Raw genomic sequence first — 55511 nt, forward strand, 5'->3', positions numbered from 1 at the left:
GAGCGGATCGGCGCCCACGCCGGCTCTCGACACCTACGGTCGCAGAAGTCGAACAGATAAGAGCGGAGCTTGCTGGGCTGCCTTTCACCCGTCAGAACCCACTGTAGAGCCGAGCTTAAATGCAGCGGAGCAAGCTCCGCTCTACGCGGCGCGGCCTAGGACGACACGTGCTGCGGCATGGCGGCATGCACGCCGGTGGCGCGGGTGCCGGTGACCCGGTCGCGGCCGGCGGCCTTGCTCGCGTACAACGCGGCGTCGGCGCGTTCGAGCAGGCTTTCGGGCGACTCGCCCGGCATCAGCTGCGCCACGCCCAGGCTTAGCGAAGCGTCCAGCAACTCGCTGTCGATCGACAGCGGCCGGCAGTTCACCGCCGAACGCAGGTTCTCGGCCATGCCTACCGCTTCGGCCAGGTCGGTGTCGGGCAGGACCACGATCATCTCGTCGCCGCCGAAACGCCCCATCTGGTCGTAGGTGCGCAGCCGGTTGCGGGTGCGCATCGCGATGATGCGCAGGCACTGGTCGCCGACCCGGTGACCGTACACATCGTTGATCTGCTTGAACCGGTCGATGTCGAAGAACACCACCGACAGCGGCCGGTCCAGCCGGTGAGCGTCGGCGACCGCGCCCTTGAGGTGTTCCTCGATCACGCTGCGCGAGGTCGCCCCGGTCAGCGTGTCGTAGGACGCCATCCGGCTGGCCTGGTCGCGGTCGCGTCGCAGCTGCTGCATCTTGTCGGCCAGGCCGACGGTCAGCACCAGCGCGGCGATCGCCAGGCCCGACGGGAACGCGTAATCGACCCATGCCGGGTTGAGCCACAGTTCCAGCCGCTCACCGAGGCGCAGGCTCACCAGCGCCAGCAGTGGCAGCCAGGCCACCACCACGAACCAGGCGGCGCGCTGGCCGCGCAGCGCCCCGTGCACGCCGCCGGCGAACAGCAGGCCACCGACCAGCAGGATCAACAGGTTGCACAGCAGCGGCACGACGCCGGACACCGAGATCAGTGTCAGCACCACCAGCACCGCGGCGGCGATGTTGCAGCGCTTGAGCAGCTTGTGCAGCCGCGGCTGACGGTCGCCCAGTTCCAGGTAATGACCGAGGAACGCCACGCTGGTGATCAACGCGCCCAGCGCGAACAATTGGCTGATCCGCGGATCGCTGCCGAGCAGTTCGGCCACCCAGGGCAGCCCGCGCAGTTCGCCGCCGATGCTGACCATGTAACAGAGCTGCGACAACAGGGTCAGCATCAGGAAACCGTAGCTGCGCTCGCCGATGGCGACCCAGAACCCGAACGCGAGGACCGCCAGCACCAGCAGCGTGGTCAGCACCGCGGCGCGCAGGGCGACATACCTCAGGTCCTCGCGATGCACCTGGGCCAACGGGTCGATCGAGACGCGGATCGGCCGGGGCGTACTGGTGGCGATGCGGAGGTGGACGTGCTCGCCTGCCGCCAGCCCGTCCAGCGGCGTCAGCAGCGCGCGCGTGGAGAAGCGGTCGTCGGCATCCGCCCCCATCAGTGCGCTGCTCCGGGGAATGACCTCGCCCGGCGGCCACACCTCTACCCGCGCCAGGTGCGGCGAATGCAGGACCAGATGCGGCATGGCCTCCGCTGGCACCGGTTGCAGCGCCGTCAGGCGCCACCAGCGCGCGGTGCGGCCCGCCCCGTCGATCGTGTTGGCAGGCGTGGCGGTCGCGACGAACTGTTGGTCGAATTCGCCCGCCAGCACGCGCGCGGGCACCGGATCGGCATCGAGCCGGGCGATGCTGAACGCCTGCTCCACGTTGGCCGATCTGCTGGTCGGTCCGCTTGCCGACACGTCCGCCGACAAGCCCGCCACTCCGAGCGGCAACGACATCACGGCCAGCAGTGCGAACGCCCGCCACCACCGACGCAAGGGTCTCCCCATAACCCGATCCGGTTTCCGTGCCCGTCCAGAGCATAGCTGAACGCCGCCTGGGTGTGACCCGCAGCACAGAACTCCCAATCAACCGTCCGTCGGGCCAGATCCGCGGCCAGCCGGGTGCGATCAGCCGTGGGCGGGGCCGGTGCCGCTGACCGTCGCCACCGCATCGTGCGGGTGCAGGCTTTCGTAGTGCTCGACGTCGGCGGCGAAGCGTTCGATCCGCGGATCGCTCGACAGCACCGCGGCGACACGCCGCGCGGCGTCCTCGCAGAACATCAGGTTGGCGGCGTTGAGGCGGGCGAAAGCCTGCTCGTCCTCGCGCTTGACCGCGGTCTGCACCGGGGTCCCGAGAGCGTGCTCGAGGGCGTCGATCAGCGCCGTCAGCGGCAATTCGTCGAACTGCGGCCGCAGTTCGACGCGTACATCGGCGCGGCTGCGCTGCGCATGCGGCGTCGCGGCCAGGCCACGCTCGGAGGCGAGCCAGTCGCTGACCACGCCGGTCGACAGCGGCCGCGCGGCGGCGAAGTCCTCGCTGAAGCGCTCGGCATTGATCTGCCGCGACAGCGCGGCGGAGGCCGGGCAGGTGCTGGAATATTCGACCGAAAACCGCAGCGCCAGCCGCAGGTGGCCGTCCGCGAGGCTCGCATCGATCTCGACCGGGTAGCGCTTCCAGCCCGCGTTGCCGCTGGCCAGGGCCGGGCGCAGCAGCATCTGGTCGTAGCGCAGCGCCAGGCGGGCCTGCGAGGAGAGCCCGGCCTGCGAATCGATCAGCGACTGCAGTACCCGGCGCAGGCCGGCTGGGCTCACCACTTCGCTGACGAAGGCGTCCTGCAAGCGCAGGTACAGGCGTGACATGTGGATGCCACGGGCGTCGGCATCGGCCAGGTCGACCGACACGTCGACCGAGGCCGCCACCTGCAGCGATTCGCCGCCAGCCGATGCGATCCGCAGCGGCAGCGCGATGTTGGCCATGCCGACCCAGTCGAGCGGGCGTGCCGCGGCGGCGGCGTCGGAAGCCACGTCGGGCAGTTGGCGGGGGGCGGTGGGTTGGGTCACGGCAATAGAGATAAGGGCAGCGCGGGCGATCGCAATATGGCCATTCTACCGGGCCGCGCTTTGGGCCCTTCGACAGCAGGCGAAACGCTGCGTTACGTGGCCCCGTGTTGGCTGGCACGTCGTTTTGGGCCCACCTTTCCGGCCACGAGCATGAGGGCACAAGACGTGGGCAGACATGCTTTCTCGTGTCCAGCTTCCTCGGTCGCCGGGCCTGGACATCGTGGGCACAGAAGACGAGCCAGCCCTACACGGGGCTCGCGCGATCCCTGCCTACCCCCGTGCGGCGCGCCACGCCACCCGCAATGCGGTCCAGTGCGATAACGGCCGTGCCGCGTCGCTCCGCTCCAGTCGCCCACGCGCCAGCGCCGCCCAGATCCGGCGCACCCGTGGCGCGCCGGTCGCATCCGGCCAACGCTGACGCAGTTGCGCCGCCCACAGCGCGCGCGGATCGCCCTCGGCGGTTTGCACGGTCGCGCTGAGCGGCAGATGCGCATCCCCGCCCAGCATGCAGCGCGATTGCAGCAGCACCGCGCTGACCAGCGCGGCATCGCCGCTCGACGCGTCGGGGCGGCCCGCGCCGAACAATGCGGCATCGACCGCGGCAACGGCTTCTGCGAAAGCTCGCAGGGTCGCGAGTACCTCGTCGTCATCGCTGGCGCGCTCGCGACTGGCCTGCAAGGCGGGCAGGCTCATCGCCAGCGCCGCCCACGGCGCGGGTTGCCGATGCAACGCCAGGCCCAGCGGATGACGACGCGCGCCGCGCGCCCAGCCGCGCAATTCCTCCTGCCACCACGCCAGCTTGGCCGCGCCCGGTTGCGGATCGCTGCCGCCCCAGGCCGCATCGGTGAGTTCCTGCTGCAACGCGGCCCAGGCCAGCGCGAGCTCGCGCTGCGCGCGCGGCACGAACACCTCGGCCACCATCCACTCAGGCCAGCGCGCGCGCCACTTGTCGATGAAACTCGCCAGCGCCTCGAAGTCGCTCATCAATCCCACCTCGGTAGGGCGGGTTTCAACCCGCCGCTTCTGCACGTGACGCCGACGCCGCTATTGGGCGGGTTGAAACCCGCCCTACGGCTGCGGCCCGATGGCGAGACCGAGCAGCTCCTGCGGCGTGTCGATCAGCACGTCGCCGCGCCACGCGAACGGGTCGTCCTCGCTCAACCGGTATCCCCACAGCGCGACCACCGAGCGCATGCCGGCACCGCGCGCAGCGACGATATCGCGCTCGTCGTCGCCGACATAGATGCAGTCGGCCGGCGCGATGCCGATACGCTCGGCCGCCACCGTCAACGGCAGCGGGTCTGGCTTGCGAACCGCCAGGGTGTCGCCGCCGATCAGCACCGCGCAGCGGCTCTGCCAGCCCAGCAGGGGCAGCAGCTGGCTGGCCAGGTATTCGGGCTTGTTGGTGACGATGCCCCAGACGCAACCGGCCGCTTCCAACCGCGCCAGCAGGGGTTCGACGCCCTCGAACGGCCCACCGTGACGGCCCAGTTCACGCTCATAGCAGTCCAGGAACGCCGGCACCCAGGTCTCGCGCTCGGCCGCATCGGCCTTTGGAAACGCCGCACCGAGCATCGCCCGCGCGCCCTTGGACACGTGGGGCCGCAATTCGGCCAGGATCATCGGCGGCGTGCCACGGTCGGCGCGCATGCAATTGATCGCGGCGAGCATGTCGGGCGCGCTGTCGAGCAGGGTGCCGTCGAGGTCGAACAGCACCGCTTTGGGGAAGGTCATGCGCTGGGGTTCGCTCATTGGTGCGGGGTGCGGGGTGCGGGGTGCGTGACTCGGGTAAGGCTAAGTTTCCTGTTCCCTGTTCCCTGTTCCCTGTTCCCTGTTCCCTGTTCCCTGTTTCCTATTCCCTACTCTCCATTTCCGGCTTCACCGCACACGCTAGGTAGTTCACCTCGGTCCGTGAGGTCAGCCGCGCGGCATTGCGCCAGGGCTCGTACATCAGGCCGCTGACGTCCTCGAGCCGTAGACCCGCCGCGCGCAGCCACGCGGCAAGCTCGGACGGCTTGATGAAATCGCGGTACTGGTGGGTGCCCTTGGGCAGCAGGCGGGCGATGTACTCGGCGCCGACGATCGCCAGGGCGAAGGCCGCCGGAGTGCGGTTGAGGGTCGACAGGAACAGCTTGCCGCCTGGCTTCAGCAACGTGGCGCAGGCATCGATGATCGCGCCGGGGTCGGGCACGTGTTCGAGCATCTCCATGCAGGTGATCGCGTCGAAGGCCGCCGGCATCTCCGCAGCCAACGATTCCACCGACTGCAGCCGGTAGTCGACCTCGACACCGGTCTCCAGCCCGTGCAGACGGGCGACCTTGACCAGTTCCGGCGCCAGGTCGATCGCGCTGACCTGCGCGCCCTCGCCCGCCAGCGCCTCGCTGAGCAGCCCACCGCCGCAGCCGACGTCCAGCACCCGCGCACCTTGCAACGGCATGCGCTGGGCGACGTAAGCCAGCCGCGGCGGGTTCAGCGCGTGCAGCGCCTTTTGCGGCCCTTGCGGATCCCACCAGCGGTGGGCGAGCGCGCCGAACTTGTCGAGCTCGGCCTGGGTGAAGTTGTCGGTCATGCCGCAAGTCTACCGCGCTGCAGGAGCGGCTTTAGCCGCGATGCGTGGGCCGCTCGGGTTCGCGGCTGGAGCCGCTCCTGCAGGCCTGCGGGGGTTACAGGCGGACGGTTGCGATGCGCTCGCGCCACTGCCGCGCATTGGCGATCACGGCGGCCGCGTCCATGTCGACCAGTTCGCGCTCGCGCAGCTTCGCCTGGCCGGCGATCCACACATCGCTGACCTGGTGCCGACCGGTCGCGTAGACCAGTTGCGAGATCACGTGATGCAGCGGCTGGGTTTCGAGCTGACCCAGGTCGACGCAGGCAAGGTCGGCGGCCTTGCCGACCTCGATCGAGCCGATCCGTGCATCCAGGCCCATCGCCCGGGCGCCGCCCAGCGTGGCCGCGCGCAGTGCACTGGCGCTGTCGAGCGCGGTGGTGTCCTGCGCCACCGCTTTGGCCAGCAACGCCGCGGTGCGGGTCTCGCCGAACATGTCCAGGTCGTTGTTGCTGGCGCAGCCATCGGTCCCGATCGCCAGGTTCACCCCGGCGCGCTGCAGGGCACCGGCGCGGCAGAAACCCGAGCCGAGCTTGAGGTTGGACTCGGGGCAATGCACCACGCTGACGCCGCGCTGCGCGCACAGCTCGATCTCCGCGTCGGTGAGCTGGGTCATGTGCACCGCGATCAGGCGGTCGTTGACCAGTCCGAGCCGGTCCAGCCGCGCCAGCGGGCGCTGGCCGTGGTCGCGCAGCGAGTCGGCGACCTCCCCCGCGGTCTCGTGCGTATGCAGGTGCACCGGCACATCGAGCTGGTCGGCCAGCATGCGGATGCGCTCGAAGCTCGCATCCGACACCGTGTACGGCGCATGCGGCACGAACGCGGTGGCCACCAGCGCATCGTCACGCCACTGGTCGTGGACCTCGGCGGCGCGGTCGAAATACTCGTCGTCGGTCTTGGCCCACGCGGTCGGGAAATCGATCACCGGCAGGCCGACCCGCGCGCGGAAACCGTGGCGCTTGTAGACCGCCGCCTGCACGTCGGGAAAAAAGTAGTTCTCGTTGGCGCAGGTGGTGCCGCCGCGCAGCATCTCGGCGATCGCCAGTACCACACCGTCGGCGACGAACTCCGGGCCCATCATTGCGCCCTCGACCGGCCAGATGTGGCCCTGCAGCCACTCCATCAGCGGCAGGTCGTCGGCAATGCCGCGCAGCAGCGTCATCGGGTTGTGCGTGTGGGCGTTGACCAGGCCCGGGATCAATGCCGCCTCGGGCCGCGCGACCAGATCCTTCGGGCGGAACCGGGCATGCGCCTGCTTGGTCGGCAGTACCGCCACGATCACCCCGTCGGTCACCATGACTGCGTGATCGGCCAGGACCACGCCATGCGGCTCGACCGGCACCACCCAGCCCGCTTCGATCATCAGGTCGCAGGGCTGGAGTGGCGTGTCGGTGGTCATGGGGCTCTCTGGGTTGTGGTCCGGTCAGGTGCTGATCATGCAAATTCTGCCGTCATTCCGGTGTAGGCGGAGGTCAGACGCCAAGTGGCCATCGCCACGGGCCAATGTACTCGGCCCTGGATCCCCGCCTTCGCGGGGATGACGGAATGGCAAAGCCGTGCGCGAGGCGCACGGGGCATTCCGTCACTTCACGCGGCTGACGTATTCGCCGGAACGGGTGTCGACCTTGACGACCTCGTCCTGGTTGACGAACAGCGGCACGCGCACGACCGCACCGGTTTCCAGGGTGGCCGGCTTGCCGCCGCCGCCGGAGGTGTCGCCACGCACGCCCGGGTCGGTCTCGGTGATCTTCAGCTCGACGAAATTGGGCGGCTGGACCGCGATCGGGGTGCCGTTCCACAGCGTGACCACGCAGTCCTCTTCCCCTTTCAGGAACTTGTGGGCATCGCCGACGCCGGCCTTGTCGGCCTGCACCTGCTCGAAGTTGTCCGGATCCATGAAGTGCCAGTACTCGCCATCGGCGTACAGGAAGCGCATGTCGGTGTCGACCACATCGGCCACTTCCAGCGAATCGGTGGCTTTCATGGTCAGCTCGACCACGCGGCCGGACTTGATGAAGCGGTACTTGATGCGGGTGAACGCCTGGCCCTTGCCCGGCTTGACGTACTCGGTATCGGTGATGACGCACGGCTCGCCATTGACGATGATTTTCATCCCGTTCTTGACGTCGTTCATGCCATAGCTGGCCATTGTGGAACTCCTGCAGATAAAAGCGGTGGATCGCCGGTGCCTGTACGGTGGGGCGCGCAGCGGTGAAGGCTAGAATGTCGGCCCGCACCGCGCCGGAAGATCGCAACGCGAGCGGAACCGCAGCCAGGCAGATCAGTCGCGCATGATACCCGCAGCCCCCATTGCCACGCAGCACGCTCCGGCGCAGCACGCCCCTGTACAGCCGCGCTGGCAGCAATTGTGGCGGGACGCCGTGCGCGACCCGCGCGAGTTGCTGGCGCTGCTGGGCTTGGGCCAGGTCGCGATGGGGATATCCGATGCCGCCGCCGCGCAGTTCCCGCTACGGGTGCCCCGCGGGTTCGTCGCGCGCATGCGCCGCAGCGATCCGGCCGACCCGCTACTGCGACAAGTGCTGCCGCTGGACGACGAACTGCGTCCGATCCCGGGTTTCAGCCTGGACGCGGTCGGCGACAGCGCCGCCAAGGCCGCCGACGGAGTGATCCGCAAGTACCACGGCCGCGCGCTGCTGGTGAGCACCGGCAGCTGCGCGGTGCATTGCCGCTACTGTTTCCGGCGTCACTTCCCGTATGCCGAGGAAAGCGCCGCGGCGGCCGGCTGGCGCGGCGCGATCGACCTGATCGGCGCCGATGCGAGCATCGAGGAGGTGATCCTGTCCGGCGGCGACCCCTGGTCCCTGGCGACGGCCAAGCTGGCCGAGCTGACCGATGCACTGGCGGCGGTGCCGCATCTGAAGCGGCTGCGCATCCATACCCGGCTGCCGGTGGTGCTGCCCGAGCGCATCGACCGGGCGCTGCTGGACTGGCTGGCGCATCTGCCGTGGCCGGTCACCGTGGTGCTGCACGCCAATCACGCGGCCGAATTCGACGCATCGGTCGATGCCGCCCTGGCGCAGCTGCGCGCCGCGGGGGCCACCCTGCTCAACCAGGCCGTGCTGCTGGCGGGCGTCAACGACTCGGTCGATGCGCTGGCCGCGCTCAGCGAGCGCGGCTTCGAGGCCGGGGTGCTGCCCTACTACCTGCATCAGCTCGATCGCGTGCAGGGCGCCGCGCATTTCGAGGTACCCGATGAGCAGGCCCGGCGCCTGCACGCCGGGTTGGCCGCGCGCCTGTCGGGCTATCTGGTGCCGAAACTGGTGCGCGAGGTCGCCGGCGACAGCGGCAAGCGTCCGCTGTGAAACCGCTGCGGCCGGCGTTGGAGAACCGCTGAAAAGCTGACGCAGACCTCTGCCGTGCGTGGCGCTTGTCGCAAGTCGCCAGACGCCGCATGGACGAACAGCGCCGCTTCGTGTCATAACCCCGGCCACGGGAGGTGGCCATGCAATTCGGCAAAGACAAGGTGCTGCGGCTGATGATCGTCGACGACAGCGTCGAGGCGGCGGAAGCCATCGTCAGCGGCCTGCGCAACCACGGCATCGCCGTGCGTCCGACGCGCCCGGAAAGCGAGGACGCGCTGGCCGAGCAGCTCGGCCAGCAGCCGCCGGACCTGGTGCTGGTCGCGCACGACGCCACCACGGTGCCGCTGGCCCAGGTCATGGCGCGCATCGATGCCAGCGGCAAGGACCTGCCGGTGCTGCTGCTGCATGACAGCATCGACGATGCCCGCCTGCTGCAGGCCCAGGAGCTGGGCGCGCGCGGGGTGCTGCTGCGTGCCCACATGGAGCACCTGCACGACGCGATCCGTGCCGAATGGACCGACCTGGAGGCCCGCCGTGCGCTGCGCCGGCTGGAGAGCCAGGTGCGCGAGACCGAGCGCCGCTGCGACGCATTGATCGAGTCCTCGCGCGACCCGATCGCCTACGTCCACGAAGGCATGCACATCCGCGCCAATCCTGCTTACCTGGAGATGTTCGGGTTCGATTCGTTCGAGGACATCGAGGGCATGTCGCTGCTCGACCTGGTGTCACCGCAGCATGTCGACGGCTTCAAGCGGCTGCTCAAGCAGATGTCCAAGGGCGAGCCGGTGGCGCCGCGCCACGAACTGGAGGCGCGCAAGCTCGACGGCCACACCTTTCCGGCCTTCATGGAATTCACCGGCGCCAGCTACGAGGGCGAGGCCTGCCAGCAGGTGGTGCTGCGTCGCCAGGAGTACGACCCGGACCTGGAGCGCGAGGTCGAGGAGCTGCGTCAGCGCGACCAGGTGACCGGCCTGCTCAACCGCGCGACCTTCCTGCGCGCGCTCGAGGACACCGTCGCCGATGCCGCGCAGAACGCCACTCATCACGCGCTGCTGCTGATGGAGCCGGACCACTACCTGCGCCTGCTGCAGGACATCGGCCTGGACGCCGGCGACGAGCTGATCGCGGCATTCGCCGAGCGCCTGCGCAGCGTGCTCTCACCCGAGGATGTCGCCGCGCGCTTCGGTGAGCACCAGTTCGCGGTGCTGCGGCGCGCCAGCGACCACAGCGGAACCGCGGCGCTGGCGGAGGCGGTGCGCGCAGCGTTCGCCGACGGCGTGCTCGAGGTCGGCGAACGCTCGCTGAACGCCACCGTCAGCATCGGCGGCGTGCAGATCGGCCAGAAGATCGCCAGCGTCAGCGCGGTGCTGGCCAAGGCCAGCCAGGGCGTGCAGTCCACCATCGGTGTCGGCGGCAACCGCACCGAGCTGTTCGACCCCGGTGCGGTCGACCGGGCCGAGGAGGAGCGCGTGCAGGCCTGGGTGGCACGTATCCGCGACGCGCTCGACGGCGACCGTTTCGTCATGCACTACCAGCCGCTGATCAGCCTGCACGGTGAACCCGGCGAGATGTACGAAGGCTACCTGCGCATGGAGGGCGACCCCGGCGAGTTGGTGCAGCCGTTGACATTCCTGCAGATCGCCGCGGAGCACGGCCTGCTGTGGGAGATCGACCGCTGGGTGGTCGGCCGCGCGATAGCGGTGATCGGCGAGCGCCTGCGCAAGGGCTCGCGTACCGCGCTGATGGTGAAGATCACCGAGGTCTCGCTGCAGGACGAGAGCATGGTCCAGCACATCATCGAGCAACTGGCCCAGCACGGCGCCGAAGGCAGCCTGCTGATCCTGCAACTGCCCGAGTCCAAGGTGTTCACCAACCTGCGCGCGGCGCAGGCCTTCCAGCAGGCGGTGTCGAAGCTGGGGGTGCGGGTGGGTCTGGAGCAGTTCGGCAGCGGGCTGAACTCGTTCCAGCTGCTGACCCACTTCGACGCGTCGTTCCTGAAGATGGACCGCGCTTTCATGGAGGACCTCGGCAGCAACGCCGAGCACCAGAAGCGCCTGCGCGAGACCGCCGACAAGGCGCGCCAGTCCGGCAAGCAGACCATCGCCGAGTACGTGCAGGACGCGGGCAGCATGTCGGTGCTGTTCAGCGCCGGAATCGACTACGCGCAGGGCAACTTCCTGGCCGGCGCGGGTTTGGAAATGGACTACGACTTCCAGTAGTGCCGAGCTTGCTCGGCAATCGCCATCCCGGGACCGGACTCGGGACTCGGGACTCGGGACTCGGGACTCGGGACTCGGGAAAGGCCAACTCTCTGGCATGGCGGGTCGCCCGTCACGCCGGGCGGCAGCCGAGCAAGCTCGGCTCTACTTCCAGATCGCGGCCTCGCCACGAAAACCCGCCGGGCTGGCGGGTTTCTTGTATCCGGCGATAACCAAAGCGGTCAACCCAGCATCGCGCCGCGCACCGGCTGTGCTGGCGCGTCGCGCAGCGCCTGGATGCGTTCCTCCAGCGGCGGGTGGCTCATCAGCAGGCGCTTGAGGCCGTGCGCGACGCCGCCGCTGATGCCGAATGCGGCGATCTGCTTGGGCAGGGTGCTTTCGCCGTAGGTGCGCGACAGGCGCTGCAAGGCGGACACCATCTTGTCGCGGCCGGCCAGATTGGCGGCGCCCGCGTCGGCGCGGAACTCGCGATGCCGCGAAAACCACATCGCGATCATGCTCGCGAACAGTCCAAAGATCATGTCGAGCACGAACACGATCACGAAATAGCCGATGCCCGGCGCGCCATCTCGGCCGCCGTTGAGGTAGCCGTCGATGACCCGGCCGACCACGCGCGCCAGCACGATCACGAAGGTGTTGAGCACGCCCTGGATCAGCGCCATCGTCACCATGTCGCCGTTGGCGACGTGGCTCACTTCGTGCGCGAGCACCGCTTCGGCCTCGTCGCGGCTCATCAAGCGCAGCAGGCCGGTCGACACCGCCACCAGCGAGTTGTTGCGGCTCGGGCCGGTAGCGAACGCATTGATCTCCGGCGCATCGAAGATCGCCACCTCCGGCATCGCGATCCCGGCGGCCTGCGCCTGGCGCCGCACGGTGGACACCAGCCATTGCTCGGCCTCGTTGCGCGGCTGCTCGATCACCTGGGCACCGGTACCGCGTTTGGCCATCCACTTGGACAGCATCAACGAGATGAACGACCCTCCGAAGCCGAACAGCGCCGCCATCACCAGCAACCCGGCATTGGTCCCCGGGTTCAGCCCGAATACCGCCATGACGATGCTGACCAGCGCCAGCACGGCCAGGTTGGTCGCAAGAAAAAGCCCCACTCGCTTGAACATGTTGAAATTCCTGGCCGCGCACCCCGCGCGGCTGGCGGAAAAATGTGGCAGGCTCGGCGCGATTTCAAGCGACTTCGCATGAACCGAAGCTATCCAACGGCGGGCCGGGCCTTGGCGTGACACGTCTCCCCGACGCCCCGGCCACGCGCACCTGTCGTGGCCGCTTCGCCCCCTCGCCCACCGGCGACCTGCATGCCGGCTCGCTGCTGGCCGCGTTCGGCAGCTGGCTGTTGGCGCGTGCGGCCGGCGGTGAATGGCTGCTGCGGGTCGAGGACCTGGATCCGCCGCGCGAAGTGCCCGGCGCAGCCGACCGGCAACTGGCTGCGCTCGCCGCCTTCGGCCTGCACGGCGACGGACCGGTGCTGCGCCAGAGCACCCGCGGCGAGGTCTACCAGGCCGCGCTCGATCGGCTGCTCGCCCAGGGCCGCGCGTTCGCCTGCCATTGCAGCCGCCGCGAGCTGGCCGCCGCCGGCGGAATCCATCGCGCCTGCGTCGCGAGCGCCCGACGCCCGACCCCGGCGATCCGTCTGCGCGTTCCTGCCGACGCCTGCGTGACCTTCGACGATGCCGTGCAGGGCACGCAGCGCCAGGACGTCGCGGCAGCGGTCGGCGATTTCGTGCTCAGGCGCGCCGACGGTTGCTGGGCCTACCAGCTGGCGGTGGTAGTCGACGATGCCGCCCAGGGCATCAGCGATGTCGTTCGCGGGGCCGACCTGCTCGACTCGACCCCAAGACAGATCCTGCTGCAGCGTGCGCTGGACCTGCCGACGCCGCGCTACACGCACCTGCCGCTGGTGCTGGACACGCACGGCCACAAGCTGTCCAAGTCCGATGCCGCGCAGGCCATCGACCCCGACGACCCGCTGCCGGCATTGCGCGCGGCCTGGCGTGCGCTCGGCCAGTCGCCGGCCGCCCTGGAGGGTGCGGCCGACGTGCCGGCGGTGCTGCTGGCGGCCCGTCGCGCCTTCGTTCCGGGCCGCATCCCACGCGGCGACCCCGCCAGAACCGCAGCGATCGCCGCGCCGCACAACGGACATTTCACGATTGCACAATAGAGTGTGTCTACAAGCCGCACCGCAGCGGCCACGGAGAGGACAGCATGCAATCACGGGTGGCATTGGTTACCGGCGGTACCGGCGGCATCGGCACTTCGATCGTCAGGCAACTGGCCGGGATGGGCCACAAGGTCGCGACCAACTTCCGCGACGAGGCGCGCGGCCGTGCCTGGCAGACAAACATGCGCGACCAGGGCCTCGAGGTCGCGCTCGCCCAGGGCGACGTGTCATCCCCGGAACAGGCCGAGGCGCTGGTGCGCGAGGTCGAGCGCCAGCTCGGCCCGGTCGAGATCCTGATCAACAACGCCGGCATCACCCGCGACTCGACCTTCCACAAGATGAGCGCGCAGCAGTGGAACGAGGTGATCTGCACCAACCTCAACTCGTGCTTCAACGTCACCCGCCCGGTGATCGAGGGCATGCGCACGCGCAAGTGGGGGCGGATCGTGCAGATCAGCTCGATCAACGGCCAGAAAGGCCAGTACGGCCAAGCCAACTACGCCGCGGCCAAGGCCGGCATGCACGGCTTCACGATTTCGCTGGCGCAGGAGAACGCGAAGTTCGGCATTACCGTCAACACGGTCTCGCCGGGCTACATCGGCACCGACATGGTGATGGCGGTGCCGGAGGACGTGCGCGAGAAGATCATCGCGCAGATCCCGACCGGACGCCTCGGCACCCCGGAGGAAATCGCCTATGCGGTGGGCTTCTTCATCCCCGATCAGGCCGGCTGGATCACCGGCGCCAACCTGTCGGCCAACGGCGGCCAGTACATGGGTTGGTGACGCCGGTCGCCTTCGCAGGCGCCTGTGGGAGCGGCTTCAGCCGCGATCGGATGCCACCGATTCGAACGATCGGGGATCGCGGCTGAAGCCGCTCCTACAGAGGAGACGGACTGCGCGCCCAAGTTGCACCGGTCGGTCCCCTGGGCCATGCTGCGAAGCATCACGGATTACGGGCCCGCGCTCCATGGCAGCACGCCGCGTCATCAAGAAATATCCGAACCGGCGTCTGTACGACACCGAGATCTCCAGCTACATCACGATCGAGGACGTGCGGCAGTTGATCGTCGATGGCGAGGAGTTCGAAGTGCGCGATGCGCGCTCCGGCGAAGACCTGACCCGGCAGGTACTGCTGCAGATCATCGCCGAGCACGAACAGGACGGCGAACCGGTGCTGTCGACCCAATTGCTGAGCCAGATCATCCGCTTCTACGGCGACTCCCTGCAGGGTTTCATGGGCAGCTACCTGGAGCGCTCGATGCAGGTGTTCCTCGACCAGCAGCACCAGTTCCGCAACCAGATCGGCGGCGCGCTCGGCCAGACCCCGTGGGCGATGATGAACCAGCTCACCGAGCGCAACATGGCGATGTGGAAGGAACTCCAGCAGAACCTCGCCGGCAGCGTCGGGCAGACACCCGCCTCGGGCAAGGGCAAACCCGACAAACGCGAGCGTTAGGGCGCGCCGATCGCTCCGCGAAGGGACGCAAAGCAAGCAAAGCTCCTACACGCCTTCAGCGCTTGTGCTTCGACAAGGAGAGGGGCCGAGAGCCCCAGCGCTAATGCCGTGCCCTTCTCCCGCGAGCGGGAGAAGGTGCCCGAAAGGCGGATGAGGGCGCGCGACAACACAACGGCACGCGCAGGTTGGCCGCCCCATGCGATGCGACCGCGGCAGATGTCGCAAGCCGGTCCCGATCGCGCCCATGGGGCGCTCCCACACGAGCGGTCCGGTGGGCCGTGGCAGAACTTTTCCGCCCCGCTCTCTTTTGCGCCTTTCGCGTCCTTTGCGGACCCATAATCTCCGAACCCTCAGATCTCGCGCACCACGCGGAAGCCCAGCCGCGCGTTGGTGGTGTCGGCTTCGCCGGACAGACGCCAGGCCGAGCGCGTCTGCTCCGGCGAACTCGCCCACGAGCCGCCGCGGATCACCCGCGAGCGGCAACCGGGATTGACCCAGGCCTGGGCATCGTCCGGGGCGCGTCGGTAGCCGTCGTGCCAGCAGTCGGCGACCCATTCGCTGACGTTGCCGGCCATGTCATGCAGCCCGAACGCGTTGGCGCTGTAGCGCCCGACCGGGGTCGGGCCCCACGCGTCGTCGCCATAGTCCTCGAACGCGTTGCGCCAGCGGCGTCCGCTCGGCGAGACGTCCTCGTCGCCGGTGAAGTTGCCCGCGCGCGGTGGCGGTGTGCCGTCGCCCCACGGGAATCGCGCCTGGCTGCCGGCGCGCAGCGCGTATTCGAATTCGGCCTCGCTCGGCAGCCGATAAGTCGCCCCGGTCTGCTCCGACAGCCACTCGGCATAGGCCATCGCATCGCGCGCGCTGATGTGTACCACCGGCAGGTGGTCCGCCGCCGGTTCACCGGCGTAGTCCGATTCCCAGTCCACCCGGCTGCGCCGCACCAGGTTGCCGCTGCGCTCGTCGTAGACGGTGGAGTAGCCGCGCCGGGTCGCGCGCGCGCGGTGGCCGGTGGCGCTGACGAAATGCCGGAACTGCTCGACGGTGATCTCGTGCCGCGACATCGCCAGCCCCCGCGACAGGCGGATGTTGCGCGCCGGCCGTTCGGCATCGGTCGCGCCCGCCTCGCCATCTGCGGCGCCCATCCGGAACGCGCCGTGCGGGATCACCACCATCTCCGGGCCGCGCCCGCCGTTGCGAAGCGCATCGGTGAAGGCCTGGCCGGGCCGGAACAACCCGTAGTGCGTGGCCAGGTCGATGCGGTGGCGCAGCTCGGCCGCGGCCGGATCGCCCGCCGGCGCGATCAGCAGCAACTCGGCCAGACGCGCCCGCGCCTGATCGAGGCCGTCGACACGCGAGAGTGCGGCGATGCCGCGGTCGCGCAGGTCGCCGATCCGTGCCCGCCGCTGCCCGGCAATGCGTGCGCGGGCATGGCCGACGGTATCGGTGCCGGGACGTACCGCCTCGGCACGTGTCAGCCAGCGCTCGCCTTCGTCGAAAGCGTTGCGCTCGGAGGCATTCTCGGCACGCCGGATCAGCGCGCTTTCGGCGGCGGCCAGGCCCTGCTGCGCACGCACGTCGCCGGGACGCAGTTCCAGCGCCTCGCGGAAGCGCGCCAGCGCACCGCCGCTGCCGCCCTCGCCGATCCGCCCTTCGTTGAGCGCCTGCTCGCCCAGTCGGTTGGCGCGCTGGGCCAGGTCGATCGTCTCGAGCCGGTCCAGGTAGGCGACCACGGCCTCGTCCTCGGGCGCCAGCACCCGCGCGACCGCGGCGATCTGGTGCGCCTCGCGCAGCGACTGCGGGTCGGCATCGATGCGCTGCAGTGCGGCCTCGCCCTGCTCCAGCAGCGCCTCGCGCGCGCGTTGCAGCGACTGCCCGATCACCTCGTCGCCCGGCGAGTGCGCACGTAGCGCCAGATAGGTCGGGATGGCCGAGTCGGGCTCACCGATCAACTCGCCGGCCTCCAGCGCGGCCTCGGCGCGGGCCTGGAGCTCCTCGGCGTTTTCGTCGGTGACCTCCACTGCGGGGACCTGCCACGGCGGCACCGGCGACACCGCCTGGTCGGCACTGACCGTGACGATCGGCGCGCGTGGCGCGGCGGTACCGGCCTCCGGCGCTGCCGGCTCCTGCGCCGCGTCGGCCGGCTGCTCGCGTGAACACCCGGCCAGCAGGCCCAGCGCCATCAGTGATGCCAGTGCGATCTCGCGCAAGCGTCCTCCATGTTTCATGGCCGCGGTGCCTGGTGCCACCTGCGCCGGTCGAAGGGCGCATCGGGGCAGCCGCGGCGGGACCGGAACCGCTTCGGCTCCGGCGAAAGTAGGCTATTGTCGCCCGCCCCGGCAAATTCGTCCTGAATACCCCACCCGTGCCCATCTGGATCAAAGACCCCGCCGCGCTGCAGGCGCGCTTCGCCATCGCCCCGGCCCGGATCGGTCTGGACACCGAATTCATCCGCGAGCGCACCTACTGGCCGCAACTCGCGCTGGTGCAGATTGCGCTGGCTGGCAGCGATGGCGAGGACATCCTGCTGGTCGACCCGCTGGTGCCCGGCATGGCCGAGGCGCTTGCGCCAATCCTGGTCGACCCGGCGATCCTGAAGGTGATGCACAGCCCGAGCGAGGACCTGGTCGCGTTCAAACGTGCCTGCGGGGTCGTGCCCAAGCCGTTGTTCGATACCCAGTTGGCCGCGGCGCTCGCCGGCATCGGCAGCGGGCTGGGCTACCAGAAGCTGGTCGAGCAGGTCACCGGCGTGGCGCTGGCCAAGGGCGAGACGCGCTCGGACTGGCTACGCCGGCCGTTGTCGCCGGCGCAGCTGGAATACGCCGCCGACGACGTGCGCCACCTGTTCGAGATGCACGATGTGCTCGATGGCCAGCTCGGCCAGCTCGATCGCCTCCAGTGGCTGGCCGAAGACGCCGTGCGGATCGTGCTCAATGCCGAGAACGAGACGTTCGAGCGCTGGCCGCACCTGTCGATGCGCAGCGCGCAGTTCCTCGAGCGTGAGGCCCAGCACCGGCTGATCCGGCTGCTGCGCTGGCGCGACGCCTATGCCCGCAAGAGCGATCGTCCGCGCACCTGGATCCTGGACAACGAGCTCGCCGTCGCCCTGGCGCGCCTGCCGCCGCCGGACCGCGCCGCGCTGCAGCAGCAGCTGGACGCCCACCCCAAGGCGCCGCGCAAGCTCGGCGATGCAATCTGGTCGGCATTGGACACCCCGCTGGACGATGAAGCCGATGCGCCGGACGCGGGCATGGCCGAACGCCGCGACAAGCAGCGCCTGCGCCGGTTGCAGGACGCGGTCGCCACCCGCAGCGGCGAACTCGGCCTGCCCGACGGCGTGCTCGCCTCCAAGCGCTGGCTGGAGATGTTGCTTGATACCGGTGAATGGCCGGACGCGATCGGCGGCTGGCGCCGCGCGGCGCTGGAGCCGGCGCTGGCGCCGCTGCTCGCCCCGGCACCTGGCTGAACTCGCGTACGCCCGGCATCGCTTTTTGTAGGAGCGGCTTCAGCCGCGATCGCATCGATTACCGCTCGCGATCTTTCAGGATTGCGGCTGAAGCCGCTTCTACAACAACTGGCGAGTGCACCGGCACCGGACTGGCGTTGGCCATTCCGGCCCGCTAGACTTGCATCCTTCGTGGGGCGGTAGCTCAGCTGGGAGAGCGCCACGTTCGCATCGTGGAGGTCAGGGGTTCGATCCCCCTCCGCTCCACCACGAAATCAAGAGGCCGCGAGCAATCGCGGCCTTTTTTTTGGTTTTTCCCACCCTGGGCCGTTGCCCAGCTGGGCGTCATCCGTCCTGGGAACGCCATCCATGTGCAAGCGCGCGACGCGACTGCACCCGGCCGAGGCGCTCGGCTGCGGCAGGCGTAGAGCGGAGCTCGCTCCACTGCCGCGTCGCGACAAGAACAGCCGAGCAAGCTCGGCTCTACCGATCACGCCGAACGATGCAGCCGCTGCAGAGAGCGGCAGCACAGGCGCTCATCGCGCCATGAAGCGCGCGGCGATCGCCTTCGCGGTGGCGTAGGGCTCCGGCGCGTTGCGGTTGCTGAGGATCACCACGCTCAGCCGCTGCCGCGGGTGACGCACGATCACGTTGCGGAACCCGATCGTTTCCCCCGAATGCCAGACGCTGTCGCCGCTGATGCGCCAGCCGTAGCCGTACTGGATGCCGCGCACGTCGGTGGCGGTGGCCGGGCTGAACGCCAGCCGCCGCGACGCAGCGCCCAGCAGCCCGTTGCCGTACAGCGCGGCGTCCCATCGGGCGAGGTCCTGGACCGAGGAATAGATGCCGCCATCGCCGAGCACCGCGCTGGTCCGGTCCTGGTCGGTGCGAGCCCAGCCGGCATCCAGTTCGCTGTAGCCGTAGGCGCGATGTTGCACCGTCGGCCCGTGCGGCACCTGGACCAGGCTGCCGTCCATACCGGCTGGCAGGAAGATCCGTTCGCGCAGGAAGTTGGAAAACGCACGCCCGGATGCGCGCTCCACAATCAGCGCCAGCAACGCGTAGCCGCTGTTGCTGTAGCGGTAGCCGCCGCCGGGCGGAAAGTACAACCGGTTTTGCGGCGCCAGCAGCCGCAATACATCCGCGTCGCGCAGCTGTGCGGTGGCGGTCGCGGGGATTACGTCCTCGTAATCGACCAGGCCGGAGGTGTGGGTGAGCAGGTGGCGGATGCTGACTGCATCCGCGGCGGGATGCAGCGACGGCAACCACCGGCGCACCGCATCGTCCAGCCCGAGGCGGCTGTCCTCGGCCAGCATCAGCACCGCGGCCGCGGTGAACTGCTTGGTCACCGAGGCCAGCCGGTAGTTGGTCGACGGCGTGGTCGCGATGCCCTGCTCGAGATCGGCCACTCCATAGCTGCGCAGCACCAGCGTTTCGCCGTTGCGCACCACCAGCACCGAAGCACCCGGTACGGCGCCCTGGTATCGCTGCATCAGGCGGTCGACTGCTTCGCTCATGCGCTCGGCATCGTCGGCGCACCCGGCCGGCCGGCACGACCGGACGGCAGCGACCGCGGTCGCGCGCGACACCGGCGGCCATGCGGCTTCAGCGACCGGGGCAGGCGCCATGCTCGACCCATCGGGACATCGGTGCAGGCCGGCGCGGCGTCAACGGCACGCAGCGGTGCGGGTGAATGCGAGGTCTTCATAGTCGTAGCTGAAGTCCGCTTCGGGATCGACCTTGGCCATCCCCAGGGTGGAGCCGTCATCGCCGCCGGCGAAGCTCAGCCATGCCTCGGCGTCCACGCTGTCCTCGTGCCAGTCGACCAGGTAACGCTCGCCCACGCGCATCACCTCGCCCACCAGCATCGGCGACTTGGCCGACTCGAACTGCACCCCGCCCGCGCGCTCGCATACCGTGACTTCGCCGAACCAGGGATCGCGGTAGGTACCGAGCCAGCGCGCCAGCTCCTGCACGGTGGCCGGCCGGCGCGAGGAGGTATCGGGTTCCGCCGGTCGGTCCGGCGCGGATGACTGGCTGGCTAGCTCCTCGGCGTACCGCGCAACCGAGCCCGTCGATTGCGGTTTGGTGAAATGCTCGGCCAGCACCTGGTCGAGTACCGTGCGCGCCTCGCCGCCGCTGCCGTTGATCAGCACCACGAAGCCCGAGCGCTGCTCCGGCAACAGGTGCAGCACCGAGTACATGCCCGCCAGCGTGCCGGTGTGCGACACGCTCCAGACCCCGTCGATATCCGCAAGTCGCCAGCCATAACCGTAGGCGTAGAAGTGGCTGCCGTTCCAGTCGCGCCGACGCTGCGAAATCGGCATCGGCATGTGCGCGGTCCACATCGCGCGGCGCTGCTCCGGCGACAGCCAGGCCTGCTGCTGCGGCGTCGGCGCCAACCAGTTCTGCGCCCACGCCAGCATGTCATCGAGGCTGCAGCGGATGCCGCCGGCCGCGGCCGAGGTAATCGCCGGGATCACCGCACGATCGGCACGGATCACGACGTTGCGCCCGTCGCGGCGCATGTGCGGTTGGGCGATATCGGCCACCGCATCGCGGTCGATCTGGCCGACGCGGCAGCCCGACAGGCCCAGGGGTTCGAACACTTCGCGCCGCACCAGTTCCTCGTAGGACGCGCCGCCGGCTGCTGCCGCAACTTCGCCGGCGACCACGTAAAGCAGGTTGTCGTAGGCATAGCGCGAGCGGAAGCTGTGCTGCGGTTCCAAATGCGCCAGACCGGCGATGATGTCCTCGCGGTCGAAATGGTTCGGCTCCGGCCACAACATCAGGTCGCCGGCGCCTTCGCGCAGGCCGCTGTTGTGGATCAGCAGGTCGCGCACCTGCATCTCGCGGCTGACCCATGGGTCGTGCATGCGGAACTGCGGCAGGTGCTTTTGGACCGGATCGTCCCAGCGCAGCTTGCCGGTATCGACCAGGCGCGCCAGCACGCTGGCGGTCATGGCCTTGGAGTTGGAGGCGATCTTGAACAGCGTGTCCGGGGTGATCGGCCGGCCCGACCCGGCGACCACCACGCCGGCGGTGCGCACGTAGCTGATATCTCCGTCCTCGATCACGCCGACGGCGATGCCGGGGAGCTGGTAGCGGGCGATCACCTCGTCGATGACGGCATCGAAGTGCTGATGATCCGCAGGTGGTGCCGGGGATGCCCAGGCGAAGCCGCCGACGGCCAGTACCATCCAGGCGGTCATCCCTGCGCAGGCGCGGACCCAGAGAGGGCTGGCGGCAGGTGGCGTCATTGCGCACGCTCCGCACGCGCGACCCGCTCGACCTCGCTCCACACCCGCAGCAGGTTGCCACCCCAAAGGGCGGCGATGTCCTCGTCACTGAAGCCGCGCCGGCGCAATCCCGCGGTGACGTTCGGCGTCTCGCTCGCATCGAGCCAGCCGGTGATGCCGCCGCCACCGTCGAAGTCCGACGCCAGCCCGACATGCTCGATCCCGGCGACCTGCACCGCGTGCTCGATGTGATCTAGGTAGTCATCCAGCGTCGCTACCGGGTGTTCCCGCTCGATCCGCGCCAGGCCTTGCCGGTACGCCGGCAGTTCCTCGTGTCGGTCGCTGTCGAACTCGGTCGCGCCGGCCTGCCGCGCAACGGCTTCCTGCAGCGCGGCCACGGCCGCCTCACGCTGGGGATCGAGCTTGAGGAAGCCGCTGTAGGCGACCACCTGCACTACGCCACGATTGGCGGCGATGCCGCGCAGCAATGCGTCATTGATGTTGCGCGGGTGCGGGACCAGCGCATGGGCGGACGAGTGCGAGGCGATCACCGGCGCGGCCGTGGCCTGCAGCACGTCGCGCACGCAGGCGTCGGACGCGTGCGAGACGTCGAGCATGATCCCGAGCGCGTTCGCGCGCTGCAGCACCGAGCGACCGAACCGGCTCAGCCCGACGTCGCCGGCTGGGGCGTCACCGAATTCCGGCCGCGCGCCCGAGCTGGTGCAGATGGCGTTGTGGCCGGTGTGGGTCAGCCCGAGGTAACGCGCGCCGCGGGCGTAGACGGCATCCAACAGGTCGAGTCGGCGGCCGAGCGAGTAGCCGTTCTCGATCCCGATCATCGCCGAGAGCAGCCCGCCGGCGTGGTGCTCGCGGACCTGCCGCGGGGTGGTCGCCAGGCGGATGCGGCCGGGGTAGCGCGCCAGCATCAACTCGATCGCGGCGTACTTGCGCTCGGCCTGGGCGATCGCGTCGGCGTAGCCTGCCGCCGTCAGCGGCCCCTGCTCGACATAGATCACGAAGAACGCCGCGTCTAGGCCGCCGCGCTCCATCTTGCCAAGGTCGACCTTCAGCGCGGTGTCGCCACCGACGTCGTAGCGCGCCTCGCGCATGTAGGTCGGCGGGATGTCGACGTGCGTGTCGATCGTCAGCAGCCCGTCATGCGCGAGCTCGGCACCAGCGCCCGCCAGTGGCGCCAGCGCGAGGGCGGCGACGCCGCAGAGTTTCGTGAAACGGGTCATTCCCAAAGAATCATCTCCACCTGAAGCAGCCGCACTCCAGCATCAGCAGCGAACTCGTGCGGCCCGCCAATCCATCCCGTCTGTTCGCCGGCGGGGCCAAAAAAAAAGGCGGCCTGCTCGCACAGGCCGCCAAGGGGGATTGGCTCAGAAGTCGAGCGAGAGTGTCAACTGGCCGTAGCGCGACGACTGCAGGAAGCGCTCCTGGCCGAAGAACTCGTTGCGATCGCCGACGCCGGGTTCCAGCTCCTGGTAGACCCAGACCGGCTCCTGCCTGTCGAGCAGGTTGTAGACGGCGAGCTTGGCCCTGAACGTGGAGGGGCCGAAGGAACGCTCGTACGCGATGCTCGCGCCGATGTCGAAGATCCACGGCATGCGCCCGGCGCCGCCGCGCGGGGAATGCTCGAAGATCCGGTCATCGGTGCTCCAGGTGTCGCCTTCGCTCGCATCCACCGGCCGCGTGCAGTTCTCCACACACAGGTAGTAGCTGTGATAGCTCTTCCAGTTGTAGGGGTTGCCGACGCCGAACGCGGTGATCGGACCTCCCGAGCGCGCGTCCAGGGTGGCGCCCACGCGCCACTGGTCGGTCAGCGCATAGGTGCCGCGCAGCTTGAACTGGTGGCGGTGGTCGTTGGCCAGGGGGCCGTAGCCGTCGAGGTTCACGAACGGATCGTCGAAGTTCTCGGTGCGGCCGGTGTCGCCGAAGTTGGTGTCGGTGTTGACCGGGCCCTCGGCGTTGCCCTTGTTCCAGGACAGCGTGTACGACGCATTGAACATCCACTTGTCATCCCAGGCACGATCGACCTGAAATTCCAGCGCCTCGTAGGTGCGCCTGGGCTTCACCCAGCCACGCTGGCCGGTGGGCGTGGAGCTGACATACCTCCAGCGGCCGTCGATGAACTGGTAGTTGTCGGCCTCGGTCCAGTAGCCCGCCGTCGCGGTATCGATGGTCAGGTAGCCATCAGCCACGCCGTCGCAATTGGTGTCGCCCCAGATGGTGGCCTCCTCGCCGGGGTTGCCCATAACCCAGCTGCTGGCGACCCGCCCGCAGTGCGTGGCGTTGATGTTCATGTCGTCGATGGCGTTGTTGAGCTTGCGGTAGATGCCGCGCACGCCCCACGACCAGGTCTGGCTGAGCTGCTGCTGGAAGCCGAGGATCAGCTCGTCCTGGTAGACCGGGTCCATGTCGGCGTCGACTTCCGCACGCAGGTCGCCGACGCTGCCGTCGCCCTGGCTGTTGTCGAAGCCGAACTGCGGGCCGAGAATCGGCACCGCGTACTGCACGCCGTTGCGCTCCTCGATCTGCCAACCATCGAATCCGTAGTAGGTGCGCTCGTCCAGCAGCGCGCCGGCCTGCTTGATGTTGATCACGTTCGCGACCGGCAGGAAGTAACGGCCGACGTTGCCGAACAGCTTGGTCGTGCCGTCCCCGCGCATGTCCCAGGAGAATCCGACCCGCGGCGCCCACATCTCGTCCATCTCGATGTAGCTGCGGCCCTCGGCGTCCTTGTTGTCGAAGCGCTCGTTGCGCAGGCCCAGGTTGAGGATGAAGTTGTCGCCGATCGACCAGTTGTCCTCGATGTACCACGCGTTGTTGGTGCTCTCGAACTCACCGAAGACCACGTACCGGCGGGCGCGCACGTAGGCGTTGTAGCCGGGCGGCACAATGCCGGCACCCGGGATCTGGGCGCCTGGACTCGTGGCGAAGACGTTGTACTGGATGCCGCCGGGGCCGGCGTAGGCCTGGTCCAGGTCGGAGGTGTTGGACTCGCGGTCGACGCCGAAGCGCAGCAGGTGGTCGCCCAGCGCCCATTCGAAATCGGCGCGGGTCTGCTCGCGCTCGTCGTTGCGGTCGTAGATCGTGGCATTGCTGGTGCAACCCAGCGGCACGCCGGGGTCCTCCACCCCTGTCCCGCGGGTCACGTAGTTGCATTCGGCGTCGTTCGGGGAGGCGGTCACGCTGTTGCGCTCGCTGCGGCCGTGCATCAGCTTCATCGACAGGTTGTCGGTGAGATAGGAGGTCCAGGTGAGCGCCCAGTTGCGCCCGCCGCTCTCGGAGTACCTGTCGCTGAGCTTCTGGCCGACGGTATCGGTGTCGAAGTCGTAGCCGTAGGTGCTGCTGTCGATGCGGTTCTCGTTGGAGAACGCCATCAGGCTCAGCAGGTTGCTGTCGGTCAGCTGCCAGTCCAGCGTGGTGCCCCAGAAGCCATCGTCGGAGTCGCCCTCGGTCAGGCTCGTGCCGGCGTTGTCGGTGTTCTGCGGCTCGACCTTGCGCCCTTCGTACATGGCGTAGAAAAACAGGCGGTCCTGCACGATCGGTCCCGACGCCCACACGTTCATCCGGGTCGAATCGCTGGTGTCGCGGCTGCGGGTCAGATAACGCTCGCCGTTGAAGTAGCTGTCGCGCTGGCTGGCCTGCCAGTCCTCCGGCGTCCACACCAGCTTGGCGCCGTAGTGGAACTCGTTGCTGCCGGACTTGGCCACCGCATTGACCACGCCGCCGGTGGTGCGGCCGAACTCGACCGAGTAGCCGCCGGTCTTGACCTGGAACTCGCGGTAGAAGTCGAACGGCGCCTCGGAGAACCCGACCCGGTTGTAGAAATCGGTGACGTTGAGCCCGTTGATGTAGAACGCGTTTTCCGCGACCGAGGAGCCGCCGAAGGAAACGCCGCCGAAGCTGGCGCTGCCGCTGGCGACGCCCGGCGCGAGCAGCGCCACAGAACTGACGTTGCGCTCCACCGGCAGGCGCTCGAGCTGCTCGGCGGTGATGTTGGTGGCCGACTCGGTCGAGGTGACGTCCACGGCGTTGATCACCCGCGAGGCGACCACCTCGACCGTTCCCAGTGTCGAGACCGCTCCGGCCGTGGTGCTGACCACGGTCGCATTGCCGAGGCTGACGGTGACGTTGATCGGTTCGGCGATCGCCGCCCCATCGCGGGTGGCCTCCAGCGTGTAGTTGCCGACCGGCAGGAACGGAAACCGGTAGTTGCCGTCGGCGTCGGCGGTGACCGTGCGGGTAAAGCCGGTGTCTGGGCTGCGCACCGTGACCTGTGCATTTGCGGCGGAGCGGCCTACCACCGATCCGTCCTGGGCGATGGCCATCGGTGCCAGCGATGCCAGGCAGAGCCCCATGGCGATCGACAGCGCGGTTCTGTGCAATACGTTGTTGTTCATGCCCCCTCCGGCAGATGTAGGTCGGTCAGTCGTGTGGTGTTGTGTCAATGGTGGTCGGCTCGTCGTGCAGCACCTGCGCTTCAAAGCCGTAGTCCCACTGATCGAAGTACAGGTTGCCGCCGCTCCACTCGACCTCTCCGCGTTGGGAGTCGACGGTTTCGGAACGGAAGTGTCGTTTGGCGGGCTGCAGATCGCGGCCGTAGTCGTCGTTGAAGGCGATGCGATAGGCGTCCAGCCCGCCGAGGTAGAACCATTCCAGGCTGGCGCCGTTGGCGTCGGTGGCGCCTTCGAAGCGGCCCGTGGTGACATCCATCGGCACCCAGCCGTAGGGCGCCAGGTACAGCCAGCCCCAGTCGTGCAGGTTCCAGTAACCGTCCTCGCCATAGACCATGCCCGACTGCCAGCGCGCCGGGATGCCGTTGAGGCGCAGCAGTGTCATCAGCAGCAGGGTCTGTTGGCCACAGTCGGCATGGCCGGCGTGCAGCGCGTGGTCGCTGATGTTGGAGATGGTGGAGTACTCGCGCGCGCCGGCCCACGGAATCCGGTCGACGGCGGCAAAAAGCTTCTGCGCGATCCGGTACGGATCGGTCTCATCGCCGACCACCTGGCGCGAGAAAGCGCGCAGCGCCGGAGTGAACACGATGTGCGGCGGCCGTTCGCCGAGGTGCTGCGCGAGTTCGGCCGTGGCCGGCGCCGGCTGCACTTGTTCCGGATCGATCCCGAAGTAGCGCGCGAAGAGGGTCAACTCGTAACTGATCGAGAATTCGGTCGGCTGCCCGGCCTGCGCGGGCGCTTCCAGATAGACCGTGCGCTGCGCGGCCGATTCGGGTGCGACCACTGCCGCGGCGGGCATGCTGTGGGCCGGCATGCTGCCGCCAGCGATGCTGTCGAGCAGACTGATGTCCTCCTGCTGGCCGGAGATCGCACGCGGGAACGGGATCCAGGCCCGCACCGTTTCGCCCGGCGGTACCGCGTCGGCGTCAAGCGTGAGCGTCTGGCTGACCCGTACCCGCCGCGGCAGCACGCTGGTGGTGCCGCTGGCCAGTGCCTGCGCGCGTACCGCGGCGTGGTGCGCGTTGACCGACTCCATCGGACCTTCGCTGAAGGGAGTCTGCTCGGCGCGGCGCGCGGCGGCCTGCGGGCTCAGGCGGAACAGGTTCGGCACCGCGCGGCTGAAGTACAGCGTGCGGCCATCGATCACGCGGTGCTCCAGCAGCCCGGCCTGCTTCCATTGCGAGAATTCGGTGTCCTGGAGGTCCGGGACCAGTTCGCGCAGGCGCCCGAGCACCTCCTCCTGACTGCGGTGGAAGTCGATCAGGATGCGACGCATGCGTTCACGTTCGAACGCCAGTGCGGTGCGGGTGTCGCCGCGGGTGTCGACTTGCGCGAGGCTGGCGGTGATCGCCGCTTCGGCCGCCGCGAAATCGCCGGCATCGACCAGCGCCCTGACCTGGTCCGCCCTGTCGCCCGCGGCATCGCCGGCCGGCACGCCACCGGCGCCGAGCAGCAGCGCCAGCAGCAGCGCCAACGCACCGGCGCCGCGCCAGCCGCGAGCGGTCGAGACAAGGGCTTGCACCGTGTCCAAGCGTATTGCGTCCCCGTTTAGAAACCCACCTGTGGCGCTGTGTAGCATGGCGCTGGACAGCGGTCAATAATTTATTCTTAATACTCGTGCTATAAGAATGACTTATTCTGCACTGCACAACCGCGCTGCACGACCATGCGCGATGGGGAACGGCAAGGGATGATGATCCGACACGCACGCCCGAAGATCCGGCGCGCCCCGGGGCGCACCGGCCAGGGCAAGCCGAACCAGGCCGCGCCGGAGGCCGTCGTGTCGAACCCCCATCGCACTGAGCAGGTGAACCCATGCGACTGCCCTTGCTGCACTTGAACCGCGTACGTTCGGACCGCGCGCGATCGCCGGTCCCCGCGCTCGCCGCCGCCTCCCTGGGAGCGGCGGCGCTGCTGCTGCTGGCGTTTGCCGGCGCACCGCTGCACGCGCGCCAGCCGCACGCCGCCGATTGGATGCCGGTGCCGGTGCACGGCGTCATCGGGATCGAGCAGCAGCACCTCACGCCACGGTTCTGGATCGACCGCCTGGAACAAACCGGTTCCGAGCGGGTCGACCCAGTGCTGCTCGACCGCGCCGGGATCGCCGCACAGAACGACCGTCTGCAACGGCTCGATGGGTCGATGTACGACCTGCGCGCCGTGCCCGCCGAACTCGATCAGGCGCGGGTGCGCGGCTGGATCGAGGCGCTGTCGAAGCGGCCGACCTCGGAACGCTGGGACGTCGACGGCGTCCCGGTGCCGGCGGCGACACTGGATGCCATGGTCGACAACCTCGCGCTGAATGCGATTCCGCAAACTCGCCCGACCGGATACGGCCTGGTCGTGCGTCGCGCCGCGCTACGCGGCTTCCCGACCGCGCAACGCATGTTCAGCCGCCGCGGCGAAACCGACATCGACCGGCTGCAGGAAAGCGCGCTGTTCCCGGGCACCCCGGTGCTGATCGCGCACGAGAGTGCCGATGGTGACTGGCTGTTCGTGCTCAGTCCGCGCTACGCGGCATGGATCGAGAGGGCGCACGTGGCCGAGGGCAGCCGCGAGGAGGTGTTCGGGTATGCCGACCAGGCGCCCTACCGCGTCATCACCGGCGCCACCGAGCGCACCGTGTACACCCGCGAGGCGCCGCGCGTGTCGCAGCTGCAGCTCGAGATGGGCGTGCGCGTGCCGCTGGCGGAGGTCGCGCCGGACGAGCCGGTCAATGGCCAGCACCCCTATACCTCGCATGTCCTGAAACTGCCGGTGCGCGAGCCCGACGGCTCGGTGGCGTTCTCCCCCGCGCTGCTGCCCCGGCGCGCCGACAGCGCTGCCGACTATCTGCCGCTGACCCCGGCCAATTTGATCGGGCAGGGCTTCAAGTTCCTCGGCGAGCGCTATGGCTGGGGCCACGCCTACGATGCGCGCGACTGCAGCGGCTTCGTCTCGGAGGTCTACCGCAGCATGGGCGTGCAGCTGCCGCGCAACACCAGCGACCAGGCGGTGAGCCCGGCGTTCGACCACACGACGTTTGGCGACGCGCCCGGCGGCGCGGCCCGCGAGGCGGCGGTCGCCGAGCTGCAGGTCGGCGACCTGGTCTACATCCCCGGCCACGTGATGATGGTGATCGGCCATGTCGACGGCGCGCCCTACGTGATCCACGACACCAACGGCGGCAACTACCTGGGCGCCGACGGCAGCCTGGTGGGAATGCAGCTCAACGGCGTGGCCGTGACCCCGTTGTTGCCGATGATGTTCAACGAGCGCGAGCGCTATGTGGACCGCATGACCAGCGTGGTGCGGGTACATGGTGGAGCGCGGGAATGAGGAGCGGGAGCGAATCCACCGAGGCAGGGATCAGAGGACGGGGGACCCGGAACGGATCGATCACGACGCCTGATCGGCGCGGATCCATAGGGTTCCACCACTCCGCTCTCACCGCGCACCCAAGCGTTTCCCGCTCGCTGCTCCCCATTCCCAGCTCCCCTCTGTCCGCCCGCAGCGCCCACTCCTTCCCCGCTGATCACCATCCATGAAAATCACCAACATCCAGTTCGGCATGCTGCGGGTCCCGTTGAAGACGCCGTTCAAGACCGCGCTGCGCACCGTCGACACGGTCGAGGACATCGTGGTGATGGTGCATACCGACAGCGGCCATATCGGCTACGGCGAGGCGCCCGCCACCGCGGTGATCACCGGCGATACCCACGGCTCGATAGTGGAAGCGATCCGGTACTACCTCACCCCGCGCCTGATCGGCGAGGACATCGCCGACCTCAACCGCATCACCGGCCTGATCCAGGCGTCGATGGAAAAGAACTCCAGCGCCAAGGCCGCCGTCGAGATCGCGGTCTACGACCTGTTCGCCCAGCTCTATGGCGCGCCGGTATACAAGCTGCTCGGTGGCGGCGACCCGGTCATCACCACCGACATCACCATCAGCGTCGACTACATCGACAAGATGGTGGCCGATTCGATCAGCGCGGTGGACCGCGGGTTCGAGTCGCTGAAGATCAAGGTCGGCAAGGACATCGGCGTCGACATCGAACGCATCAAGGCGATCTACGCCGCGGTGGAGAACCGCGCCCTGCTGCGGCTGGACGCCAACCAGGGCTGGACCGCCAAGCAGGCGGTGTACGCGATCCAGACACTGGAGGACGCCGGGGTGCGGTTGGAGCTGGTCGAGCAGCCGGTCAAGGCGCAGGATGTGGAAGGCATGCGCTACGTCACCGAGCGCGTGCATACCCCGATCATGGCCGACGAGAGCGTGTTCGGCCCGATGCAGGTGATCGAGCTGATCCGCATGCGCGCGGCCGACATCATCAACATCAAGCTGATGAAGACCGGCGGCATCTCCAACGCGATCCGGATTGCCGACATCGCGGCGATGCACGGGGTCGAGTGCATGATCGGCTGCATGCTCGAGACCAGCATCAGCGTGGCCGCGGCGGTGCACGTGGCGGTGGCCAAGAGCGACGCGATCACCAAGATCGATCTGGACGGGCCCTCGCTGTGCCAGTTCAATCCGGTGGTCGGGGGCGTTATCTTCAACGAATCGGAAATCACCGTGACCGATGCGCCGGGGCTGGGCATCCGCGAGATCCACGGCATGGAAACCATCGCATGACCTCATGTCGCCACTGATCAAGGCCCCGCTGGTGAAGGCACCGTCGCCCCGGACACCGCTGCTCAAGAGCTTCTTGGTGAAGACACCGCTGGTCACCACACCACTGGTCAGAATCCGCGCCGAGCGCGACCAGATGTCGGCGATCGAGCGCCGCATTGCCGACTTCGTGCTCGAAAATGCGCAACTGCTGCGCGACTACTCCTCCCAGCAACTGGCCAATGCGCTGGGGATCAGCCAATCGAGTGTAGTCAAGTTCTGCCAGAAACTCGGCTTCAAGGGTTACCCGGACCTCAAGTACTCCATCGGCGAGGCGATCGCCCGCGCCGACAATGGCGACGCCCTGGAGATTGCCACCGCCAGCGATGCCGATCCGCACGCGGCGATGGCCGACGACCTGTGGCGCAGCAAGACCGAGGCCGAGGAGGAAACCCGCTCGATCAACCCGGCCGAAGCGATCACCGCGGTCGCAACGGCCCTCGGCAAGGCCGGCACGGTGTTCATCATCGGCCTGGGCGAGGACGACATCCACGCGCGCGCGTTCGCGCTGAAACTGTCACTGCTTGGCATCCGCACCGTGCGCAATTTCGACACCGCGCACATGGCCGCGAGCGTATCGGCCGCCGGTCCGGGCGATGTGCTGCTGGTGTTCTCCGAACACGGCAAGCAGCCCGCGCTGTGCCACATCAGCCGCTATTTCCGCGAACGCCGCGGCACCGTGGTCACCGTGACCCGCCACACCTCCAATCCGCTGCGGGCCCATGCCGATGCCTCGCTGCTGGTCTCGGCGCACGACGAGCGCCCGCACATCGAGCCGCTGCTCTACCACTGCGCGCTGCAGCACCTGCTGGACCGGCTGTTCGTGCTGCTGTGCGAGGACCGCGGCGGTCGCCACGAACAACTGCGCGCCAACCTGGCGCGAATCCAGCCGATGCTGGAGCCCTGATGTCGCCTTTTTTGTGCTTCATCCTTTGGAAAAGGAGGGTTGGGGAGGATTTGCTGTCGCTGTTGCTGTTCATGACCTGCAGAGCAAGAGCAAATCCCCGCTGTCCCCCCTTTTCCAAAGGGGGGACTTCACAACCCGCTTCCAGGATGCGCTGCATGCCGAATACACCCACTGACCGCCTTTCCCTGCTGCTCACACTGGCCCTGCTCGTGCTGGCCGGCTGCGCCCACCCGCGCGGCGAGCCTGCCGCGTCGCCACGCTGGGCCGCCACCCGGCAACTGGTGCTGGTCACCGTACCCGGCTGGGACAGCGCCCAGGGCACCCTGCACCGCTACGAGCGCGACGCGGGTGCATGGCGTGAGCTTGGCTCGTCCACACCGGTCACCATCGGCCGCTCTGGCGCCGCCTGGGGCCTGGGCCTGCATGACGCCCAGGCCGATGGCCCGGTCAAGCGCGAAGGCGACGGCCGCGCGCCGGCCGGGGTGTTCGCGATCGGCCCGGCGTTCGGCTACGCCGCCACCGCCGACACCGCGCTGCGCTACACGCCGATGCAGGCGTCGCACTACTGCATCGATGTCAGCGACTCGCCGCTGTACAACCGCATCGTCGATGCGGACGAGGTCGGCGACGGGGCGGTCGAAGGCTCGACCGAACCGATGCGTCGTGACCTGCACGCCGGCGGCGACCAGCGCTACCGGCTCGGCTTCGTGATCGAGCACAACGCCGTCGCGCAGGCTGGCGCGGGCAGTTGCATCTTCGCGCACCTGTGGAAATCCCCCGACGCCGCGACCGCCGGCTGCACCGCGATGGACCCCGCGGCTATGGACGCATTGCTGGCGTGGTTGCAGCCGGCGCGGCGGCCGGTCTTCGTGCTGCTGCCTGAGCATGAATACGATCGCTTGAAGGACGCATGGCATCTGCCCCGGTGAACACTCTGGTCGCTGCCCGGCGATGTGAGCGAACGAGCGCCCTCGTGTTCCTTCGAGTCGCCGCGGACACAGCAGCCGAGCAAGCTCGGCTCTACGCATTGCCTGCGCGCTCCTGGCGCCGCTCGACCCAACCTCACCACGAGACCTGCGCATGTCGATGACCTCCCGTGTCCTGCTCGCCCTGGTCCTGGGCGCCCTGGTCGGCCTCGCCCTGGCATGGGGCGACGCCGCGCTGGCGGTGCGCGTGGCCGATGCGGTGCAGCCGATCGGCCGGCTGTGGCTCAACGCGCTGCAGATGACGGTGGTGCCGCTGGTGCTGTCGCTGGTGGTGGTGGGGGTAACCACGGCCAGCGACGCGGCGGCGTCGGGGCGCACCGCGCGCCGCGCGATCGGCGTGTTCGTCGCGCTGCTGGGCATGGCCGCGCTGTTCGCCGCGATCGCCGCACCCGGCCTGCTGTCGCTGGTGCCGCACGACCCGGCACTGGCCGCGGCATTGGGCGGTGCGCTGTCCGGATCGCCGTTGGAGCCGGTCGCCGCGGCGGCGCCAGCCAGCTGGGCCGACTGGGTCACCGGCATCATTCCCAGCAACGCGATCGCCGCCGCCGCGGAGAGCGCGATGCTGCCACTGGTGGTGTTCGCGCTGTTCTTCGGATTCGCGCTGACCCGGATCGGGGCCGCCCGGCGCACGCTGGTGGTGGAGTTCTTCCAGGGCATCAGCGAGGCGATGATCGTGATCGTGCGCTGGGTGCTGTGGGCCGCGCCGGTGGGCGTGTTCGCGCTGATCCTCTCGGTCTGCGCGCGCTCGGGACTGAGCATGCTGAGCGCGCTGGGCCTCTACATCGCACTGCAATGCCTGCTGTACCTGGCGGTGACCGCGGCAATGCTGCTGGTGGCACTGATCTGGGGCGGCGAACCGATCCGGCGTTTCGCCGTGGCCATCGTGCCGGCCCAGGTAGTCGCCGCGAGCACCCAGTCGTCACTGGCATCGCTGCCGGCCATGCTGGAATCGGCCAATCGCCGGCTCGGGTATTCGCCGCAGGTCACCGCGCTGGTCTTGCCGATGGCGGTCACGCTGTTTCGCATCACCAGCCCGGTGCAATACATCAGCGCCGCCGCGTTCATCGCCTGGGCCTACGGCATCGAGCTGGGCGCAGCGCAGTTGGCAGCCGGCGCGGCGCTGGCGGTGGTGGTGAGCCTGGGCTCGGTCGGGCTGCCCGGGCAGGTCAGCTTCATGGCGACCAACCTGCCGGTCGCGCAGGCGATGGGGCTGCCGGTCGCCCCGCTGGGGCTGCTGCTGGCGGTGGACACCATCCCGGACGTGTTCGCGACCCTGGGCAACGTCACCGCCGATCTGACCGCGACCAGTGTGGTGGCAAGGCGCATGCCGGCGGCGCCCGCGGCCGATTCACCGTAGGGCGGGTTTTCAACCCGCCGACCGGCACCGTGGCACCCACGGCGGGCCAAGACCCGCCCTACGTCACTGTTCCGGTGATCCGCCACGCTCGGCAAGGCCGCCGTCCACAGCGTGTGCCGAAGGTCACTTGACGCTGCCGGGTCCGGCCAGCAGAGTCGATGCGGGTCGATTTTCTTCTCCTCATATCTGTATCTGTGCGTCCGCCGCCGTCGATGGTGGCGATGCGCCGCAGGCCGTACCGCTGGAGCATCACGATGGATAGACGACAGTTCCTCACGATCAGTAGCGTCGGCTTCGCCGGCCTGATGCTTCCGGCCTGGGGCCGCGTGGTCGCAGCCGAAGCGCTGCCCGAGCCGCTCGACGTGGCGATGAAGAAGTCGCTGGCCGACACCGCTTTGCAGGCTGCGACGGACGCCGGCGCGACCTATGGCGATGCGCGCATCGGCCGCTACCTGCGCCAGTTCGTGATCACCCGCGAGGACAAGGTCCAGAACGTGGTCAACACCGAGTCCACCGGCATCGGCATCCGCGTGCTCGCGGGCGGCGCCTGGGGCTTTGCCGCGACCAACGACCTCAGTGCCCAGGGCGTGGCCGACGCCGCGCGCCAGGCGACCGCGATTGCCAAGGCCAACGCCAAGACCCAGACCGCACCGGTGCAACTGGCCAAGGTGGCCGGGGTCGGCGAGGTGTCGTGGAAGACGCCGATCCGCACCAACGCGATGGAGGTGCCGATCAAGCACAAGGCCGACCTGCTGCTGGGGGTCAATGCCGACGCGATGGAAGCCGGCGCCGACTTCGTCAATTCGATGCTGTTCCTGGTCAACGAACAGAAGTACTTCGCCTCCACCGACGGCTCCTATATCGACCAGGACGTGCACCGCATCTGGGCGCCGATGACGGTCACCGCGATCGACAAGGCCAGCGGCAAGTTCCGCACCCGCGAAGGGCTTTCCGCGCCGATGGGCATGGGCTTCGAGTACCTCGATGGCGGCGCGTCCGAAAAGGTCGTCTCGCCCAACGGCGTGGTCAACTACCGCAGCGCCTACGACATGCGCGAGGACGCGATTGCCGCAGCCAAACAGGCGCGCGAGAAGCTCAAGGCGCCCTCGGTCAAGCCGGGTAAGTACGACCTGGTGCTGGACCCCTCGCACACCTGGCTGACGATCCACGAATCCATCGGCCACCCCACTGAGCTCGACCGCGTGCTCGGCTTCGAGGCCAATTTCGCCGGCACCAGCTTCGTCTCGCTCGACAAGGTCCGCGACCGCTTCCAGTACGGCAGCGAGCAGGTCAACGTGTTCGCCGACAAGACCCAGCCGGGCAGCCTCGGCGCGGTGGCCTACGACGACGAGGGCGTGGAAACCAAGCGCTGGGACCTGATCCGCGACGGCAAGCTGGTCAACCTGCAGGGCATCCGCGACCAGGTGCACATGCTTGGCGAGGACGCTTCGCAGGGCTGCTGCTACGCCGATTCGTGGTCGAGCGTGCAGTTCCAGCGCATGCCCAACGTCTCGCTGGCGCCGGGCAAGACGCCGCTCGGCGTCGCCGACATGATCAAGGACGTCGAAAAGGGCATCTACATCATCGGCGACGGGTCGTTCTCGATCGACCAGCAGCGCTACAACGCGCAGTTCGGCGGCCAGTTGTTCTACGAGATCAAGGACGGTCAGATCGCCGGCATGGTCGAGGACGTGGCCTACCAGATCCGGACGCCGGAGTTCTGGAACTCCTGCGCCGCGGTCTGCGACGAAAGCGACTACCGCCTCGGCGGCTCGTTCTTCGACGGCAAGGGCCAGCCCTCGCAGTCGTCTGCGGTCTCGCACGGCTCGAGCACGGCGCGGTTCAACGACGTCAATGTCATCAACACCGCGCGGAACCTGGGTTGATGGCGGAGGGCATCCATCGTCGCGAGTTCCTGAAGGCTTCCGGCGCCGGGCTCGGCCTGCTGCTGATGCCCGCGTTCGGCCGCGCGATCGCGGCCGAGGAGCTGACCACACGCATCGACGTAGCAGTGAAGAAGCGCCTGGCCGATATAGCTTTGGAAGCGGCCAGGTCCGGCGGCGCGAGCTACTGCGACGTGCGCATCGGCCGCTACCTCCGCCAGTTCATCACCACCCGGGAAGACAAGGTCGAGAACATCGTCAACACCGAGTCGACCGGCGTCGGCATCCGGGTGCTGGCCAATGGCGCCTGGGGCTTTGCCGCCACCAACGACCTGCGCGGCGACGCGGTGGCCGAGACCGCGCGCCAGGCGCTGGCGATCGCCAAGGCCAACGCGAAGACCAGCACCGCGCCGGTGCAGCTGGCGCCCGCATCCGGTGTCGGTGAGGTCGCCTGGGCCACGCCGATCGAGCGCAACGCGATGGCGGTGCCGGTCAAGGACAAGGTCGAGCTGCTGATGGCGACCAATGCCGCGGCGATGGGCGCCGGCGCCAGCTTCGTCGCCTCGCGGATGTTCCAGGTCAACGAGCAGAAGTATTTCGCCTCCACCGACGGCTCCTACATCGACCAGGACATCCACCGCATCTGGACGCCGTTCACCGTCACCGCGATCGACAAGGACAGCGGCAGGTTCCGCACCCGCGACGGGCTGTCCCCGCCGATGGGCATGGGCTACGAGTTCCTCGATGCGCGCCCGGAGCACCGCTTCGAGCTGCCCGGCGGAGTGGTGATGTATTCGGACTCCTACGACATCGTCGCCGACGCCGCGGCCGCGGCGCGCGATGCCCAGGCCAAGCTCAAGGCTCCATCGGTCAAGCCCGGCAAGTACGACCTGATGCTCGACCCGAGTCATCTGTTCCTGACCATCCACGAGTCGGTCGGCCACCCGCTGGAGCTCGACCGCGTGCTCGGCTTCGAAGCCAACTACGCCGGCACCAGCTTCGCCACGCTCGACAAGTGGCGCGCCGGTGATTTCCGCTACGGCAGCGAGCAGGTCAACATCTTCGCCGACCGCACGCAGCCGCACTCGCTCGGCGCGGTCGGCTTCGATGACGAGGGCATCCCGGGCAAGCGCTGGGACCTGATCAGGGACGGCGTGCTGGTCAATTACCAGGCCACCCGCGACCAGGCCCACATCATCGACGAGTCCGCCTCGCAGGGTTGCTCCTACGCCGACTCGTGGTCCAGCGTGCAGTTCCAGCGCATGCCCAACGTCTCGCTGGCGCCGGGCAAGTCCGAGCTGTCGCCGGCGCAGATGGTCAAGCAGATCGACAACGGCATCTACATCCTGGGCCGTGGTTCGTACTCGATCGACCAGCAGCGCTACAACGCGCAGTTCGGCGGGCAGCTGTTCTTCGAGGTCAAGGACGGCCAGGTCACCCACATGATCGAGGACGTCGCCTACCAGATCCGCACCCCGGAGTTCTGGAACGCCTGCAGTGCGGTCTGCGATGAGCGTGACTTCCGCCTCGGCGGCTCGTTCTTCGACGGCAAGGGCCAGCCCTCGCAGGTCTCTGCGGTCTCGCACGGTTCCAGCACCACACGCTTCGACGGCATCAACGTCATCAACACCGCACGCAGCCTCGGCTGAGCGCCAGGAGATTCGATATGGGTATGTTCACCGAACAGGAAGCCAGGACCATCCTCGACAAGGTCGTCGCGCTGTCGAGCGCCGACGAGTGCACCGCGACGCTGCAGGGCGCGGTCGACGGCAACATCCGTTTCGCCCTCAACAACGTCTCCACCAGCGGGCTGGTCAGCAATACCGAGCTTGCGGTGCAGGTGGCGTTCGGCAAGCGCGTGGGCACCGCGACGATCAACGAGTTCGACGATGCGGCGCTGGCCCGCGTGGTGGGGCGCGCCGAAGAGTTGGCCAAGCTCGCCCCGGAGAACCCCGAGTTCGTCCCGGCGATCGGCAAACAGGCCTACCAGCCGAGCCCGACCTTCAACGCCACCACCGCCGCGATCACCCCGGCCTACCGGGCCCAGGTCGCCGCCGACTCGATCGCGCCGTGCAAGGCCGATGGCCTGGTCGCGGCGGGCTTCCTCGCCGACGGCCAGGGCTTTTTCGCGATGGCCAACAGCAACGGCAACTTCGCCTACCAGAAGTCCTCGGCAATGGACTACACCTGCACCGTGCGCACCGAGGACGGCCGCGGCTCGGGCTGGGTCGCGCGCAACCTCAGCGACGTCGGCAAGTTCGATGCCGGCAGCGACATCCGCACCGCGATCCGCAAGGCGCGCGATTCGGCCGACGCCAAGGCGCTGGAACCGGGCAAGTACACGGTGATCCTGGAGCCGGCCGCGGCCGCCGGCCTGATCTCCTTCATGATGCGGTTCTTCGATGCGCGCCAGGCCGACGAAGGCCGCAGCTTCCTGTCGAAGAAAGGCGGCGGCAACAAGCTCGGCGAGCAGGTCTACGACCCGCGCGTCAACATCACCGCCGACCCGTGGAACACCGAAGCCCCGGCATTGCCGTGGGACGGCGAGGGCCTGCCGCGCGAGAAGATGGCGATCGTCGAGGACGGCAAGATCGCCAACCTGCAGTATTCGCGCTTCTGGGCGAAGGAAAAAGGCAAGCGCGCGGTCGGCGAGCCCGGCAACCTGCTGATGGCCGGCGGCGAGAAGTCCACCGCCGACCTGGTCCGCGATACCGAGCGCGGCATCCTGGTCACGCGCACCTGGTACATCCGCATGGTCGACCCGCAGACCGTGCTGCTGACCGGCCTGACCCGCGACGGCACGTTCTACATCGAAAACGGCGTGATCCGCTATCCGGTCAAGAACTTCCGCTTCAACGAGTCGCCGGTGATCATGCTCAACAACATCGACGAGCTCGGCAAGCCGATGCGCGTGGGCGGCGACGGCTCCAGCTTCGTGATGATGATCCCGCCGATGAAGCTGCGCGACTTCACCTTCACTTCGCTGTCGGATGCGGTCTGAGCGATGGGCGCAGGCGAGCATCGTCGAACCATAATCCGATACTTGCCGTCATCCCCGCGCAGGCGGGGATCCAGTGACGTCCGTGGTGTAGCCACCGCCGCGGAAACCGGGACGCGGGCACGGCCGACACGGGAATGAACCGCACCGCCCATCGCCGGGATTTCCTCCGCCTGCTCGCCGGCGGCCTGGCTGGCGCCGCGTTTTCGCAGCTGCCGCGGCCCGTGCGCGCGGCGGGTCCGCAGTACGACTTCTGGTTCACCCGCCTGCGCTACGACTCCGGCGACTGGGACGTCGACCAGCGCATGCCGGCCAACATGATCACCTCGCTGATCGACTACACCAGCCTGCGTGTGGACCCGAAGGAGCACGTGCTCGACCTGTCCGACCCGAAGATGCTGCTGGCGCCGTTCTGCTATCTCGCCGGCCACAAGCTGGTCGAGTTCAACCCGGCCGAGCGCAGCAATTTCGAGCGCTACGTGCGCAATGGCGGCTTCGTCTTCGTCGACGACTGTAACCACGACATCGACGGGCTGTTCGCCAAGTCGTTCGAGGCGCAGATGGCGGAAATCTTCGGCGGCGATGCCATGGCAAAGCTGCCCAACGACCACGCGCTGTACCGCAGTTTCTTCAAGTTCGAAGACGGGCCGCCGGCCACGAGCTTCGAGCTCAACGGCTGGGGCGACGACCTGGTACACAACTACCTCAAGGGCATCCAGATCGACGGCCGCCTCGGCGTGCTCTACAGCAACAAGGATTACGGCTGCGAATGGGACTACGACTGGCGCAACAAGCGCTTCCTGGCCGAGGACAACACCAAGCTGGCGGTCAATATCGCGATCTATGCGCTGACTGCGTGATGTGGCGCCGGTGATTTACTCGTACAAGCCACATCGCGCGATTCTTTTTTTCGGCCGTCATTCCCGCGAACGCGGGAACCCAGCGACTTTGACTTCCACGCTCGAGACGAAGCCTGAAGGCACTGGGTTCCCGCCTTCGCGGGAATGACGAGCAAAAACACTTCCTTACCGCACCGCCAGCACCGTCTCCCGGACCCGACATGACCGACACCCTCACCGAAGCCGACATCCAGACCGAACTGGCGCAAATGGGCACACTGCGCGAAGCGATCGCCCACGCCATCGTCGGCCAGGAGGCGGTGGTCGAACAGCTGCTGATCGGCCTGCTGGCCGGCGGCCATTGCCTGCTCGAGGGCGTGCCCGGCCTGGGCAAGACGCTGCTGGTGCGCTCGCTGGGGCAGGCGCTGGACCTGCAGTTCCGCCGCGTGCAGTTCACCCCCGACCTGATGCCCAGCGACATCATCGGCACCGAGATCCTCGAGGAGGACCACGGCACCGGGCATCGCAGTTTCAAGTTCCAGCGCGGCCCGGTGTTCACTAACCTGCTGCTGGCCGACGAGCTCAACCGCACCCCACCCAAGACCCAGGCCGCGCTGCTCGAGGCGATGCAGGAGCGCACGGTCAGCTACGCCGGCGTGACCCATGCGCTGCCGCAGCCGTTCTTCGTGCTGGCCACGCAGAATCCGCTGGAACAGGCCGGCACCTACCCGCTGCCCGAAGCGCAGCTCGATCGGTTCCTGCTGCACGTGCAGGTCGAATATCCGAGCGAGGCCGAGGAGCGCGACATCCTGCTGCAGACCACCGGCACCGCCCGCGCGGAAGTGCCGCAGGTGATGCACGGCGATGCGGTGCTCGCGCTGCAGGCACGCGTGCGCGAGGTGCACCTGGGCGAGGACCTGCTTGACTGGATCACCCGGTTGGTGCGCGCCAGCCGTCCGCACCCCGATGCGCCCGCCGAAGTGCGGCAATGGGTGAAGTGGGGCGCTGGCCCGCGCGCCGGGCAGTCGCTGGTGCTGGCCTCGAAGGCGCGTGCGCTGTTGCACGGGCGCCTGGCCGCCTCGCGAGAGGACATCGTCGCGCTGGCCGCGCCGGTGATGCGCCACCGCCTGCTGCTGTCGTTCGCGGCCGAGGCCGAACAGAAGACCGCCGACGACGTGATCGCCGCGCTGCTGCGCGGCGTGCCGTTCGCCGCCCGCTGAGGCGCGACGGCGTGGCCCGGCCGCCCTCCCCCGCCGCCGGCATCGCCGCGGACCTGATCCCGCCGGAAGTCCGCGCGCGGCTCAGGTCCCTGCAGCTGACCGCGCGGCAGGCCGCCGGCGTGCAGGGCTTCGGACTGCATGCCAGCCAGAGCCGCGGCGCCGGCCTGGAGTTCTCGCAATACCGCGCCTACGAACCCGGCGACGAACCGCGCCAGGTCGACTGGAAGCTCTACGCGCGCTCGGACCGTTTCTTCGTGCGCGAAGCCGAGCGCGACAGCCCGATCGACGTTTGGCTACTGATCGATACCAGCGCGTCGATGTCGCAGGGCGATGCGGTGCGCCCGGGCTGGTCGCGGCTGGACGCGGCACGGGCGCTGGCGGCCTGCATCATCGAGCTGGCACTGCGCCAGGGCGATCGTTTCGGGCTGGTCGCGATCGGCGACGGCACGCTGCAGCTGACTCCGATCGGCGCCGGCCCTCGCCATCGCGACCGCTGCGTGCTTGCACTGCGCGGACTCGGCGCGTCCGGCCGATGGCCGGACAAGGCGCGCCTGCGCCCGCTGTGGGAATACGTCGGCGCGCGCACCCTGGTGGTCTCGTTGAGCGATGCCTTCGACCCGGCTGTGGTGCAGCTGGCCGAGCGCCTCGCCGCGGCCCGGCGCGAGGTGCTGAGCGTGCAGATCCTGACCGCCGAGGAGCGCGACTTTCCGTTCCAGGGCGGCCATCGTTTCTACGATCCGGAAACCGGCGCGGAAATGCTGGGCGATGGCGCCAGCGTGCGCGACGGCTTTATCACCCGTTTCGCCGCCGCACGGGCGGCACTGGCGTCGCGGCTCGCCGCCAGCGGCATCCGCCATGTCGAATACGTGCTCGACGAGGCACTCGATGCGCCGCTGCGCCGCCTGTTCGCGACCGGGCCGGGGCGCGCATGAGCTTTTCGCTGTTGCTGCCGATCGGCCTGGCGGCGCTGGCGGCGCTGCTTGTGCCGCTGCTGATCCATATCGCGCGCCGCAGCGAGCAGCGCACGGTCGAGTTTGCCGCGTTGCGCTGGCTGCAGGCGCAGCCGCAGCCGCGTCGCAAACTCCAGCTGGAGGAATACCTGCTGCTGTTGCTGCGCCTGCTGCTGCTCGCCGCGCTGGCGCTTCTACTGGCCGGGCCGGTGCTGTTCGGGCGGCCTGACCGGACGCCATGGGTGGTGCTTGCACCGGGCGTCGAGGTGGCTGCTGCGCGCGACCAGATCGGTGCGCGCGAGGTGCGCGCTCGCTGGCTGGCCTCGGGCTTTCCGGCGTTCGATCCGGCCGCGGAGTCGCCCGACCGTCCGGCCGCTGCTTCACTCGCCAGCCTGCTGCGCGAACTCGACGCGACCCTGCCCGCCGGCACGCCGCTGACCGTGCTCGTCCCGGCCATCCTGAATGGCGCCGATGCCGAGCGACCGCGGCTCAGCCGCCCGGTCGAGTGGCGGGTGCTGCCGTCGGCGCCGCCGGAAATCGACCGCGCCACGGCGCCGCCGGTGCCGACACTGACCGTACGCCATGCACCCGACCGCACCGCATCGTTGCGCTACCTGCGCGCGGCCGGTGCCGCCTGGCAGTCGTCGGCTGCCGAGGGTTCGCGCACGGCCAGATCGGCGGCATCGCCGGTCCGCATCGCACCGGCCTCGCAGGAGTTCGATGCCGGGGTACGCAACCTGGTGTGGCTGGTGCCCGGCCCATTGCCGGCGGCAGTGCGCGAGTGGATCGCCGCCGGCGGCGTCGCCCTGCTCGATGCGCAGGCCGAGCTCCCGCAATTCGACCCGGCCGGCGCCGCGGTGCTGTGGCGTGACGAGCGTGGCCCGCTGGTGCGCGGCATGCGGTGGGGCCAGGGCCGGGTCATGCGCCTGGAGCGCGTGCTGCTGCCGGCGGCGATGCCCGATCTGCTGGAGCCGGACTTCCCGCAGCGGCTGCAGCAGTTGTTCGCTCCCGCATCGCCGCCACCGGCGCGGGTGCAGGCCAGCGCCTACGTCCCACGCACCGGTGCCGCCGCCTATCCGCCGGCGCCCAGCCCGCTCGCTCCATGGCTGGCGGCGCTGATCGCGGCGCTGTTCCTGGCCGAACGCTGGGTGGCCAACGGCCCCCGCCGCAGGTTTGCGCGATGAACGCCGACGCCGTCCTGCGCCAGGCGCGCCGCGCCGCGCTGCAACGCGCGCTCGCACGGACCGGGCTGCTCACGGCGCCGTGGCTGATCGTCGCCGCGGCCCTGGCATGGGCTCTGGCGATGCCGTGGTCCGCGCTGGTGTTGGCGGCGCCGCTGGTGATCACCGCATCGCTGCTCTGGATCGCCGCACGGCAGTTCGACGATCGCTGGCTGGCGCGCGCGCTGAATGCCCGGCGCCAGGACATGGACGACAGCGCGGACTTGTTGCTGATGCGTTCGCCGCCGGCCAGCGCCCTCGAACGCCTGCAGCGCGAGCGCCTGCGCCAGCGTCTGCAGGCCGCTGCCCCGCCCGATCTGCGCGCACCGTGGCGGGTACGCCCGATCGCCACGAACGCCGTGCTTGCCGCGGCGTGCCTTGCCGCGATCACGCTGTGGCCCGCGCCCTCGGCACCGAGTGGGCGCAATGGGTTTGCGCCCCCCGAAGCGGCCGCGGCGAGCCAGCCTCCACAACTGCTCGGGCAACGCATCGACATCGAACCGCCGCCCTACACCGGCCTGCCCGTGCGCAGCGTCGATGCGCTGGCGGCGAAGGTGGCCGAGGGCTCGACGTTGCAGTGGACGCTGCGGTTCGCGCCGATGCCGCAGCGCGCCGAGCTGGTATTCCACGACGGATACCGGCTGGCATTGGAGCGCGAAGGCGATGCCTGGACCGGCCGCCGCCGCCTCGACGAGTCGGCTTTGTACCGCATCGGGCTGGAGCATCCGCTGGCATTGGCCCAGTCCGGCGAACCGCTGCATCGCATCGAGGTCGTGCCCGACCGTCCCCCGCAAGTGGACGCAGTGCGGCCGCAGCGCAACCTGACCCTGCTCGCCCCGGGACAGCGCCGCTGGGCGCTCGCGTTCGAGGCCAGCGACGACCACGGCCTGGCATCGACCGCGCAACTGCGCATCACCCGCACCGAAGGCAGCGGCGAGAACATCACCTCGACCCAGCAGACCCTCTCGCTGCGCGGCCGCGGCGGCGCGACCCAACGACGCTACACACACGAGATCGACCTCGACGCGCTCGGCCTGGTCGAGGGCGACGACGTGATCGTCCAGCTCCGCGTCAGCGACCGCCGCACGCCGGCGCCCCAGACCACGCGCAGCCCGAGCTTCATCCTGCGCTGGCCGCCCGACCCCGGCATCGACGTGACCGGCCTCGATGGCCTGGTCAAGAAAACCCTGCCGGCGTATTTCCGCAGCCAGCGCCAGATCATCATCGATGCCGAGGCGCTGCTGGAGGAAAAGCTGGCGATCAGCCCGGATGCTTACCGCGAACGCTCCGATGGCATCGGCGTCGACCAGCGCCTGCTGCGTTTGCGCTACGGCCAGTTCCTCGGCGAGGAAAGCGAATCCGCGCCACGCCTGATGCCGACCAACGATGCCCGCGATGAGCACGAGGATGAGGGCGGGGAGGACGGGCACGCACCCGGCGATGCGAATGCCAGATCCGCAACCGCGACGGCAAGCCCCGCCGCGGATTCGCACGACGATGACCATGGCCATGCCGCGGACCCTCAGCGGCAGCCGAGCTTCGGCGAGGAACAGTCCGTGCTCGAGCAGTTCGGCCATACCCATGACATCGCCGAGGCGGCGACGCTGCTGGACCCACAAACGCGCGCGCTGCTGAGGGCCGCGCTCGACGAGATGTGGCAGTCCGAGCTGCACCTGCGGCAGGCGCAGCCGGAACTCGCCCTGCCCTACGCCAACCGCGCGCTGGGTTTCATCAAGCAGGTGCAGCAGGCCTCGCGCATCTACCTGCCGCGCCTGGGCACGCAGTTGCCGCCGATCGATGAAAACCGGCGGCTCGGCGGCGATCGCGAGGGGCTGGGTGACCGCGCCGATCTGCTCGCGGCGGCGACCGCCGCCGACCCGGTGCCGGCCGATGCCTGGCGTGCGCTTGCGCCGCTGCCCGGCGCAGGCGCGGTCGATCTCGACGCGCTCAGCGAATGGCTCGCCACCGGCGCCAGCGATCGCCAGGATCCGCTGGAGGTGGCCGCCGCGATCGACACCCTGCGCCGGGATCCGGGCTGCGCCGCCTGCCGGAAGCGCCTGCGGGCCCTGCTGTGGCCGCTGCTGGCAGCCCCACCGCCGGCGATCGGCCCGCGCCGGCCGGCCGGACCGGTCGGCCAGGCCTACCTCGACGCGCTCGGCCAGGAGCCGACGCCATGAACGCGTCGCTGCTCGTCGCCGGCCTGCTCGCGCTTGCGGTGCTGCTCGGCAGTGCACGGTTGTGGTGGAGCCTGCGCCGCGCCGCGCCCGCTGCGCGGCCACAAGGCTGGCGCGTGACCCTGTTGCTGCTGGTCCAGGCCGCGGGCGCGGTGCTGCTGTATTTCGTGCTGTTCCCGCCGCCGCAGGCGCGCGAGGCCGGCACGCTGGTGGTGCTGACCGCGCGGTCGAGCGAGGTGCCCGTGCAGGACAGTGCTGCGCAGGCGCTGGCCGGCGAGCACGTGGTGGCCTTGCCGGAAGCCGACGCCCCGCCCGGCACCGAGGGGGTGCCCGACCTGGCCACCGCCCTGCGTCGCTACCCGGCGACGACGCGCCTGCGCGTGCTCGGTGCCGGCCTGGTCGCACGCGACCGCGACCGCGATGCCGTGGGCACGCGGACGCTGGCGTTCCACCCCGCGCCGCAGCCGCGCGGCCTGGCCGAGCTGCACGCGCCGGCGCAGGTCCCGGCCGGGCGCCGTTTCCGCATCACCGGCCGCGCCGCGCAACTGGCCGATGGCGCGGCCGAACTGATCGATCCGGCCGGGCAGCGGGTCGATCGCGTGCAACTCGACGAGGCCGGCCATTTCGAACTGCACGGTACCGCGCGCAGCGCCGGCCCGACCACATTCGGCCTGCGCCTGCACGATGCGCGCGCCGAGCCGGTCGAACAGGTCGCCGTCCCCCTGCAGGTCGCGGCTGCACGCCCGCTGCGCGCGCTGGTGCTGGCCGGCGCGCCCAACCCGGAGCTCAAATACCTGCGCCGCTGGGCGCTGGATGCGGGCATCGAGCTCGACACCCGGATCAGCCTGGGCGCCGGGCTGCAGATCGGCACCGCGCCGGTCGCGCTCGATGCCGCCGCTCTGGGCGGGTTCGACCTGGTCGTGCTCGACCAACGCAGCTGGCGCGCGCTCGCTGCCGGACCGCGCGCGGCCCTGTCGACTGCGGTCGAAGACGGTTTGGGGCTGCTGGTGCGCATGACCGGGCCGGCGACGGCTGCGGATCTCGAGCGGCTGGAGGGCCTCGGCTTCACCGCGACCGCTGGCGACGCCGCCGGCGAGACCCGGCTGGGCGCCGGCTTTGCACGCGCCGGCGAGGCCGCCGATGCGATGCCGGGCATCGCCCGCAGTGCATTGACGATCACCGCGGTCGATGGCGTCGAACTGGCGCGCGATGCCGCCGGTGCGCCGCTGGCGTCGTGGCGGGCCGCCGGGCGCGGCCGCATCGGCGTCTCGGTCCTCGACCACAGCTACCGGCTGGTGCTGGCCGGACGTGGGGAGGCGCACGGCGAGCTCTGGAGCCGCACATTCACCACCCTGGCGCGGCCGGGCGGCACGGCCGGCGAGGTGCACATCCCGTTGGCCTGGTCGCAGCAACGCGCCGCGCTGTGCGGCATCGATGACCGCGCGCGGGTGACCGCTCCCGACGGCTCTGACACTGATCTGCACCTCGACCCGGCCAGCGGTGCGCGCCGCTGTGCCGGCTTCTGGCCGGAAACCCCCGGTTGGCACCTGCTGCGCGCCGGCGCGGAAGTCGTCCCGTTTTACGTCCGCGATGCCGGCGAGGCCCCCGGCCTGCAGGCCCATGCGGTGCGCGAGGCGACCCTGGCGCTGGCAGGGGGTCGCACCGGCCCGGCGGCGAATGCGGCTGGCGCCGCGCGGGCGACGGTGAACGCAGATGGCGCCGCGCAAGCGACGGTGAACGCAGACGGCGCCGCGCAGGCGGCGGCGCCAGGCCCACGCTGGCCGTGGTTCCTCGCATGGCTGCTGCTGGCGAGCGCCGGATGGTGGTTGGAGCGCTCGCGGCTGGGCCTGCCGCGCAGCTGACCAGCACTGCCTGAGTTACGGCCGCAGCGGCATTCGTGCGAAAATCGCCGCCTTCAGGCCCCGTAGCTCAGCTGGATAGAGCGGTCCCCTCCTAAGGGACAGGTCGTGCGTTCGAATCGCGCCGGGGTCGCCAGGATTTACTTGTTGCGCATCCATGCGCAAAACCCCGCACATCCATGTGCGGACTGTCCAATGCTCGTCGCTTCTCCGGTTTTCGCCCTGCTCGGGTTTCTCGCTTTTCCCATTTTCTATTTTCTGTTTACCGTTTTCTGCTTTTATTCCAAGGAGTTTTTGCAATGACCCATCCCGTCCTCACCGCACTCGGCTTGACCGACACCCCGTCCGGCACCTACCTCGGCAATGGCGAATGGGCCAGCACGAGCGGTGCCGGCATGCTGGAGCCGACCAATGCGACCGACGGCGAGGTGCTGGCGCGGGTTCCCGCCTCCTCGCAGGCCGACTACGACAAGATCGTCGAGCGCGCCCAGGCCGCGTTCAAGGTGTGGCGTACGACCCCGGCGCCGCGCCGCGGTGAAGCCGTTCGCCTGTGTGCCGATGCGCTGCGCACGCACAAGGACGCACTCGGTTCGCTGGTCGCGCTGGAGATGGGCAAGTCCAAGCCCGAGGGCGACGGCGAAGTGCAGGAGATGATCGACATCGGCGAGTTCGCCGTCGGCCTGTCGCGCCAGCTGTACGGCCTGACCATGCACTCGGAGCGTCCTGGCCACCGCATGTACGAGCAGTGGCAGCCGCTGGGCGTGGTCGGTGTGATTTCCGCGTTCAACTTCCCGGTCGCGGTCTGGGCCTGGAACGCGCTGGTGGCCGCGGCCTGCGGCGACATCGTGATCTGGAAGCCCTCGCCCAAGACCCCGCTGTCGGCGATCGCCTCGATCAAGATCTGCAACGAGGCGTTGAAGAAGGGCGGCTTCCCCGACATCTTCTTCCTGTTCAATGACGCCGGCACCGAGCTCGCGCAAAAGTTCGTCGACGACAAGCGCATCGGCCTGATCAGCTTCACCGGTTCGACCAAGGTCGGCCGCCACGTTGGCGAGCGGGTCGCGCGCCGCCTGGGCCGCTCGCTGCTGGAGCTCGGCGGCAACAACGCGATGATCGTCGATGCCAGCGCCGACCTGAAGCTGGCGATCCCGGCGATCGTCTTCGGCGCGGTCGGCACTGCCGGCCAGCGCTGCACCAGCACGCGCCGCGTGTTCATCCACGAGTCGATCCATGACGACGTGCTGGCCAAGCTGGTCGCCGCCTACAAGCAGGTCGAGGGCAAGATCGGCGATCCGACCGACCCGGCCAACCTGATGGGCCCGCTCAACAGCGCCGATGCGGTGCAGGCTTACCTCGCTGCGATCGAGAAGGCCAAGGCCGCTGGCGGCAAGATCGAGACCGGCGGCGCCGCCATCGACCGCAAGGGCAACTTCGTGCTGCCGACGCTGGTGACCGGCCTGAAGAACGATGCCGAAGTCGTACAGACCGAGACTTTCGCGCCGATCCTCTACGTGATGAAGTTCAAGGACCTCGACGAAGCGCTCGCGATGCAGAACGACGTGCCGCAGGGCCTGTCCTCGGCGATCTTCACCGAGAGCCTGAAGGCGGCCGAGGCGTTCCTGTCGGCGCGCGGTTCCGATTGCGGCATCGCCAACGTCAACATCGGCACCTCCGGTGCGGAAGTCGGCGGCGCGTTCGGCGGCGAGAAGGACACCGGCGGCGGTCGCGAGTCCGGCTCGGACGCATGGCGCGCGTACATGCGCCGCCAGACCACCACCATCAACTATTCCGACGAACTGCCGCTGGCGCAGGGCATCAAGTTCGATCTGTAGTTGTCCGGCGGGATGCCGGCAGTGCCGGGCGCTGGCCACTCCGCCGTGGTCGCGGCGGGGGTGGTCCAGCCGCCTGAACGCGGGCATTGCGCCCGCGTGAGGGTCCAGTCGGTCCCGGCGTGCTGCGGGACCACGACGGTAGCGGGCCGCCAGCGAACGGCCATGGATCGGCGGGAATGACGTGTCTTCGGACTATGATTCCCGGCATGGCCTCTGGATTTCCGCCGGCTCGGGAATGACGGCTGAAGCATCTGGATTCCCGCCTGCGCGGGACGACGGCTGAAAACAACGACGCACTCAGGTCCCGACCGCCCCACCGACCGATGTACTCCCTCGCCCGCCCCCTGCTGTTCAACTTCGATGCCGAGCGTGCCCACGGCCTGACGCTGCGGGCGCTGGACGTGGCCTACCGCAGCGGGCTCGATGCGCTGGTGGCGGGCCGGTCCGAGCCGCTGCCCACACGCGTGCTGGGGCTGGATTTCCCCAACCCGGTCGGCCTGGCTGCCGGACTCGACAAGAACGGCGCGCATATCGATGCGCTGTTCGCGCTGGGCTTCGGCTCGGTCGAGATCGGCACCGTCACCCCGCGGGCGCAGGCCGGCAACCCGAAGCCGCGCATGTTCCGCCTGCCGGGGCACGAGGCGATCATCAACCGGCTGGGGTTCAACAACGCCGGGGTCGATGCGGTGGTACGCAATGTCGAGCGCGCCCGCCACAGCACCCACGGCCGCGCGGCTGGCGGCGGCCTGCTCGGCATCAACATCGGCAAGAACAGGGACACCCCCAACGAGATCGCCGAAGGCGACTACATGTACTGCCTGTCGCGGGTGTATGCGCTGGCCGACTACGTCACCATCAACATCTCCTCGCCCAACACCGCCGGGCTGCGCGAGCTGCAGGAAGAACAGCTGCTGCGCCGCCTGATCGGCATCCTGCGCGAGGAACAGGAGCGCCTCGGCGCCAAGCATGGTCGCCGCGTGCCGATGCTGGTCAAGATCGCGCCCGACCTGTCGGACGACGACATCGAGGCCTGCGCGCGGGTGCTGACCGAGCTGGAGGTCGATGGCGTGATCGCGACCAACACCACCGTCTCGCGCGACGCGATCGAAGGCGCGCGCCACGCCGAAGAGCCCGGCGGGCTCTCGGGCAAGCCGCTGATGGGGCAGTCGACCACGGTGCTGAGGATGATGCGCACTCGCCTGCCCGAGGCGATTCCGCTGGTCGGGGTCGGTGGCATCCTGTCCGGCGCCGACGCGGTCACCAAGATGGCCGCCGGCGCCAGCCTGGTGCAGTGCTACAGCGGCCTGATCTATCGCGGGCCGGAACTGGTGCACGAGTGCGTGGAGGCGATCCGCCGGCGCAAGTTCGCACCCAGCCGCGGGCCAGTGCCGCCGATCGCATGAGGTCGTCACCCGATGCGGATCACGTGACGTTGCCCTGCACCCGACCCGCCGTGCGCATCCTGCGGGACGCGCCGCTGCAGTCGCGCAACAGCTTCGGCGTGGCCGCATCCGCGGCGCTGCTGGCGGAGGTCGGCGATGCCTCGGCGCTGCCGGATTTGTTCATGCAGGCCGGGTTCGCCGGTACCACTCCGCTGGTGCTGGGCGGCGGCAGCAACCTGTTGTTCGCCGGCGATCCGGCTCGGCCGGTGCTGGCGCTGACCGGGCAGACGGTGTCGCTGAAGCACTCGGATGACGCACGCGCGGTCCTGCGCGCCGATGCTGGCGTCAATTGGCATGATTTCGTGATGCGCAGCCTGGCGCAGGGCTACGCCGGGCTGGAGAACCTCGCGCTGATCCCGGGCACGGTCGGCGCCGCGCCGATCCAGAACATCGGTGCCTACGGGGTCGAGGTGGGCGCGTTCATCCACGCGGTCGAAGCCTGGGAACCGGCCACCGCCACGCTGCACCGGCTGGAACCGGCCGCCTGCGGCTTCACCTACCGCGACAGCCTGTTCAAGCGGCAACCGGAGCGCTATGTCGTCACCGCGGTCGAGTTCGCACTGCCGCGCAGCCCGGCGCTCCAACTGGACTACGCCGGCATCGGCGAGGAGTTGCTGGCGATGGGCATCCGGTCGCCGACGCCGCAACAGGTGGCCGAGGCGGTGATCGCGATCCGCCGGCGCAAACTGCCCGACCCGGCGGTGCTCGGCAATGCCGGCAGCTTCTTCAAGAACCCGATCGTGCCGGGTGCGCAGGCCGAGGCCCTGCTGACCGAGAACCCTGCGCTGCCGGTGTTCCGCGGGGCGGATGACGCCACCCGCAAGCTCTCGGCCGCGTGGCTGATCGATGCCTGCGGCTGGAAGGGCCACCGCGATGGCGATGCCGGCGTGGCGGCCTCGCACGCGCTGGTGCTGGTCAACCATGGCGCGGCGACCGGGCCGCAGCTGCTTGCTCTGGCGCGGCGCATCGCGGCCTCGGTACAGGCGCGCTTCGGCGTCGCACTGGAACCGGAGCCGCGGATCGTCGGCGCAGACTGGTGAGGCCGATGCCGCTACGCACGTGCGCCGCAGGGCGGGCTGCCAAGCCCAACGTCTCGCGCCGGCAAGCCGGGCTTGGCAGCCCAGCCTCCCCGTCGGGGACTTCCGCTTGATGCCGCGTACCCCGCATTCCCGCGCAGCCCTGCTGATGCTCGGCAGCACGGTGTTCTTTGGGCTGATGGCGGTCTCGATCCGGCTTGCCTCCGAGCACTTGCACACCTTCGAGATCGCGTTCTTCCGCAACTTCTTCGGCCTGGTCGCGGCACTGCCGCTGCTGCTCAAGCACGGCCCGGGACTGCTCAGGACCGACCAGCTGCCGCGCTACTTCGTGCGCTGCCTGATCGGGGTGCTGTCGATGTTCTGCGGCTTCTGGGCGATCGGCAACCTGCCGCTGGCGCAGGCGATCTCGCTGTCGTATTCGACCCCGCTGTTCGTGACCATCGCCGCGGTGATCTGGCTCGGCGAGCAGGTGCGCCTGCGGCGCTGGGCCGCGGTGATCCTGGGCTTCATCGGCGTGCTGATCATCGTGCGACCGGGCTCGGACAGCTTCACCGCCGGCTCGCTGGTCGCGATTTCGGCGGCGGTGCTCAGCGGCATCGTCGCGATCCAGATCAAGCAGCTCTCGCGCACCGAGCCGGCCGATCGCATCGTCATTTTCACCACCCTGCTGTGGGTGCCGATGTCGCTGTTGCCCGCGCTGTGGGTGTGGGAATGGCCACGCGGCATCACCTGGCTGTGGGTCGCCGCGGCCGGCGGGCTGGGCACCGGCGGGCACATGCTGTGGACGCGCGCACTGAAGCTTGGCGACGTTTCGGCACTGACCCCGATCAGCTTCATGCAGCTGCCGATCGTGGCGCTGTTGGGCTTCCTGCTGTTCGACGAGAACGTGGACCGCTGGACCGTGATCGGCGCCGCGGTGATCTTCCTGGCCAATGCCTACATCGCCCACCGCGAAGCGCAGCTCGCGCGGCGCGCGGCGACGGCATCGCCGATCGAGGCGGCCAAGCCGGGCGAGTGACCGTGCTCACCGCGCCCTTGTAGGAGCGCCCCATGGGCGCGATGCTCGTGCTAAGGCTCCGCCCGGCGCCAGGGCCGCAAATGCCCGCGGAACGCCACCAGGTAGACCACCGCCGCCCACGCGCTGGCCGCCGCCCAGCCGGCGAGGATGTCCGACGGAAAATGCACGCCCAGGTAGACCCGCGAGAACCCGACCAGCAGCACGAAAGGCACCGCCAGCGCGATCACCGGCCAATGCCAGCGCGTCTGCCACGCCAGCAACACCAGCACCCAGGCCAGCGTCGCCGAGCCCATCGCGTGGCCACTGGGAAAGCTGAACGTGATCTCCGGCATGATCGACTCCCACAGCGACGGCCGCTCGCGCGCGAACGCCAGCTTGGTCGCCATGTTCAGCAGGGCCGAGCCGCCCAGGGCGATGGCCGCGAAGGTCGCCTCGCGAAAACGCCGCAGGAACGTCAGCACCAGCACCAGCGCGATGTCCAGCGGCACCACGCCGTTGAGGTAACCGGCCTCGCTGATCCAGACGAAGGCGCGGTCGGCGCCCGGACTGGCCAGCCCGTGCGCGAACCGCAGGATCGGCTCGTCGAACGGGATCACGTCCTGCCCGTGGATCTCGTCGGCGAGCTCTGCAAACCCCCACAACGGCAGCAGCAGGCCGGCGAACACCAACGCCAGCCGCCAGCCATGGCGCTTGAGGAACGCGGCGCCAAACCGCGCCTCCTGCTGCAGCGCGTGGCCGGCTTCGGACGCCTGGTGGTCAGCCGTCCTGGGTGGATCGACCGTAGTTTTTCTCGACGTATTGGTCGATGAGCGCGAGGAAGTCATGGGCGATATTCTCGCCGCGCAGCGTGACGGTCTTTTCACCGTCCTCGAACACCGGCGCGGAGGGCGCCTCGCCGGTGCCCGGCAGCGAGATGCCGATATTGGCGTGGCGCGACTCGCCGGGGCCGTTGACCACGCAGCCCATCACCGCCAGCGTCAGGTTCTCCGCGCCGGGATGACTGACCTTCCATTGCGGCATCTGCGCGCGCACGTGCGCCTGCACGCGCTGCGCCAGCTCCTGGAAGAACTCGCTGGTGGTGCGCCCGCAACCCGGGCAGGCGGTGACCATCGGGGTGAACGCGCGCAGGCCCATGGTCTGCAGCAGCTCCTGCGCGACGACCACTTCGTTGCTGCGCGCCTGCCCCGGCTCCGGGGTGAGCGAAATGCGGATGGTGTCGCCGATGCCTTCCTGCAGCAGCACCGCGAGCGCGGCACTGGAGGCGACGATGCCCTTGCTGCCGATGCCGGCCTCGGTCAGTCCCAGGTGCAGCGCGTAGTCGCCGCGGGTGGCGAGTTCGCGATAAACCGCGACCAGCTCCTGCACCCCGCTGACCTTGGCGCTGAGCACGATGCGGTCGGCCGGCAGGCCCAGTTCGACAGCGCGCGCGGCCGAGTCCAGCGCCGAGCGGATCAGCGCCTCACGCAGGACCCGGCTGGCGTCCCAGGGTTCGGCACGGGCGTGGTTCTCGTCCATCAGCCGCGTGGCCAGCGCTTGGTCCAGCGAGCCCCAGTTGGCGCCGATGCGCACCGCCTTGCCGTGCTCGATCGCCAGTTCGATCAGGGTCGCGAACTGGCTGTCGCGCTTTTTGCCGAAGCCGACATTGCCGGGATTGATCCGGTACTTGGCCAGCGCCCGCGCGCAGGCCGGCTCGGCGGTCAGCAGCTGGTGGCCGTTGTAGTGGAAATCGCCGATCAGCGGGACTTCAATGCCCATCATCGCGAGCTTGTCGACGATCCGCGGGACCGCGGCGGCAGACTCGGCATTGTTGACCGTGAGCCGCACCAGCTCCGAGCCGGCGCGCCACAGCTCGGCGACCTGCCTCACGGTGCCGGCGACATCGGCGGTGTCGGTGTTGGTCATCGACTGCACCACCACCGGCGCACCGCCGCCCACCTCGACCCCACCGATCCGCACCGCCCGGGTCAGGCGGCGTGGCAACGGGCCGAACGGGGCGTGGGCGCAGGGCAAGGTGGCATCGGCATTCATGCCGGCCATTGTACCGCCGGCCTCCCTCAGCCTTTGCAGGAGCGACGCAAGTCGCGACCCCGGAATGTCCGCCCCTCGGTGCGGTACCGTCTACGGTTCCGCGATCCACGTTTTTTACGCTGATCAACGCTGATAAGCACGGATAAGCACGGATGAGCACGGATCAAGCGTATTCACTGTGCATTTGCCTTATCCGTGTCCATCCGCGTTAATCCGCGTCCCAGGCTGTTGACAGAGCAATGAACCGCGACGACCCCAACCACGTCCTCACCCCGAGCCAGCTCAATACGCTGGCGCGCGACCTGCTGGAGGGCGCGTTCCCGCTGGTGTGGGTCGAGGCCGAGCTGGGCAACCTCTCGCGGCCGGCCTCCGGGCACCTGTACTTCACGCTCAAGGACGCGCGCGCGCAGGTGCGGTGTGCGATGTTCAAGCCCAAGAGCACCTGGCTGAAGTTCGCGCCGCGCGAGGGCCTGCGCGTGCTCGCGCGCGGCCGGTTGACGCTGTACGAGGCGCGCGGCGACTACCAGTTGGTGCTCGACCACATGGAGGAGGCCGGCGAAGGCGCGCTGCGCCGCGCCTTCGAGGAGCTCAAGGCGAAACTGGCGGCCGAGGGCCTGTTCGCTGCCGAACGCAAGCGGCCGCTGCCGAAATTCGCTTCGCGCATCGGCTTGATCACCTCGCCCAGCGGCGCCGCGGTGCGCGACGTGCTGAGCGTGCTGGCGCGGCGCTTCCCGCTGGTCCAGGCCGAGGTGTTGCCGGTGCCGGTGCAGGGCGAGGCCGCGGCGGCGCAGATCACCCGCATGCTGCAGCGCGCTGCCGCATCAAACCGCTTCGACGTGCTGGTGCTGGCCCGCGGTGGCGGCTCGCTGGAGGACCTGTGGGCGTTCAACGACGAGCACCTGGCGCGCGCGATCGCCGCATCCACGGTGCCGGTGGTGTCGGCGATTGGCCACGAGACCGACTTCAGCCTGGCCGACTTCGCCGCCGACGTGCGCGCACCAACGCCGTCGGTCGCGGCCGAGCTGCTGGTGCCGCACCGCGACGACCTGCTGCAGCGCCTGCGCTCGCTCGATGCTCGCCTGCGCAACCTGCAGACGCAACGTCTGCGCCAGGCGATGCAACGCGCCGACCGCGCCGCGCTGCGCCTGAACGCGCTGCGCCCGCAGGCCCGGGTGGAGCTGCTGTGCCGGCGCCAGGCCGAAGCGCTGCGCCGGCTGGCGGCCGCCTG

General features: G+C 69.2%; 41 protein-coding genes and 2 tRNA genes. 27 read left to right on the forward strand and 16 right to left on the reverse strand.

Going from position 1 to position 55511, the window contains the following annotated elements:
* Positions 1 to 155 precede the first annotated feature (155 nt).
* The 7 genes from ACJQWM_RS03865 to efp all read right to left on the reverse strand — a co-directional run bounded on the left by ACJQWM_RS03865 (position 156) and on the right by efp (position 7711).
* On the reverse strand, positions 156 to 1892 hold the full coding sequence (locus ACJQWM_RS03865) for a GGDEF domain-containing protein (RefSeq protein ID WP_332701750.1): 1737 nt from the start codon (positions 1890 to 1892) through the stop codon (positions 156 to 158).
* Positions 1893 to 2024: 132 nt separating this feature from the next.
* Entirely contained in the window at positions 2025 to 2957 is a 933-nt protein-coding gene (gene folE2 / locus ACJQWM_RS03870; RefSeq protein ID WP_332701748.1) for a GTP cyclohydrolase FolE2, read from the reverse strand.
* Between the two features lie 270 nt (positions 2958 to 3227).
* Complete coding sequence (locus ACJQWM_RS03875) at positions 3228 to 3941, reverse strand: isoprenoid biosynthesis enzyme family protein (RefSeq protein WP_332701746.1); 714 nt, start codon at positions 3939 to 3941, stop codon at positions 3228 to 3230.
* Positions 3942 to 4025: 84 nt separating this feature from the next.
* Positions 4026 to 4709 (reverse strand): phosphoglycolate phosphatase, encoded by a 684-nt coding sequence (locus ACJQWM_RS03880; RefSeq protein ID WP_332701744.1) that lies wholly within the window; start codon positions 4707 to 4709, stop codon positions 4026 to 4028.
* A gap of 100 nt (positions 4710 to 4809) precedes the next feature.
* Complete coding sequence (gene ubiG, locus ACJQWM_RS03885; protein WP_332701742.1) at positions 4810 to 5526, reverse strand: bifunctional 2-polyprenyl-6-hydroxyphenol methylase/3-demethylubiquinol 3-O-methyltransferase UbiG; 717 nt, start codon at positions 5524 to 5526, stop codon at positions 4810 to 4812.
* Positions 5527 to 5620: 94 nt separating this feature from the next.
* Positions 5621 to 6961, reverse strand: a complete 1341-nt coding sequence (locus tag ACJQWM_RS03890) for a TRZ/ATZ family hydrolase (protein WP_332701740.1) — start codon at positions 6959 to 6961, stop codon at positions 5621 to 5623.
* Positions 6962 to 7144: 183 nt separating this feature from the next.
* Positions 7145 to 7711: an elongation factor P gene (gene efp / locus ACJQWM_RS03895; RefSeq protein WP_332701738.1), complete on the reverse strand. Its 567-nt coding sequence runs from the start codon at positions 7709 to 7711 to the stop codon at positions 7145 to 7147.
* 142 nt (positions 7712 to 7853) lie between these two features.
* Here efp and epmB point away from each other — a divergent pair, with 142 nt between their 5' ends.
* Positions 7854 to 8885 (forward strand): EF-P beta-lysylation protein EpmB, encoded by a 1032-nt coding sequence (epmB, locus tag ACJQWM_RS03900; protein WP_332701736.1) that lies wholly within the window; start codon positions 7854 to 7856, stop codon positions 8883 to 8885.
* Between the two features lie 140 nt (positions 8886 to 9025).
* The gene (locus ACJQWM_RS03905) at positions 9026 to 11104 is read left to right on the forward strand and encodes an EAL domain-containing response regulator (protein WP_332701734.1); all 2079 of its coding nucleotides are present in this window, start codon (positions 9026 to 9028) and stop codon (positions 11102 to 11104) included.
* Between the two features lie 221 nt (positions 11105 to 11325).
* On the opposite strand, the gene htpX is transcribed toward ACJQWM_RS03905, so the two are convergent.
* Complete coding sequence (gene htpX / locus ACJQWM_RS03910) at positions 11326 to 12222, reverse strand: protease HtpX (protein WP_332701732.1); 897 nt, start codon at positions 12220 to 12222, stop codon at positions 11326 to 11328.
* 116 nt (positions 12223 to 12338) lie between these two features.
* Here htpX and gluQRS point away from each other — a divergent pair, with 116 nt between their 5' ends.
* The 3 genes from gluQRS (at position 12339) to phaR (ending at position 14735) form a co-directional block, all read left to right on the forward strand.
* Positions 12339 to 13277, forward strand: coding sequence for a tRNA glutamyl-Q(34) synthetase GluQRS (gene gluQRS / locus ACJQWM_RS03915; RefSeq protein ID WP_332701730.1), 939 nt, complete (start codon positions 12339 to 12341; stop codon positions 13275 to 13277).
* Positions 13278 to 13321: 44 nt separating this feature from the next.
* Positions 13322 to 14062 carry an acetoacetyl-CoA reductase gene (gene phbB, locus ACJQWM_RS03920; RefSeq protein WP_332701728.1) on the forward strand — a complete coding sequence of 247 codons (741 nt, stop codon included), beginning with the start codon at positions 13322 to 13324 and terminating at the stop codon, positions 14060 to 14062.
* Positions 14063 to 14246: 184 nt separating this feature from the next.
* Positions 14247 to 14735, forward strand: coding sequence for a polyhydroxyalkanoate synthesis repressor PhaR (gene phaR, locus ACJQWM_RS03925; protein ID WP_332701725.1), 489 nt, complete (start codon positions 14247 to 14249; stop codon positions 14733 to 14735).
* 350 nt (positions 14736 to 15085) lie between these two features.
* Here the strand turns inward: phaR and ACJQWM_RS03930 are convergent, their stop codons facing one another.
* A complete protein-coding gene (locus ACJQWM_RS03930; protein ID WP_411306670.1) occupies positions 15086 to 16960 on the reverse strand; it encodes an SUMF1/EgtB/PvdO family nonheme iron enzyme in 1875 nt (624 codons plus the stop codon).
* 137 nt (positions 16961 to 17097) lie between these two features.
* Here ACJQWM_RS03930 and rnd point away from each other — a divergent pair, with 137 nt between their 5' ends.
* On the forward strand, positions 17098 to 18198 hold the full coding sequence (rnd, locus tag ACJQWM_RS03935; protein WP_332701721.1) for a ribonuclease D: 1101 nt from the start codon (positions 17098 to 17100) through the stop codon (positions 18196 to 18198).
* 173 nt (positions 18199 to 18371) lie between these two features.
* Positions 18372 to 18447: transfer RNA gene (locus ACJQWM_RS03940), tRNA-Ala, on the forward strand.
* Positions 18448 to 18713: 266 nt separating this feature from the next.
* Here the strand turns inward: ACJQWM_RS03940 and ACJQWM_RS03945 are convergent.
* The 5 genes from ACJQWM_RS03945 to ACJQWM_RS03965 form a co-directional block, all read right to left on the reverse strand.
* Positions 18714 to 19694, reverse strand: a complete 981-nt coding sequence (locus ACJQWM_RS03945; RefSeq protein ID WP_332701719.1) for a serine hydrolase domain-containing protein — start codon at positions 19692 to 19694, stop codon at positions 18714 to 18716.
* 150 nt (positions 19695 to 19844) lie between these two features.
* Complete coding sequence (locus ACJQWM_RS03950; RefSeq protein ID WP_332701716.1) at positions 19845 to 21437, reverse strand: serine hydrolase; 1593 nt, start codon at positions 21435 to 21437, stop codon at positions 19845 to 19847.
* A complete protein-coding gene (locus tag ACJQWM_RS03955) occupies positions 21434 to 22654 on the reverse strand; it encodes a dipeptidase (RefSeq protein WP_332701714.1) in 1221 nt (406 codons plus the stop codon). The genes ACJQWM_RS03950 and ACJQWM_RS03955 overlap by 4 nt, the downstream gene beginning before the upstream one ends.
* Before the next feature lie 144 nt (positions 22655 to 22798).
* On the reverse strand, positions 22799 to 25825 hold the full coding sequence (locus tag ACJQWM_RS03960) for a TonB-dependent receptor (protein WP_332701712.1): 3027 nt from the start codon (positions 25823 to 25825) through the stop codon (positions 22799 to 22801).
* A gap of 25 nt (positions 25826 to 25850) precedes the next feature.
* On the reverse strand, positions 25851 to 27410 hold the full coding sequence (locus ACJQWM_RS03965) for a transglutaminase-like domain-containing protein (protein WP_411306671.1): 1560 nt from the start codon (positions 27408 to 27410) through the stop codon (positions 25851 to 25853).
* A 284-nt stretch (positions 27411 to 27694) separates the two neighbouring features.
* Here ACJQWM_RS03965 and ACJQWM_RS03970 point away from each other — a divergent pair, with 284 nt between their 5' ends.
* The 19 genes from ACJQWM_RS03970 (at position 27695) to ACJQWM_RS04060 (ending at position 52255) form a co-directional block, all read left to right on the forward strand.
* Positions 27695 to 29197, forward strand: a complete 1503-nt coding sequence (locus tag ACJQWM_RS03970) for a C40 family peptidase (protein ID WP_332701710.1) — start codon at positions 27695 to 27697, stop codon at positions 29195 to 29197.
* 205 nt (positions 29198 to 29402) lie between these two features.
* Complete coding sequence (locus tag ACJQWM_RS03975) at positions 29403 to 30497, forward strand: dipeptide epimerase (RefSeq protein WP_332701708.1); 1095 nt, start codon at positions 29403 to 29405, stop codon at positions 30495 to 30497.
* A gap of 4 nt (positions 30498 to 30501) precedes the next feature.
* Entirely contained in the window at positions 30502 to 31440 is a 939-nt protein-coding gene (locus tag ACJQWM_RS03980; RefSeq protein ID WP_332701706.1) for a MurR/RpiR family transcriptional regulator, read from the forward strand.
* 155 nt (positions 31441 to 31595) lie between these two features.
* Positions 31596 to 32369, forward strand: a complete 774-nt coding sequence (locus tag ACJQWM_RS03985) for a L,D-transpeptidase family protein (protein WP_332701704.1) — start codon at positions 31596 to 31598, stop codon at positions 32367 to 32369.
* Between the two features lie 151 nt (positions 32370 to 32520).
* On the forward strand, positions 32521 to 33783 hold the full coding sequence (locus ACJQWM_RS03990) for a dicarboxylate/amino acid:cation symporter (protein ID WP_332701702.1): 1263 nt from the start codon (positions 32521 to 32523) through the stop codon (positions 33781 to 33783).
* Positions 33784 to 34037: 254 nt separating this feature from the next.
* On the forward strand, positions 34038 to 35669 hold the full coding sequence (locus tag ACJQWM_RS03995) for a TldD/PmbA family protein (protein WP_332701700.1): 1632 nt from the start codon (positions 34038 to 34040) through the stop codon (positions 35667 to 35669).
* Between the two features lie 11 nt (positions 35670 to 35680).
* Entirely contained in the window at positions 35681 to 37315 is a 1635-nt protein-coding gene (locus ACJQWM_RS04000; protein WP_332702087.1) for a TldD/PmbA family protein, read from the forward strand.
* Positions 37316 to 37332: 17 nt separating this feature from the next.
* Positions 37333 to 38667, forward strand: coding sequence for a TldD/PmbA family protein (locus tag ACJQWM_RS04005; protein ID WP_332701698.1), 1335 nt, complete (start codon positions 37333 to 37335; stop codon positions 38665 to 38667).
* A 134-nt stretch (positions 38668 to 38801) separates the two neighbouring features.
* Positions 38802 to 39524, forward strand: a complete 723-nt coding sequence (locus ACJQWM_RS04010) for a DUF4159 domain-containing protein (protein ID WP_332701696.1) — start codon at positions 38802 to 38804, stop codon at positions 39522 to 39524.
* A 200-nt stretch (positions 39525 to 39724) separates the two neighbouring features.
* Positions 39725 to 40723, forward strand: coding sequence for an AAA family ATPase (locus ACJQWM_RS04015; protein WP_332701694.1), 999 nt, complete (start codon positions 39725 to 39727; stop codon positions 40721 to 40723).
* An 11-nt stretch (positions 40724 to 40734) separates the two neighbouring features.
* Complete coding sequence (locus ACJQWM_RS04020) at positions 40735 to 41655, forward strand: DUF58 domain-containing protein (protein WP_411306672.1); 921 nt, start codon at positions 40735 to 40737, stop codon at positions 41653 to 41655.
* On the forward strand, positions 41652 to 42857 hold the full coding sequence (locus ACJQWM_RS04025) for a BatA domain-containing protein (protein WP_332707947.1): 1206 nt from the start codon (positions 41652 to 41654) through the stop codon (positions 42855 to 42857). Before ACJQWM_RS04020 ends, ACJQWM_RS04025 begins: the two co-directional genes overlap by 4 nt.
* A complete protein-coding gene (locus ACJQWM_RS04030; protein ID WP_411306673.1) occupies positions 42854 to 45070 on the forward strand; it encodes a hypothetical protein in 2217 nt (738 codons plus the stop codon). The genes ACJQWM_RS04025 and ACJQWM_RS04030 overlap by 4 nt, the downstream gene beginning before the upstream one ends.
* Positions 45067 to 46929 (forward strand): carboxypeptidase regulatory-like domain-containing protein, encoded by a 1863-nt coding sequence (locus tag ACJQWM_RS04035; RefSeq protein WP_411306674.1) that lies wholly within the window; start codon positions 45067 to 45069, stop codon positions 46927 to 46929. The genes ACJQWM_RS04030 and ACJQWM_RS04035 overlap by 4 nt, the downstream gene beginning before the upstream one ends.
* Positions 46930 to 46985: 56 nt before the next feature.
* Positions 46986 to 47062: transfer RNA gene (locus tag ACJQWM_RS04040), tRNA-Arg, on the forward strand.
* Between the two features lie 163 nt (positions 47063 to 47225).
* On the forward strand, positions 47226 to 48758 hold the full coding sequence (gene amaB / locus ACJQWM_RS04045) for an L-piperidine-6-carboxylate dehydrogenase (protein ID WP_332707732.1): 1533 nt from the start codon (positions 47226 to 47228) through the stop codon (positions 48756 to 48758).
* Between the two features lie 323 nt (positions 48759 to 49081).
* Complete coding sequence (locus ACJQWM_RS04050; RefSeq protein ID WP_332707736.1) at positions 49082 to 50161, forward strand: quinone-dependent dihydroorotate dehydrogenase; 1080 nt, start codon at positions 49082 to 49084, stop codon at positions 50159 to 50161.
* Entirely contained in the window at positions 50158 to 51240 is a 1083-nt protein-coding gene (gene murB, locus ACJQWM_RS04055) for a UDP-N-acetylmuramate dehydrogenase (protein ID WP_411306675.1), read from the forward strand. Before ACJQWM_RS04050 ends, murB begins: the two co-directional genes overlap by 4 nt.
* Positions 51241 to 51349: 109 nt before the next feature.
* Complete coding sequence (locus tag ACJQWM_RS04060; protein ID WP_332707742.1) at positions 51350 to 52255, forward strand: DMT family transporter; 906 nt, start codon at positions 51350 to 51352, stop codon at positions 52253 to 52255.
* 50 nt (positions 52256 to 52305) lie between these two features.
* On the opposite strand, the gene ACJQWM_RS04065 is transcribed toward ACJQWM_RS04060, so the two are convergent.
* A complete protein-coding gene (locus ACJQWM_RS04065; RefSeq protein ID WP_332707745.1) occupies positions 52306 to 53079 on the reverse strand; it encodes a phosphatase PAP2 family protein in 774 nt (257 codons plus the stop codon).
* Positions 53012 to 54283 carry a flavodoxin-dependent (E)-4-hydroxy-3-methylbut-2-enyl-diphosphate synthase gene (ispG, locus tag ACJQWM_RS04070; RefSeq protein ID WP_332707748.1) on the reverse strand — a complete coding sequence of 424 codons (1272 nt, stop codon included), beginning with the start codon at positions 54281 to 54283 and terminating at the stop codon, positions 53012 to 53014. The genes ACJQWM_RS04065 and ispG overlap by 68 nt, the downstream gene beginning before the upstream one ends.
* A 239-nt stretch (positions 54284 to 54522) precedes the next feature.
* Between ispG and xseA the strand changes: the two genes are divergently transcribed.
* The coding region (gene xseA / locus ACJQWM_RS04075; RefSeq protein ID WP_411306676.1) for an exodeoxyribonuclease VII large subunit at positions 54523 to 55511 on the forward strand (989 nt) is incomplete at its 3' end.

Origin of the sequence: Novilysobacter longmucuonensis (assembly GCF_046600735.1) — a bacterium.
GTDB classification, from domain to species: Bacteria; Pseudomonadota; Gammaproteobacteria; order Xanthomonadales; family Xanthomonadaceae; genus Novilysobacter_A; species Novilysobacter_A longmucuonensis.

Coding starts and splice junctions, on each gene's coding strand:
- ACJQWM_RS03955 (WP_332701714.1), bottom strand. CDS start 22,654: ATGACCCGTTTCACGAAACTCTGCGGCGTCGCCGCCCTCGCGCTGGCG.
- ACJQWM_RS03905 (WP_332701734.1), top strand. CDS start 9,026: ATGCAATTCGGCAAAGACAAGGTGCTGCGGCTGATGATCGTCGACGAC.
- ACJQWM_RS03975 (WP_332701708.1), top strand. CDS start 29,403: ATGAAAATCACCAACATCCAGTTCGGCATGCTGCGGGTCCCGTTGAAG.
- ACJQWM_RS04050 (WP_332707736.1), top strand. CDS start 49,082: ATGTACTCCCTCGCCCGCCCCCTGCTGTTCAACTTCGATGCCGAGCGT.
- murB (WP_411306675.1), top strand. CDS start 50,158: ATGAGGTCGTCACCCGATGCGGATCACGTGACGTTGCCCTGCACCCGA.
- ispG (WP_332707748.1), bottom strand. CDS start 54,283: ATGAATGCCGATGCCACCTTGCCCTGCGCCCACGCCCCGTTCGGCCCG.
- ACJQWM_RS03970 (WP_332701710.1), top strand. CDS start 27,695: ATGCGACTGCCCTTGCTGCACTTGAACCGCGTACGTTCGGACCGCGCG.
- ACJQWM_RS03960 (WP_332701712.1), bottom strand. CDS start 25,825: ATGAACAACAACGTATTGCACAGAACCGCGCTGTCGATCGCCATGGGG.
- ubiG (WP_332701742.1), bottom strand. CDS start 5,526: ATGACCGACAACTTCACCCAGGCCGAGCTCGACAAGTTCGGCGCGCTC.
- ACJQWM_RS03890 (WP_332701740.1), bottom strand. CDS start 6,961: ATGACCACCGACACGCCACTCCAGCCCTGCGACCTGATGATCGAAGCG.
- phaR (WP_332701725.1), top strand. CDS start 14,247: ATGGCAGCACGCCGCGTCATCAAGAAATATCCGAACCGGCGTCTGTAC.
- ACJQWM_RS04065 (WP_332707745.1), bottom strand. CDS start 53,079: ATGACTTCCTCGCGCTCATCGACCAATACGTCGAGAAAAACTACGGTC.
- ACJQWM_RS04030 (WP_411306673.1), top strand. CDS start 42,854: ATGAACGCCGACGCCGTCCTGCGCCAGGCGCGCCGCGCCGCGCTGCAA.
- ACJQWM_RS04035 (WP_411306674.1), top strand. CDS start 45,067: ATGAACGCGTCGCTGCTCGTCGCCGGCCTGCTCGCGCTTGCGGTGCTG.
- ACJQWM_RS04060 (WP_332707742.1), top strand. CDS start 51,350: ATGCCGCGTACCCCGCATTCCCGCGCAGCCCTGCTGATGCTCGGCAGC.
- ACJQWM_RS04025 (WP_332707947.1), top strand. CDS start 41,652: ATGAGCTTTTCGCTGTTGCTGCCGATCGGCCTGGCGGCGCTGGCGGCG.
- ACJQWM_RS03950 (WP_332701716.1), bottom strand. CDS start 21,437: ATGACGCCACCTGCCGCCAGCCCTCTCTGGGTCCGCGCCTGCGCAGGG.
- ACJQWM_RS04005 (WP_332701698.1), top strand. CDS start 37,333: ATGGGTATGTTCACCGAACAGGAAGCCAGGACCATCCTCGACAAGGTC.
- ACJQWM_RS03880 (WP_332701744.1), bottom strand. CDS start 4,709: ATGAGCGAACCCCAGCGCATGACCTTCCCCAAAGCGGTGCTGTTCGAC.
- ACJQWM_RS03945 (WP_332701719.1), bottom strand. CDS start 19,694: ATGAGCGAAGCAGTCGACCGCCTGATGCAGCGATACCAGGGCGCCGTA.
- ACJQWM_RS04015 (WP_332701694.1), top strand. CDS start 39,725: ATGACCGACACCCTCACCGAAGCCGACATCCAGACCGAACTGGCGCAA.
- ACJQWM_RS03990 (WP_332701702.1), top strand. CDS start 32,521: ATGTCGATGACCTCCCGTGTCCTGCTCGCCCTGGTCCTGGGCGCCCTG.
- ACJQWM_RS03995 (WP_332701700.1), top strand. CDS start 34,038: ATGGATAGACGACAGTTCCTCACGATCAGTAGCGTCGGCTTCGCCGGC.
- phbB (WP_332701728.1), top strand. CDS start 13,322: ATGCAATCACGGGTGGCATTGGTTACCGGCGGTACCGGCGGCATCGGC.
- ACJQWM_RS03985 (WP_332701704.1), top strand. CDS start 31,596: ATGCCGAATACACCCACTGACCGCCTTTCCCTGCTGCTCACACTGGCC.
- efp (WP_332701738.1), bottom strand. CDS start 7,711: ATGGCCAGCTATGGCATGAACGACGTCAAGAACGGGATGAAAATCATC.
- ACJQWM_RS03980 (WP_332701706.1), top strand. CDS start 30,502: ATGTCGCCACTGATCAAGGCCCCGCTGGTGAAGGCACCGTCGCCCCGG.
- epmB (WP_332701736.1), top strand. CDS start 7,854: ATGATACCCGCAGCCCCCATTGCCACGCAGCACGCTCCGGCGCAGCAC.
- ACJQWM_RS04010 (WP_332701696.1), top strand. CDS start 38,802: ATGAACCGCACCGCCCATCGCCGGGATTTCCTCCGCCTGCTCGCCGGC.
- htpX (WP_332701732.1), bottom strand. CDS start 12,222: ATGTTCAAGCGAGTGGGGCTTTTTCTTGCGACCAACCTGGCCGTGCTG.
- ACJQWM_RS03930 (WP_411306670.1), bottom strand. CDS start 16,960: ATGAAACATGGAGGACGCTTGCGCGAGATCGCACTGGCATCACTGATG.
- ACJQWM_RS03875 (WP_332701746.1), bottom strand. CDS start 3,941: ATGAGCGACTTCGAGGCGCTGGCGAGTTTCATCGACAAGTGGCGCGCG.
- amaB (WP_332707732.1), top strand. CDS start 47,226: ATGACCCATCCCGTCCTCACCGCACTCGGCTTGACCGACACCCCGTCC.